General features: G+C 59.9%; 62 protein-coding genes and 1 tRNA gene (2 of these 63 running past the window's edge). 41 read left to right on the top strand and 22 right to left on the bottom strand.

Features of this window, described 5'->3' with window-relative positions; genetic code table 11:
- The 20 genes from QN224_RS13065 to QN224_RS12970 all read left to right on the top strand — a co-directional run.
- Positions 1-75, top strand: the 3' portion of a protein-coding gene (locus tag QN224_RS13065; RefSeq protein ID WP_283977024.1) for a helix-turn-helix transcriptional regulator. 258 nt of this gene lie to the left of the window's left edge; the window shows 75 of its 333 coding nt (coding positions 259-333); its start codon lies off the left edge, out of view; the stop codon is at positions 73-75.
- Between the two features lie 84 nt (positions 76-159).
- A complete protein-coding gene (locus tag QN224_RS13060; protein ID WP_283977023.1) occupies positions 160-447 on the top strand; it encodes a hypothetical protein in 288 nt (95 codons plus the stop codon).
- Positions 444-1,214 (top strand): hypothetical protein, encoded by a 771-nt coding sequence (locus tag QN224_RS13055; RefSeq protein WP_283977022.1) that lies wholly within the window; start codon positions 444-446, stop codon positions 1,212-1,214. The genes QN224_RS13060 and QN224_RS13055 overlap by 4 nt, the downstream gene beginning before the upstream one ends.
- Complete coding sequence (locus tag QN224_RS13050; RefSeq protein WP_283977021.1) at positions 1,211-1,543, top strand: hypothetical protein; 333 nt, start codon at positions 1,211-1,213, stop codon at positions 1,541-1,543. Before QN224_RS13055 ends, QN224_RS13050 begins: the two co-directional genes overlap by 4 nt.
- Positions 1,540-1,854 (top strand): hypothetical protein, encoded by a 315-nt coding sequence (locus QN224_RS13045; protein WP_283977020.1) that lies wholly within the window; start codon positions 1,540-1,542, stop codon positions 1,852-1,854. The genes QN224_RS13050 and QN224_RS13045 overlap by 4 nt, the downstream gene beginning before the upstream one ends.
- A complete protein-coding gene (locus QN224_RS13040) occupies positions 1,851-2,672 on the top strand; it encodes a hypothetical protein (protein ID WP_283977019.1) in 822 nt (273 codons plus the stop codon). The genes QN224_RS13045 and QN224_RS13040 overlap by 4 nt, the downstream gene beginning before the upstream one ends.
- Positions 2,669-3,121 (top strand): hypothetical protein, encoded by a 453-nt coding sequence (locus QN224_RS13035; protein WP_283977018.1) that lies wholly within the window; start codon positions 2,669-2,671, stop codon positions 3,119-3,121. The genes QN224_RS13040 and QN224_RS13035 overlap by 4 nt, the downstream gene beginning before the upstream one ends.
- Complete coding sequence (locus tag QN224_RS13030) at positions 3,114-3,368, top strand: hypothetical protein (protein WP_283977017.1); 255 nt, start codon at positions 3,114-3,116, stop codon at positions 3,366-3,368. Before QN224_RS13035 ends, QN224_RS13030 begins: the two co-directional genes overlap by 8 nt.
- Positions 3,365-3,559 (top strand): hypothetical protein, encoded by a 195-nt coding sequence (locus QN224_RS13025; RefSeq protein WP_283977016.1) that lies wholly within the window; start codon positions 3,365-3,367, stop codon positions 3,557-3,559. Before QN224_RS13030 ends, QN224_RS13025 begins: the two co-directional genes overlap by 4 nt.
- The gene (locus QN224_RS13020; RefSeq protein ID WP_283977015.1) at positions 3,552-3,833 is read left to right on the top strand and encodes a hypothetical protein; all 282 of its coding nucleotides are present in this window, start codon (positions 3,552-3,554) and stop codon (positions 3,831-3,833) included. Before QN224_RS13025 ends, QN224_RS13020 begins: the two co-directional genes overlap by 8 nt.
- Positions 3,830-4,630 carry a hypothetical protein gene (locus QN224_RS13015; protein WP_283977014.1) on the top strand — a complete coding sequence of 267 codons (801 nt, stop codon included), beginning with the start codon at positions 3,830-3,832 and terminating at the stop codon, positions 4,628-4,630. Before QN224_RS13020 ends, QN224_RS13015 begins: the two co-directional genes overlap by 4 nt.
- Positions 4,623-5,723, top strand: coding sequence for a phage Gp37/Gp68 family protein (locus QN224_RS13010; protein WP_283977013.1), 1,101 nt, complete (start codon positions 4,623-4,625; stop codon positions 5,721-5,723). The genes QN224_RS13015 and QN224_RS13010 overlap by 8 nt, the downstream gene beginning before the upstream one ends.
- Positions 5,724-6,013: 290 nt before the next feature.
- A complete protein-coding gene (locus QN224_RS13005) occupies positions 6,014-6,433 on the top strand; it encodes a DUF4326 domain-containing protein (protein WP_283977478.1) in 420 nt (139 codons plus the stop codon).
- A complete protein-coding gene (locus tag QN224_RS13000) occupies positions 6,430-6,756 on the top strand; it encodes a hypothetical protein (RefSeq protein ID WP_283977012.1) in 327 nt (108 codons plus the stop codon). The genes QN224_RS13005 and QN224_RS13000 overlap by 4 nt, the downstream gene beginning before the upstream one ends.
- On the top strand, positions 6,753-7,271 hold the full coding sequence (locus QN224_RS12995; RefSeq protein WP_283977011.1) for a hypothetical protein: 519 nt from the start codon (positions 6,753-6,755) through the stop codon (positions 7,269-7,271). Before QN224_RS13000 ends, QN224_RS12995 begins: the two co-directional genes overlap by 4 nt.
- Entirely contained in the window at positions 7,268-7,471 is a 204-nt protein-coding gene (locus QN224_RS12990; RefSeq protein ID WP_283977010.1) for a hypothetical protein, read from the top strand. The genes QN224_RS12995 and QN224_RS12990 overlap by 4 nt, the downstream gene beginning before the upstream one ends.
- A 98-nt stretch (positions 7,472-7,569) precedes the next feature.
- A complete protein-coding gene (locus QN224_RS12985; RefSeq protein WP_283977009.1) occupies positions 7,570-7,935 on the top strand; it encodes a hypothetical protein in 366 nt (121 codons plus the stop codon).
- On the top strand, positions 7,871-8,416 hold the full coding sequence (locus QN224_RS12980) for a hypothetical protein (RefSeq protein WP_283977008.1): 546 nt from the start codon (positions 7,871-7,873) through the stop codon (positions 8,414-8,416). Before QN224_RS12985 ends, QN224_RS12980 begins: the two co-directional genes overlap by 65 nt.
- A gap of 311 nt (positions 8,417-8,727) precedes the next feature.
- Positions 8,728-9,084: an SMR family transporter gene (locus tag QN224_RS12975; protein ID WP_283977007.1), complete on the top strand. Its 357-nt coding sequence runs from the start codon at positions 8,728-8,730 to the stop codon at positions 9,082-9,084.
- Positions 9,081-9,407: an SMR family transporter gene (locus QN224_RS12970; RefSeq protein WP_173512953.1), complete on the top strand. Its 327-nt coding sequence runs from the start codon at positions 9,081-9,083 to the stop codon at positions 9,405-9,407. Before QN224_RS12975 ends, QN224_RS12970 begins: the two co-directional genes overlap by 4 nt.
- On the opposite strand, the gene QN224_RS12965 is transcribed toward QN224_RS12970, so the two are convergent.
- Positions 9,395-10,240, bottom strand: a complete 846-nt coding sequence (locus tag QN224_RS12965) for an SDR family oxidoreductase (protein WP_283977477.1) — start codon at positions 10,238-10,240, stop codon at positions 9,395-9,397. The two genes, QN224_RS12970 and QN224_RS12965, sit on opposite strands and share 13 nt — an antisense overlap.
- A gap of 322 nt (positions 10,241-10,562) precedes the next feature.
- Between QN224_RS12965 and QN224_RS12960 the strand changes: the two genes are divergently transcribed.
- From QN224_RS12960 to QN224_RS12940, 5 genes are all read left to right on the top strand, one after another.
- The gene (locus tag QN224_RS12960) at positions 10,563-11,603 is read left to right on the top strand and encodes a cysteine synthase A (RefSeq protein WP_283977006.1); all 1,041 of its coding nucleotides are present in this window, start codon (positions 10,563-10,565) and stop codon (positions 11,601-11,603) included.
- Between the two features lie 8 nt (positions 11,604-11,611).
- A complete protein-coding gene (locus QN224_RS12955; protein ID WP_283977005.1) occupies positions 11,612-12,361 on the top strand; it encodes an alanyl-tRNA editing protein in 750 nt (249 codons plus the stop codon).
- Positions 12,362-12,379: 18 nt separating this feature from the next.
- The gene (gene sseA, locus QN224_RS12950) at positions 12,380-13,240 is read left to right on the top strand and encodes a 3-mercaptopyruvate sulfurtransferase (RefSeq protein WP_283977004.1); all 861 of its coding nucleotides are present in this window, start codon (positions 12,380-12,382) and stop codon (positions 13,238-13,240) included.
- A gap of 5 nt (positions 13,241-13,245) precedes the next feature.
- Positions 13,246-13,809 carry a GNAT family N-acetyltransferase gene (locus tag QN224_RS12945; RefSeq protein WP_283977003.1) on the top strand — a complete coding sequence of 188 codons (564 nt, stop codon included), beginning with the start codon at positions 13,246-13,248 and terminating at the stop codon, positions 13,807-13,809.
- A gap of 161 nt (positions 13,810-13,970) precedes the next feature.
- Positions 13,971-14,459, top strand: coding sequence for a DUF1203 domain-containing protein (locus tag QN224_RS12940; protein WP_283977002.1), 489 nt, complete (start codon positions 13,971-13,973; stop codon positions 14,457-14,459).
- Between the two features lie 27 nt (positions 14,460-14,486).
- On the opposite strand, the gene ald is transcribed toward QN224_RS12940, so the two are convergent.
- Entirely contained in the window at positions 14,487-15,605 is a 1,119-nt protein-coding gene (gene ald / locus QN224_RS12935) for an alanine dehydrogenase (protein ID WP_173512946.1), read from the bottom strand.
- A gap of 156 nt (positions 15,606-15,761) precedes the next feature.
- On the opposite strand from ald, the gene QN224_RS12930 reads away from it, so the two are divergent.
- Positions 15,762-16,223, top strand: a complete 462-nt coding sequence (locus QN224_RS12930; protein ID WP_283977001.1) for an Lrp/AsnC family transcriptional regulator — start codon at positions 15,762-15,764, stop codon at positions 16,221-16,223.
- A 26-nt stretch (positions 16,224-16,249) separates the two neighbouring features.
- On the opposite strand, the gene QN224_RS12925 is transcribed toward QN224_RS12930, so the two are convergent.
- Positions 16,250-17,497, bottom strand: coding sequence for a GGDEF domain-containing protein (locus QN224_RS12925; protein WP_283977000.1), 1,248 nt, complete (start codon positions 17,495-17,497; stop codon positions 16,250-16,252).
- 215 nt (positions 17,498-17,712) lie between these two features.
- Here QN224_RS12925 and QN224_RS12920 point away from each other — a divergent pair, with 215 nt between their 5' ends.
- A complete protein-coding gene (locus QN224_RS12920; protein ID WP_283977476.1) occupies positions 17,713-19,686 on the top strand; it encodes a bifunctional 2',3'-cyclic-nucleotide 2'-phosphodiesterase/3'-nucleotidase in 1,974 nt (657 codons plus the stop codon).
- A 176-nt stretch (positions 19,687-19,862) separates the two neighbouring features.
- Here the strand turns inward: QN224_RS12920 and QN224_RS12915 are convergent, their stop codons facing one another.
- Together QN224_RS12915 and ilvA are read right to left on the bottom strand one after the other, a co-directional pair.
- Entirely contained in the window at positions 19,863-20,183 is a 321-nt protein-coding gene (locus tag QN224_RS12915) for an HlyU family transcriptional regulator (RefSeq protein ID WP_283976999.1), read from the bottom strand.
- A gap of 79 nt (positions 20,184-20,262) precedes the next feature.
- Positions 20,263-21,513 (bottom strand): threonine ammonia-lyase, encoded by a 1,251-nt coding sequence (gene ilvA / locus QN224_RS12910; RefSeq protein WP_283976998.1) that lies wholly within the window; start codon positions 21,511-21,513, stop codon positions 20,263-20,265.
- A gap of 156 nt (positions 21,514-21,669) precedes the next feature.
- On the opposite strand from ilvA, the gene QN224_RS12905 reads away from it, so the two are divergent.
- The 4 genes from QN224_RS12905 (at position 21,670) to QN224_RS12890 (ending at position 24,839) form a co-directional block, all read left to right on the top strand.
- Positions 21,670-23,124 carry a TrkH family potassium uptake protein gene (locus tag QN224_RS12905; RefSeq protein ID WP_283976997.1) on the top strand — a complete coding sequence of 485 codons (1,455 nt, stop codon included), beginning with the start codon at positions 21,670-21,672 and terminating at the stop codon, positions 23,122-23,124.
- A 78-nt stretch (positions 23,125-23,202) separates the two neighbouring features.
- Positions 23,203-23,793, top strand: coding sequence for a hypothetical protein (locus tag QN224_RS12900; RefSeq protein ID WP_173512940.1), 591 nt, complete (start codon positions 23,203-23,205; stop codon positions 23,791-23,793).
- A 4-nt stretch (positions 23,794-23,797) separates the two neighbouring features.
- Positions 23,798-24,502 carry an HAD family hydrolase gene (locus tag QN224_RS12895; RefSeq protein ID WP_283976996.1) on the top strand — a complete coding sequence of 235 codons (705 nt, stop codon included), beginning with the start codon at positions 23,798-23,800 and terminating at the stop codon, positions 24,500-24,502.
- A 251-nt stretch (positions 24,503-24,753) separates the two neighbouring features.
- A tRNA-Leu gene (locus tag QN224_RS12890) sits at positions 24,754-24,839 on the top strand.
- A 128-nt stretch (positions 24,840-24,967) separates the two neighbouring features.
- Here the strand turns inward: QN224_RS12890 and QN224_RS12885 are convergent.
- From QN224_RS12885 to QN224_RS12840, 10 genes are all read right to left on the bottom strand, one after another.
- Complete coding sequence (locus QN224_RS12885) at positions 24,968-26,464, bottom strand: RNA-directed DNA polymerase (RefSeq protein ID WP_283976995.1); 1,497 nt, start codon at positions 26,462-26,464, stop codon at positions 24,968-24,970.
- 205 nt (positions 26,465-26,669) lie between these two features.
- Complete coding sequence (locus tag QN224_RS12880; RefSeq protein WP_283976994.1) at positions 26,670-27,737, bottom strand: site-specific integrase; 1,068 nt, start codon at positions 27,735-27,737, stop codon at positions 26,670-26,672.
- Positions 27,734-28,096 (bottom strand): winged helix DNA-binding protein, encoded by a 363-nt coding sequence (locus tag QN224_RS12875; RefSeq protein WP_283976993.1) that lies wholly within the window; start codon positions 28,094-28,096, stop codon positions 27,734-27,736. Before QN224_RS12875 ends, QN224_RS12880 begins: the two co-directional genes overlap by 4 nt.
- A gap of 728 nt (positions 28,097-28,824) precedes the next feature.
- Complete coding sequence (locus QN224_RS12870; RefSeq protein ID WP_283976992.1) at positions 28,825-29,241, bottom strand: hypothetical protein; 417 nt, start codon at positions 29,239-29,241, stop codon at positions 28,825-28,827.
- Between the two features lie 364 nt (positions 29,242-29,605).
- Positions 29,606-32,731 carry a type I restriction endonuclease gene (locus tag QN224_RS12865; RefSeq protein ID WP_283976991.1) on the bottom strand — a complete coding sequence of 1,042 codons (3,126 nt, stop codon included), beginning with the start codon at positions 32,729-32,731 and terminating at the stop codon, positions 29,606-29,608.
- Complete coding sequence (locus QN224_RS12860) at positions 32,728-33,264, bottom strand: hypothetical protein (protein WP_283976990.1); 537 nt, start codon at positions 33,262-33,264, stop codon at positions 32,728-32,730. Before QN224_RS12860 ends, QN224_RS12865 begins: the two co-directional genes overlap by 4 nt.
- The gene (locus QN224_RS12855) at positions 33,261-34,598 is read right to left on the bottom strand and encodes a restriction endonuclease subunit S (protein WP_283976989.1); all 1,338 of its coding nucleotides are present in this window, start codon (positions 34,596-34,598) and stop codon (positions 33,261-33,263) included. The genes QN224_RS12860 and QN224_RS12855 overlap by 4 nt, the downstream gene beginning before the upstream one ends.
- Positions 34,595-36,430 (bottom strand): class I SAM-dependent DNA methyltransferase, encoded by a 1,836-nt coding sequence (locus QN224_RS12850; RefSeq protein ID WP_283976988.1) that lies wholly within the window; start codon positions 36,428-36,430, stop codon positions 34,595-34,597. Before QN224_RS12850 ends, QN224_RS12855 begins: the two co-directional genes overlap by 4 nt.
- 333 nt (positions 36,431-36,763) lie before the next feature.
- The gene (locus tag QN224_RS12845) at positions 36,764-37,201 is read right to left on the bottom strand and encodes a MarR family winged helix-turn-helix transcriptional regulator (RefSeq protein WP_283976987.1); all 438 of its coding nucleotides are present in this window, start codon (positions 37,199-37,201) and stop codon (positions 36,764-36,766) included.
- A 2-nt stretch (positions 37,202-37,203) separates the two neighbouring features.
- A complete protein-coding gene (locus QN224_RS12840; RefSeq protein ID WP_283976986.1) occupies positions 37,204-37,572 on the bottom strand; it encodes a hypothetical protein in 369 nt (122 codons plus the stop codon).
- Between the two features lie 463 nt (positions 37,573-38,035).
- On the opposite strand from QN224_RS12840, the gene QN224_RS33875 reads away from it, so the two are divergent.
- A complete protein-coding gene (locus QN224_RS33875; RefSeq protein ID WP_336621114.1) occupies positions 38,036-38,272 on the top strand; it encodes a hypothetical protein in 237 nt (78 codons plus the stop codon).
- The gene (locus QN224_RS12835) at positions 38,272-38,481 is read left to right on the top strand and encodes a hypothetical protein (protein ID WP_283976985.1); all 210 of its coding nucleotides are present in this window, start codon (positions 38,272-38,274) and stop codon (positions 38,479-38,481) included. Before QN224_RS33875 ends, QN224_RS12835 begins: the two co-directional genes overlap by 1 nt.
- Before the next feature lie 325 nt (positions 38,482-38,806).
- Here the strand turns inward: QN224_RS12835 and QN224_RS12830 are convergent, their stop codons facing one another.
- From QN224_RS12830 to wrbA, 3 genes are all read right to left on the bottom strand, one after another.
- Positions 38,807-39,025: a hypothetical protein gene (locus QN224_RS12830; protein WP_173512938.1), complete on the bottom strand. Its 219-nt coding sequence runs from the start codon at positions 39,023-39,025 to the stop codon at positions 38,807-38,809.
- Between the two features lie 89 nt (positions 39,026-39,114).
- Positions 39,115-39,357 (bottom strand): DUF2188 domain-containing protein, encoded by a 243-nt coding sequence (locus tag QN224_RS12825; protein WP_173512937.1) that lies wholly within the window; start codon positions 39,355-39,357, stop codon positions 39,115-39,117.
- A 233-nt stretch (positions 39,358-39,590) separates the two neighbouring features.
- Positions 39,591-40,190 carry an NAD(P)H:quinone oxidoreductase type IV gene (gene wrbA / locus QN224_RS12820; RefSeq protein ID WP_173512936.1) on the bottom strand — a complete coding sequence of 200 codons (600 nt, stop codon included), beginning with the start codon at positions 40,188-40,190 and terminating at the stop codon, positions 39,591-39,593.
- A gap of 164 nt (positions 40,191-40,354) precedes the next feature.
- Between wrbA and QN224_RS12815 the strand changes: the two genes are divergently transcribed.
- A complete protein-coding gene (locus QN224_RS12815) occupies positions 40,355-41,101 on the top strand; it encodes a competence/damage-inducible protein A (RefSeq protein ID WP_269283725.1) in 747 nt (248 codons plus the stop codon).
- 194 nt (positions 41,102-41,295) lie between these two features.
- On the top strand, positions 41,296-41,793 hold the full coding sequence (gpt, locus tag QN224_RS12810; protein ID WP_173512934.1) for a xanthine phosphoribosyltransferase: 498 nt from the start codon (positions 41,296-41,298) through the stop codon (positions 41,791-41,793).
- 18 nt (positions 41,794-41,811) lie between these two features.
- Here the strand turns inward: gpt and QN224_RS12805 are convergent, their stop codons facing one another.
- A complete protein-coding gene (locus tag QN224_RS12805) occupies positions 41,812-43,287 on the bottom strand; it encodes an NAD(P)H-hydrate dehydratase (protein WP_283976984.1) in 1,476 nt (491 codons plus the stop codon).
- Between the two features lie 333 nt (positions 43,288-43,620).
- Here QN224_RS12805 and QN224_RS12800 point away from each other — a divergent pair, with 333 nt between their 5' ends.
- The 3 genes from QN224_RS12800 to hspQ all read left to right on the top strand — a co-directional run bounded on the left by QN224_RS12800 (position 43,621) and on the right by hspQ (position 45,955).
- A complete protein-coding gene (locus tag QN224_RS12800) occupies positions 43,621-43,959 on the top strand; it encodes a P-II family nitrogen regulator (protein ID WP_003528058.1) in 339 nt (112 codons plus the stop codon).
- Between the two features lie 79 nt (positions 43,960-44,038).
- Positions 44,039-45,448 carry a type I glutamate--ammonia ligase gene (gene glnA / locus QN224_RS12795; RefSeq protein WP_173512932.1) on the top strand — a complete coding sequence of 470 codons (1,410 nt, stop codon included), beginning with the start codon at positions 44,039-44,041 and terminating at the stop codon, positions 45,446-45,448.
- 177 nt (positions 45,449-45,625) lie between these two features.
- Positions 45,626-45,955, top strand: a complete 330-nt coding sequence (gene hspQ / locus QN224_RS12790; RefSeq protein WP_173512931.1) for a heat shock protein HspQ — start codon at positions 45,626-45,628, stop codon at positions 45,953-45,955.
- Between the two features lie 164 nt (positions 45,956-46,119).
- On the opposite strand, the gene QN224_RS12785 is transcribed toward hspQ, so the two are convergent.
- Complete coding sequence (locus QN224_RS12785) at positions 46,120-46,743, bottom strand: invasion associated locus B family protein (protein ID WP_173512930.1); 624 nt, start codon at positions 46,741-46,743, stop codon at positions 46,120-46,122.
- A 386-nt stretch (positions 46,744-47,129) separates the two neighbouring features.
- Between QN224_RS12785 and QN224_RS12780 the strand changes: the two genes are divergently transcribed.
- A complete protein-coding gene (locus QN224_RS12780; RefSeq protein ID WP_283977475.1) occupies positions 47,130-48,917 on the top strand; it encodes an extracellular solute-binding protein in 1,788 nt (595 codons plus the stop codon).
- A gap of 181 nt (positions 48,918-49,098) precedes the next feature.
- Positions 49,099-49,761 (top strand): DsbA family protein, encoded by a 663-nt coding sequence (locus QN224_RS12775; RefSeq protein WP_283976983.1) that lies wholly within the window; start codon positions 49,099-49,101, stop codon positions 49,759-49,761.
- A gap of 54 nt (positions 49,762-49,815) precedes the next feature.
- Here the strand turns inward: QN224_RS12775 and mfd are convergent, their stop codons facing one another.
- Together mfd and QN224_RS12765 are read right to left on the bottom strand one after the other, a co-directional pair.
- Positions 49,816-53,325 (bottom strand): transcription-repair coupling factor, encoded by a 3,510-nt coding sequence (gene mfd, locus QN224_RS12770; RefSeq protein WP_283976982.1) that lies wholly within the window; start codon positions 53,323-53,325, stop codon positions 49,816-49,818.
- Positions 53,326-53,333: 8 nt separating this feature from the next.
- Positions 53,334-53,633, bottom strand: coding sequence for a succinate dehydrogenase assembly factor 2 (locus tag QN224_RS12765; RefSeq protein ID WP_283976981.1), 300 nt, complete (start codon positions 53,631-53,633; stop codon positions 53,334-53,336).
- 121 nt (positions 53,634-53,754) lie between these two features.
- Between QN224_RS12765 and recG the strand changes: the two genes are divergently transcribed.
- Positions 53,755-54,990: the 5' portion of an ATP-dependent DNA helicase RecG gene (recG, locus tag QN224_RS12760; protein ID WP_283976980.1), read on the top strand. The gene runs 870 nt beyond the window's last position; the window shows 1,236 of its 2,106 coding nt (coding positions 1-1,236); it begins with the start codon at positions 53,755-53,757; the stop codon falls past the right edge of the window.

Raw genomic sequence — 54,990 nt, 5'->3', positions numbered from 1 at the left:
ATAGCCGGGCAGCTCGCCGAGGAGAATGTCGCGCTCAAGTCCACGCTCTCCGAAATCCGGCGCATCGCCGCCTGATCGCCTTCGGCGTCGGCCCCGGCATTGCCGCGCGGCCGAGTCCGAAAGCGATCCGCGCTTTCCATCAGCCACGAGGGGATTTTCATGACGAAGAAATTGCCAAAGAAGGCAAAGGCCGCCGTCAAGGCGATCGCCACCAGCGACGACGCGATCTTCGGATCCGTTCGCAAGGAGACCGAGGCGCCGTTGCCGCCGCTGTCGCTCCACAACAACCCGATCGTCCTCTTCCTCGGCGGCGCCGTCCTCGTCGGCGGTCTGCTGCTGATCTTCATCGTGACGGCCGCCGCCGAGCAGGCGCGCGCTTTCGAACGGCTCGCTACCACCGGCAGGCTCGATGCGGCCGCCGCCTTCGACATGGAGCGCTTCCAATGAAAACGCGGCTTTTCGGCTGGGACACCATCTTCGGCGTCGACGGCGAGCACGACACGCCCTATCTCACGCGCGCCTGGCTCGGGCGCCTGCGCCTCCACATCTTCCACCGAGGCGACGCCGATCCGGATCCGCACGATCACCCGTGGGATTTCTGGACCTTCCCGCTCGTCCCTTACGTCGAGGAGGTGACGCGCGAAAGCGTGCTCTTCCCCGGCCGTTACGTGATCCACCGCCAGGTCGTCAGCGCGTTGCGCTGGCATTTCCGCGAGGCGACGCACATGCACCGCGTCATCGGCCCGTTCGACGGCGCCTGGATCGACGAGAACGGCTTTCCCTATGTCACCGAAGGCGAGCCGCTCAGCGTCCATGACATGCCCGTCGCCGGCGAAGGCCGGATCGTCACGCTCGTCTGGCGCGGCAAGGGAGAGCGCAGATGGGGATTCCTGAAGCACCGCGGCGGCCGCTGGTGCTGGACCCACTGGAAGGAATACGTCTTCGCCGGCGGCAAGCACGCGCCGTGCGAACCGGAACAGGCGGCGGCCGACCATCGTCGAGCTGCGGCGGAGGCGCGCCTGATGTCATCGCCTATCACGATCTATCTCGACGATGCCACCGAGGCTCGCTTGCGCCGCGCGGCGCAAGAACTCGGCCGCGCCGTCGAGGAGCTGGCGAAAAGCGCCGTCTCCGAAACCGCCCTCGCCTATTTCCGCCACGCCCCGGAGACCGATCCGGGCCGTCGCTCAAACACGGAGGCAGCCGTCCAATGAAGAACCACGTCCGCAATCCGCGCCCGCCGGCGGGCCTTTCCACCTCGCCGGCGCTCCTGAAGGAGCCGGCCGTGCGCGAGGGCTTTCTCGCTGGCATGTCGATCCCGCGCCTGGCGCTCGCCTTCGGCGTCGTCGAGTTCGTCATGCGCGACTATGTCGCCGCCCGCCGTTGGGGCTGGAACGTTGCCGACCATCGCGGCATCCGCGAGGACGACCGCCGAACCGTCATCTTCACCAAAGCCGCGCGCGACACCGGCGGCTACGACATCCGCCCGATCTCCGTCCCGCGCGTCACCATGCACGTCAGGGCGATGGAGGTGCGGGCATGACGGGGCCGTCAGAAACATTCGACCTCCCGCCCGAGCTGCGCGCCCGAGCCAACGAAATCACCGGCAAATACCGGATGGCTCTCGCCACGCAGATGGCCGAAGAGCTTGTCGATGCCGGCGTTCCCATGGCTTTGGCCTTCCACATCACCGTCGGCGAGCTCGCCGTCGGCGCCGCACGCGTCGCCATGATGGCATGCGTGGGCTTGGAAAAGCGCGAACCGCGCCGCGATCTTTGGATCAAGCGTGCCGAGGAGAACTTTGACGAGGCACGGGAATGGTTCGCCAAGCTCGAGGCGGAGGGGCGGATATGACGGAATATCACACGCTTCGCGGCGCCGAACGCTCGGCAGTGGGGGTGAAGGAACTGCAGTGGCAGACAGCCGCAAGTGATTATTTGCGCGCCGGCACGCCGTTTGGTGCTTATGCGATCACTGCGTTTAGCGGCATCGACGAGCCGTTCAGGCTTCAGGGCCTACGAATGGACACCAGCTATCATGCAACCCTCGACGAAGCCAAAGCCGCCGCGCATAGGGATTATGAATCCCGCGTCAGATCGGCTCTCGTTCTGGAGACGGGAGAGGCGCAGCGGGACAGGATCGATGATTTGATTGAGCGCCTTCTCGACGCGCAGCAGGACATCAATTTCGCTGCTAACTGCCACATGGATCAATCGCTGTGCGATGCGTCGGCGCTAATCGATGAGGTGGAAGCATTCCTTCTTCTCATTCGTTCCTCCCCTCCATCCCTGCCAGCGCCCGACGATCTGGCCGACATGGCGACTGTCGGCAACTCGCTGATGAACGCAATCGACACATACACGAAGGCACCGAGCCTGATCGAGGACTGGTTGCCGGCCGATGATCCGGCCGAGATCGTCGGCGATCTCTACAATCGCTTCGAGGAATCCATCAACTGCCACAAGGCGGACCTCGATCGTCTCAAGGCGGCCGAGGAAAAGCTCCAGAAAGCAGGCGAGGCCATCGCCTATCTGCTCAATCGCTCCCAGCGCGACGACAAGCTCTACTACCAGATCGGCTTTGGCACCGAGGCTTTCCGCCTCCTTACCGGCGCACACGCCGCCCTGACAAGCGACGACGTGAAGGCGGTCGAAAAGAGGTACGGCGCATGACCAGCAATCCGCGTGTGAACCGCTATCTCAAAGACAAGGCGATGGATCACATCGACCACGCACTCGGCCGCCCCGTCGACCCGCTCGGCGAGACATATCGCAACCATTTCGCGACTGACGGCGAACAAGCCCGACAGTTCGCCGCATCTCCGAACTGGGAAAAGGTCGGGCAGCGCGATGACATGGCATTCTTTGCCGTGACCGACATCGGCAAGTGGGCCTTGAAAGATCACCTCGAGGCGATCGGCGATCCGTGGGCGCCATACGCCGTCACGTGGGAAGGTCACACCGTCGTCATCGCTGCGAAGTCGCTCGGCAATGCGAAATACAGCACGTACCTCGATGTCAAAGACAGCTATTCCGAATTGCGGTTCGTGGATTTCGTGCGCGAGGCCGAGGTGCGGAGGGTCGCAGCGCGAGCTTCGACGAAGGAGGCGCGCTATGCCTGACGCCCGCAACATCCTTGAGGACAGTTTCAAGAAGCTGATCGACCAGCTCGATGGAGACGGCGATTTCGACGAGGACGGCGTTGCCGACCTCCGCTGCATCTTCTTCGCCGGCGCCCAGTCGGTTCTGACATTGATCGATGCGGCAAAGACCGACGAAGAGGCGGCGGCCGCGATCGAGGCGATCGACCGCGAGATCGACGCTCACATCGCTGAATTCGGTCCCCAAGCCCCGGAGACGCTGCAGTGAAGGTCTCCGCCAAACCCTTTTGTGACATGTCGATCGACGAGCTGGAGGCGGAGCACACCCGGCTCGACGCCCAGATCCGCCGCGCGCCCGCCTGGAGCGCGCATCTCGCCGCAATGGATGTATTCCGCAGCGACTGCAAGCACTGGCTCCACCGTCGCCGCGCCGAAGCTCAGGAGGAAGCCCATGGTTGACGCCCGCGCCCAGCTCGAAGAGGCAAACGCCGCCATCACCACCGCCGCGCTGTTGCTTGGCACCAGCCGCGAGACCTTCGAACAGTTCATGCGCGAATCCGAACGCATGGACAGCGTCGGCGCCATCCTCGATCCGACGCTGTTCATGTCGTCGGAGCGCCGTGCGACCGAGGCGCTGCTGAAGCCGCTCTATCGCGCCGCGCTCGATTTCCTCAACACCCATGACCGCGCGATCGGCGAAGCCCGCGCGGCGCTCAACAAGGTGAACTCATGAGCCAAAAAAAGCGCCACTTCGGCTACTTCCCCGCGCGGCTTCTCTGGGCCATCGAGCCCATTGTGCAGCACCACCGCAACACCGAGATGGTGCGCATGCTCGACGGCAATGTATTCCTCGCTCCGTCCCCGTCCGGCGGCGCGCTGCTCGGCGCCGTTCACGGCCACGCCATGGCGGTATTCCATGCACCCGACGCCTATTGCAGCGGTCCGATGACGCTTGACGTTCCGGACGCGGCCTTTGCCGCCGCCGAGCCACCGGAGCCGGTGTGCTTCAATTATTGCGGCAGCCACTACCATGCCGAAGTTCCGGAATGGATGCAGCCCGGCACCTGCTTCGTGCATGACGCCGGCATCTTCATCCAGCCGAAGATGCGCCACCCGCAATGGGCAGGCGAAGACAACGAGTTTCAGCCTTGTCTTTTCCAGCGAACGTCCAGCGTCGGCACACACACGATCGGCGCCGACTTCCGCCTGAAAGAGGGATCCCCGATCGACTGGAGAAAGGCGCTGGCACTTGCCGTCAGCGACACCACGGCGCCGGAAGGAGACTTCCTGGCCTTCAGCCCTCAGCTCGTCAACCTGTTCTCGCGCATCGAGGATATGTGCTGGAACGAAAGCCCCGAAGACCGGCCGCGCACCTTCCACCGCGCAACCGGGAACGGCGGTAAACCCGGAGCCATCGTCCTGACGATCGAAGGCCGGCCTGATTTCGTCGGTCTCTACATGCCGATGAAAATGACTGAGCCACAACCGGTCTCCTGGAGCTTTCTGCGCAAGGAGAAGCTCAATGGCTGACGGCACCAAGATCGAATGGACGGACGCCACCTGGAACCCGATCACCGGCTGCGCCGTCGTCTCCCCCGGCTGCACGAATTGCTACGCAATGAAGCTCGCCGGCACGCGGCTCAAGAACCATACCAGCCGCAAGGGCCTGACGAAGGACACCAAAGCCGGCCCGGTCTGGACTGGTGAGGTGCGGTTTAACCGCGAATGGCTCGACCAGCCACTGCGCTGGACGAAGCCGCGCATGATCTTCGTCTGCGCCCATGGCGACCTTTTCGCCGAGGGCGTGCCTGACGAATGGATCGACCAGGTCTTTGCCGTCATGGCGCTTTCGCCCCAGCACACATTCCAGGTGCTGACGAAGCGGCCCGAGCGGATGCGGGATTATTTGAGCTCGACGGATACCTACCTGCGCATCCTCGGGGCAGCCGATCCCCTTCGGGCAGCACGCCCAGAACTCGGTGACGTCCCGATCTCCGACACGCGCCACATGAGCCACTGGCCGCATGTCTGGCTCGGCGTCTCGGTCGAGGATCAGAAGCGCGCCGACGAGCGCATCCCGATCCTGCTCGACACACCCGCCGCCGTCCGCTGGATCAGCGCCGAGCCGCTGCTCGGGCCGATCGATCTCAAAGGACTTCGTGAATTCAATCCCGAAGGAAAGCCTTGGGTCGACGCACTCAGCGGCGCTGTGACAAGCGGCGGCGTCCCCAGATCGCGCAGAGAATGCGGCATGAACGTTCGTACCTCTTGGGAGTTGCCGAAACTCGACTGGGTCGTCGCCGGCGGCGAGAGCGGCCCCGGCGCCCGGCCGATGCATCCCAATTGGGCACGCGAGCTACGCGACCAGTGTGCGGCCGTCGGCGTGCCGTTCCTGTTCAAGCAATGGGGAGAGTGGACCCCCGGAGAAAATGTTGAGCGTCAGCGTGGCGTCGTCGATACCGCCGAGTTCATCAATGACACCTGGCACTATGTCCGCGAGAACCTCGCCAACACCGACGGGCACATTGAGGACGAGCCGGACCTTTACCGCGTCGGCAAGAAGTTCGCCGGCCGCCTCCTCGACGGCATCGAGCACAACGGCTTCCCCGAGGTGCGGCGATGACCAGAGACGACGCACGCGGCGCCTTCAAGGCGTCAGGCCTGACCTATGCCGACCTTTCGAAAGATGATCTCCGCGCGCTGCGCGAGGCGATCAACGCCGAAATGAAGGCGTCGAAGCTGATTGACGGTTACAGGATGGACGGCCCGATCAAGATGGTCGACTGGCCGCGTGGCTGGGCCGCCCTCCGATGCCGCTCCTACTATTTCGAGAAGCGCGAAGCGGTCACGTTCAATCCTGAGGGTTTCATCGGCTTTGCCGGATGGGCCGACGACAAGAACGTCGTGCCAGTGCTGGCTGGATTCGCCAAGTGGCTCGAAACGCTCGTCGCGCCGCGCAGGACGAAGCCTGTCCGCCTCCAACTCTCCCGCCGCAAGGGCTTCGACCTGCAGGCGCTTTCCAAATCGGCGAATGGCCTCGAAGTCGTGCATGTCGGTCGGCCAGGCCCGTGGGGCAATCCTTTCGTCGTCGGCAAGCACGGTGATGCCGCCTATTGCGTCGACCTCTACAAGGCGTTGCTCGCTGGCATGCTGCGCGTCGGCGCCGATCCCGACATCGAGGCGCTGGAGCGCACCCGCCGCTTCGTCGCCGAGAATGTGGACGAGCTGCGCGGCAAGAATCTCGCCTGCTGGTGTAAGCCGGGCGCACGGTGCCATGCCGACGCGTTGATTGAAGTCGCCAATCGTCCCCAATGCGACGAGGTGCGGCGGTGACGAACCTCCATTCCGATCGCGTCATCAAGGCAACCCGCAAGCCGCATTTTTGCGAGCAGTGCGGCCGGCGGATCGAGGTCGGCTCGCCGGCTCACTACGCCTTCGGCGTTTACTACGGCGATAGCTATAGCACCCACACGCACGTCGAATGCCACGCGGCGGCGCATGCCTATGCGGAACTCTCCAACTCCTGGGGCGAAGACTACCCATGGTTCCAGCACATGGACCGCGACGTCGACTGGACGGATTGGCTGCTTGAGAACCATCCGGTCGTCGCCGAGCGCCTGAATATCGAGCGCGTAGACGATGAGGTCGGCCGGTGAACCTCGACCAGGCGCGGGCGATGCTGAAGGAGATCCGCGAGCAAAGCGGGCTTGCCAGCGATATCTGGCAGGGCGCCTATGACAGCAACGCCGGCAAGCCGGAGATCGTTGTCAAGGATGCGATGACCGGTCGCATCACGCCGATTGCGCACATCCTGCCCGACTGCGGCCATGCCGACCAGCAGCTGATGACGAAAGCGCCCGTCTTCATCCGGGCGCTGCTGACCCTGCTCGACCATTCCTTCCGCCTGATCCGCGAGGCGCAACAGGAGCCCGCGAAGCAGAGCCGCAAGAATTATGCCGCCGAGTGCGCGATCAAATGCGGCGAGCCGGCCTTCAAGAAATTCCTCGAGGAGCGCCAAGGTCTGGAACGGCCGCTGACCGACGACCGCGTCGAGACCAAGGTTCGCTCGATCCTCAAGGTCAGCTCGCGCGCCGAACTGAACGACGACCCCGCCGCAGCCGCCCGCTGGCAGGATCTGCGCAACGCATTCGATGCCTGGAGGAGAAGATGAAGCCCGCCGGCCCGAATGCACGCAGCAAGGAAATATCGCTGGAGCGCATCGAAAAGATGCTACTCATCTGCGCCGAACTCGTCGATCGGCGCGGCCCGATCGCGCAGCCGCTCCTCGACCGCCTGGAGCGTGAATACAAGGCCGCCAAGGAACGCGGCACGGCCGTCGACCGCATCCGCAAGCTGATCGGCGCCAACTGAACGGCCGGGCGGCTGCCTACCCCCGATGGTAGTCAGTCTGGGTGGTTGTTTACCACTTGAAACAGTAGCGCCGGGCACAGCCCTCCCAGAGATGGACAATGCTTGAAAAAAAGACATATGCTCAACTCATGGGGGAGCAATCGGCTGTACTGACATTGAAGATTGCCACCGAGGAGCCCGTTGAACTGCGGGACTTCGTCGGAGCCTTCACCTCACTTGCGAACGAGTTCGATAGATTTGTAGACACGGAACTGCCGGACGCTAAGACCGATCCGCGCATGTTCGTGCGAGAAGTTCGCCGAGGCAGCATAGAAGCAGATCTTATCACGGGCTTGGCGGTTGCCGCCGTAACCCACATCGATCAAATCATGTTGCTCGAAGATTTCGTGCGCCGGTGGGGTGCGCGTTTCACCGCACTTCTTATCTGGCAACGTCGCCCCGGGCGAACTCGAAACATCCAGTGAGCTGAAAGACTGGGCCGACGCGGCAAGGGCAATCGCCAGCGATCCGATCGCTGCACATCGCCTCGAAGCAGCGACATTCGTAGACGACAAACGCCAGGTACGGGCCGCGTTTCAGTTCTCGGCAAGCGACGCGCGAACAGCCCTTCAAAACATAGACGATCGCCGGAAGATGCTCGCAAAACCAGACGTCGAGCACTACGAACGCGTACTGATGGTGTTTACGCGCTCCGATATCAACGATGCCGACGTCGGAAAAACATCTGGCGAGCGCGTCCGTATCGAAGAGGTCTCAGGCAAAGCACTAGCCTTGATGTATGGGTCCGAGGTCGCCGAGGCGCGGATCAAGCACGAGATCCGCGAGGCCGATGAGAACGTCTATAAAAAGGGCTTTGTTGTCGACGTGCATGTAAAGCTGCGCAATGGGAACCCCGTCGCCTATTCCGTGACCAATGTGCACGATGTTCTGGACCTGCCGGACTAGCCGGCTATCCCTCCAGTGAAGGCCTGAGAACCCCGCGGCTTGCGCGAACCACATCGAGGCGCTAAACGACGCCCGAAACGCCCCAAAAACACGGAGCCAGATTGGACTACAATTTGGCTACATTTTGGTTACATCGGACAATTAAGAATCTTAGAAACTGTTTCTAAGATCTTGTAAAACAACGCCGCTCTAGGAACTCGGCAAACGGAGTCAAATCCGGCCCGGGGAGCCAGTTTCGAAGAGCCATTCGCGGCAAACGCCCGAATGGCTCTTTTTGTTCGTCGGTATAGTCAGACCTCTGAAGGTTCCTCATGCGTGTTGCATGGTTTTTCCTGGTCCTTGCGATCACAACCGAGGTCGCCGGCCTCACCGTGATGAAGGCTGTCTCCGCGTCCGGCTCCTATGCCGGGCATGCAATCATGTATGCATCGATCGCACTTTCTTATGTGTTCCTTGCCAAAGCCGTGAAGACGATTTCCGTCGGCGTTGCCTATGCCATCTGGGAAGGATCCGGTGTCGCCCTCATCACGCTCGTCTCCGTGTTCTTCTTTGGCCATGTGCTGAACGGCCGCGAGATGCTCGGCCTGTCGATGGCCGTTGTCGGGATGCTGCTTGTCAATGCCGGCGAGGCAAAGGACAAGGAAGTGACCGGAGAAGTAACCCAATGAGCGCTGATGGCTTCTATTTCGCTTTCGCGGTCATGGCCGGCGTCCTCGACGTTGCTGCGAACCTCGCCTCCACGAAGTCGAACGGCTTTGCGCGGCGCGGCTGGGGCGTTCTGTCGATCCTCCTGGTACTTGCCGCCTTCGCGCTGCTTGCGGAAGCTGTCAAGGGCATGGAACTTGCCATCGCCTATGCGGTGCTGGGCGCAACCGGCATCTTCGGCACCGCTATCTGCGGGCGCCTTTTCTTCGGTCAGAAGCTGAATCCCGTCGGCTGGCTCGGCCTCTCACTGGTTTTCGGCGCGGTTCTGGTGCTTCACACCGCCTGACGCGGCCGACCTTTTGAACCGGCTTGGTCCTTTTTGGCAGCTGTCGCGGCTGCGCGCCCGGGCACGAGCCAGTCGAGAAGCGCGAAGTAGGCGCCGTACGGCAGGAAACGCAGCAGTTTGACCGCGTAGGTGAAGCGCCTGGGAAACGTGATCTCGAAGCGTCCGGATTTCAGCCCGAGACATATGCGTTCCGCCGCCTCGTCCACGCTCACCAGAGCCGGTCGCGGAAACTTGCTTCTGGCCGAACTGGCCGTATCGATGAAGCCCGGGCAGATCAGTTGCAGGCGTATGCCGATGCGATCGAGGTCAAATTTCAGGCTTTCTGCCATGTTGATGAGAGCCGCCTTGGTCGCGCCGTAAGCGGCACTCATGGGTAGGCCGCCGTAGCCGGCCACGGACGACATGATGGCGATCTGGCCATGCCCGTTCGCCTTCATGTGCTCGATAACAGGCACAAGGCAATTGACCATGCCGTGAAGGTTGACGGCAAAGCTCTTGTCAAAGGCCTCCCGGCTGAGATCATCGCCGCGCACCGGAATCGCCACGCCCGCATTGAGAATGGCCAAGCTGACCCGCCCGTGTTCATATTCGATGGCCGCGAGCAACCGCTCCATGTCGCGCTGATCGGTGACATCGCCATCGAGAACGACGATCCGCCCGGGGCCGGATGCTTCATGCTGAAGCGCGACCAGCTTTTCGTGGCTGCGCGCCGTCACGACAACCGAATAACCTTCCTCGACCAGCCTGAGCGCCACGGCGCGTCCGATGCCCGAACTCGCGCCGGTTATCCACACCAATCCATGCTCGGGTCGGGCTGTAAATACGGTCGTCATTTCGTCCTCGCGTTGACCGGGAAGGGCCTCCCCTTCCGAGGCCCGTGGCTGTCTCCCCCTGCCCGGGCCTAGTACCTCTCCAACGGCAACGCTTGCCCCGAACTTTTCACTTTCCTCGGCGTTTTGACGGCCGAGACGAATTTTGCCCGGGACAGGTAAGCTGCGAAACGCTATTTCTTGCCTAGTGCACAGGCTGAGCCGAAAACACGCCAATATTTCGGCGATCTTGCCTGTAAACCAAATGTTTATCGGATCGCCGTCCATCAGAGGTAATGCCTGGCTCAGGCCTGGCGTCCGTTCCGTCCAGCGTGAGGTTCTCAAAATGACCGTTCTTCCGTCCGTGCTCGAAGCGATCGGCAACACGCCGTTGATCCGGCTCAAGGCCGTTTCCGAAGCCACCGGCTGCACCATCCTCGGCAAAGCGGAATTTCTCAATCCGGGCCAATCGGTGAAGGACCGCGCTGCCCTGTGGATTATCCGCCAGGCGGAAAAGTCCGGACAATTGAAGCCCGGTGGCGTCATCGTCGAAGGCACGGCCGGCAACACCGGGATCGGTCTTGCAGTCGTCGGCAGCGCGCTCGGATACCGCACGGTCATCGTCATTCCCGAAACGCAGAGCCAGGAAAAGAAGGACGCGTTGCGACTGATGGGTGCCGAACTGGTCGAAGTTCCGGCGGTGCCGTACAAAAATCCAAACAACTACGTGAAGATTTCGGGCCGGCTGGCCGCCGAACTTGCCAAGACGGAACCGAACGGCGCGATCTGGGCAAACCAGTTCGACAACGTCGCGAACCGCGATGCGCATGTGGAAACGACCGCGCCCGAGATCTGGCGTGACACAGACGGCAAGGTCGACGGTTTCATCTGCGCGGTGGGCTCGGGAGGCACGCTCGCCGGCGTGGCTCAAGGGTTGCGTGCCAAAAATCCCGCAATCAAGATCGGTATTGCCGATCCGGAAGGGGCCGCACTTTACAATTACTATGCGCATGGCGAGCTCAAGGCGAGCGGAAGCTCTATCACCGAGGGCATCGGCCAGGGCCGCATCACTGCCAACCTTGAAGGATTCACGCCGGACTTCGCCTACCAGATTCCCGATTCGGAAGCCGTGCCCTATGTCTTCGACCTGATCGAAAAGGAGGGGATTTGTGTCGGCGGTTCCACCGGCATCAACATTGCCGGCGCGGTCCGGCTCGCCAGGGAGCTCGGTTCCGGCCACACGATCGTGACGATTCTTTGCGACTATGGTAACCGCTATCAGTCCAAGCTCTTCAACCCGGACTTTCTGACTTCCAAGGGACTGCCGGTCCCAACTTGGCTGAAGACTGCTTCGAACATCACCGTGCCATACGAGCCAGTTGGATAAGATTCGCGATGACCAAGTTCGTTACCGCCCTCTTTCGTGAAGATTTCTACCTCTCGACCTGCGAAGCAAGCGTGACCGGAATTCTCGAGGACGGCGGGATCGAGCTTGACCAGACCTGCTTCTACGCCACCTCCGGCGGACAGCCGGGCGATACCGGTTTTCTCGAGCGTAACGACGGAAGCCGAATCGCGATTGCCGGCACCCGGCACGGCGCCACCAAGGACGTGATCGTCCATGTCCCGGCGGAGGGCCAGCCTTCGCCGGCGATCGCGGAAAAGCTCGTCCTGCATATCGACTGGCCCCGGCGGTACCGATTGATGCGCATGCATACCGCCTGCCACCTGCTGTCCGTCGTCTGCCCGTTCCCGATTACGGGCGCCGCCGTCGGCGAGGACGAAAGCCGCGTCGACTTCGACATGAGCGAAACGATCGACAAGGATCAGGTGACGGCTGCGCTCATGAAACTGGTCGAGGAGAACCATCCCGTTTACGTGCAATGGATCACGGACGAGGAGCTCGCCGCCAATCCGGGCATCGTCAAATCGAAGAATGTCCGTCCGCCGATGGGTCTCGGGCGAGTGAGCCTTGTCTGCATTGGCAAGGATTCAGCCGTCGACAGCCAGCCCTGCGGCGGCACGCACGTGTCCGAGACCCAGGAAGTAGGAGCGATTCACATCGCCAAGATCGAAAAGAAGGGTAAGGAGAATCGGCGTTTTCGGATACGCTTCGGAACGCCCGAAGATCGTGCGGCTGTTTGAATCTCTGGAGTGACGACAATGAACAACAACGAGAACAAGAGTGCTTTTGTCGTTTCCGCCGACTGGCTCCAACAGCGTCTCGGCGACCCATCGGTAAAGATCCTCGACGCAGCCTGGTACCTGCCGGCGCAGAACCGCGACCCGAAGGCAGAATACGAAGCGGCGCACATCCCCGGCGCCATATTCTTCGATCAGGACGCAATCGCCGATCATTCGAGCGGATTGCCACATACCCTCCCCTCGCCGCAAGTTTTCGCGCAAGCTGTCGGTGCCATGGGCATTGGTGAGAACGACACGATCGTCGTTTACGACGGGCCGGGCATCCTCACCGCACCGCGTGTCTGGTGGATGTTCCGGATCATGGGCGCAAAGCACGTCTTCGTTCTCGATGGTGGGATGGACGGCTGGAAGGCAGAGGGACGGCCGACGACCAGGGAGATCCCCAGTCCGACGCCACGCGTTTTCAACGCCACGTTCAACGCGGCCGCCGTCACCTCCTTCGAGAGTATGAAGGCAATCGTGGAGACGCGGCTCACCCAAATTGCGGACGCGCGCGGCGCAGGCCGCTTCACGGGCGAGGAGCCGGAGCCGCGCGCCGGCCTGCGCTCGGGACATATGCCAGGAGCGAAGAGCCTGCCGTCCGGCGTCTTTTCCGAGGGGGGCAAGCTCAAGGACCTTGATGCCTTGCGCCAGACCTTTGCGGATGCCGGCGTCGACATGACGAAACCGGTCGTCACCACTTGCGGCTCCGGCGTCACGGCGGCGATCATAACACTCGCCCTTCAATCGCTGGGGCATACGGACAATACGCTCTATGATGGCTCCTGGTCGGAATGGGGCGGACGGCCCGATACGCCCGTAGCGACCGGCAGAGAGTAAGTGCCATGCAAGGATCGAAACCTGCAGCCATCACGGCGCATGTGACCGAACTCGAAATGACGTCACCGCCGAAACAAAGCCTGCCGATGCCGGTCAACATACACACGGCCATGTTGCGCGTATCGGAAATCCCGCTCGCCTATTACCGCTTCCTCTACCTTCGCGTCGGCAAGCGCTGGCATTGGACGGAGCGCCTGCGGATGAGCGACGAGGAACTGGCGGGATTGCTCCACAACAAGTCAACAACGGTCACCGTACTCTACGTCGACGGTGCACCGGCCGGCTTCTTCGAGCTGCACGAACGCGAAGACGCGGTCATCGAACTCACGCACTTCGGCCTCATGGAACACGCGCTCGGCCTCGGTCTCGGCAAATGGTTCCTGCTGCAGACGTTGCTGGCAGCCTGGGCGATGAACCCGCGCAAGGTCAAGGTGACGACGAACAATCTCGATCATCCGCGCGCCCTCCAGCTCTATCAGCAGTTCGGTTTTTCTCCGGTCGCGACGCGGGAGGCAACTGTCGAACCGTTGACTGACGCCGAACTGCTTGCCTTGGCAAGAAAGCTCTGACGGCGAGAGCGACGTGCGTCTTTCCAGGTGAATTGCTGCATGTTTCTTCTTGAAGCGAGCCGCTTTAAGAGAACCTGCAACAGGCAAGTTTCGGGTGTCGAAACGGCGCGAAACGGCGCATTCCATCTCCTCCAGAATTTTTTCGGACAAGGAGAACCGGCATGGCCCTGCGCTACATCCCGATGCCTGACGACGATGCAGAACGACTGCGTGGCAATGGCCCGGATGCTTACGGCAACCCGCCCGAGCGACGCATTTCGGATGGGACTGGTGTTCCCTGCCGGCATTGTCTGCGTAACGTCGATCGCGGCCAGCCCTACCTTGTTCTCGCGTATCGACCCTTCCCGTCAGTGCAAGCTTACGCGGAAACCGGACCGATCTTTCTGCATGCCGACGAATGCCCGGCACATGAGGGAAACTCGCTGCCGCCGATCCTCGGATCCAGCAAGGACTATTTGCTGCGGGGATATGGGCGCGACGACCGCATCGTCTACGGTACTGGCGGCGTCATTGCGGTGGAAAGGCTGGCAGAGCGCGCCGAAGAGTTGTTGGCCCTGGCGGACGTTGCCTACGTGCATGTGCGTTCCGCCAAGTACAACTGCTATCAATGTCGTGTCGAACCGTTTGATAAAAGAACCCGGCGCCTTTGAGCGCCGGGGTAAAGAACAATGATCGCATCAGGCGACGTTGAGAACGGCCTCGGGCGCGTAGGCATCGTAGCCGAGCGCCTCTGCCACTGGCCTGTTCGTCACGCGGCCCTTGTGGACGTTGAGACCGGCACGCAGGTGGCGGTCTTCGGCGATTGCCTTGAGACCACGGTCGGCGAGCTGCAATCCGTAGTAAAGCGTGGCATTGTTCAATGCCTGTGCTGAGGTCACCGGCACCGCGCCCGGCATGTTCGCGACGCAATAATGCACGACGCCATCGACTTCATAAGTCGGATCGGAATGCGTCGTCGCATGCGACGTCTCGAAACAACCGCCCTGATCGATGGCGACGTCGACGATAACTGCGCCCTTCTTCATACCGGAAAGCATTTCGCGTGTGACGAGCTTGGGGGCGGCAGCACCGGGGATGAGCACGGCGCCGATGACCAGATCGGCGGAAAAGACTTCGTCCTCAAGCGCATCGATCGTTGAGAAGCGGGTGTGAACGCGGCCGTTGAAGATGTCGTCGAGCTGACGGAGGCGCGGAATGGAGCGATCGAGGATCGAAACATCTGCACCGAGACCGGCGGCCATCTTTGCGGCGTGCAGGCCGACAACCCCACCGCCGATGATCGCGACCTTGGCCGGGAGCACGCCAGGCACACCTCCAAGGAGAATACCACGGCCGCCGTTCGCCTTTTGAAGCGAGGTCGCGCCGGCCTGGATGGCAAGCCGTCCAGCCACCTCCGACATCGGTGCAAGCAGCGGCAATCCGCCGCGCTCATCGGTCACGGTCTCGTAGGCAACTGCGGTAACGCCCGAGTTCAGCAAGCCTTTGGTCTGCTCGGGATCCGGCGCCAGATGCAAATATGTGTAGAGAATTTGGCCCTCGCGCAGTTGGGCCCATTCGGAAGGCTGCGGTTCCTTGACCTTGACGATCATGTCCGACTTTTCGAACACTTCCTTGGCCGTCGAAACGATCCGGGCTCCTGCAGCGCGGTAGGTGTCGTCGTCTGCCCCGATCCCTGCCCCGGCCTTGGTTTCGACAATCACCTCGTGACCGTGGGCGACATATTCCCGTACCGATCCGGGCGTCAGACCTACACGGTATTCATGGTTTTTGATTTCCTTCGGGCAACCGACACGCATCTAGCGTTCCTCTCCTGTTTGTGGGCTTTGCGCCGCATTGATAATGGGCCCAGCAAAACAGATGGTTTGGCGAATGTCCTTGCAAAGAGATGTCTGACAGCGCATTGCTTTCGAATATTATTGCGCACTTAAGCAGAATCATGAAGGAAATCCCGAATGAGCCAGCTCGACACCATTGATCATGCGATTCTGCGGATCCTTCAGCAGAACGGCAGGATATCCAATGCGGATCTCGCGGCGAAAGTCGGCCTTTCGCCTTCTGCCTGCTCCCGGCGCGTCGACATCCTCGAAAAATCGGGCACGATCAGCGGCTTTCACGCCCGGATCGCGCACAAGGCACTCGACTACAAGATCATGGTCATCGTGCACATCTCGCTTTCGGGCCAGTTCGCCAAGACGCTTGCCGAATTCGAGGCGGCCGTAAAACTCTGCCCCAATGTGCTGGTCTGTTATCTGATGTCGGGAGAATACGACTATATCCTGCGCGTCGCGGCAAAAGACCTGGAGGATTACGAGCGGATCCACCGCGACTGGCTGTCGGCCCTGCCGCATGTAGTGAAGATCAATTCCAGCTTCTCGCTTCGCGAGGTTATCGACCGGCCGAATGTCGGCATTTGAAGTCTTCGGCGCCACTCGCTGCCCGACTATCGTCCGATCACTCGGTTGCGGCCACCACTCTTGGCGGCGTAGAGACGCAAGTCCGCCTGCGACAACAACTCGCGAATGCCGTTTCCGTCTCCGAATGCCGATGACAAGCCGATGCTGGCGGTCACCGGATCGCCATTCGGCGTCGTCACACGGCCGGAAACCGCGAGCCTTATGTCCTCGGCGCGCGAAAGCGCGTCCGGATAGGCGAGCCCGGGGCACAGGACGACGAATTCTTCGCCACCGTAGCGGAACAGGCGATCGGTCGGCCTGATTGCCGTCTTTACCGTTGCGACCAGATTCTGCAGCACATGATCGCCCTCGATGTGCCCGAAGCGATCATTGACACTCTTGAAGTGATCGACATCGATGATCATCAGGCTGACCGGCGTGTTCTTCGCGGCAGCGTCGCGCAGCATCTGCTGGCCCTCGGCCTCGAAGCGGCTTCGATCGAGTGCACCGGTCAACGTGTCCTGGCCGGAGCGCGACAGCAGATCCTCGTAGCGCTCTCGGAATGTCAGATCATTGAAGACATCGCCAAGCGGCCGATCGGAGATCGCAAGAAACGGGTGGCGCGATGCATTCAGGTAAAGACCGATGGCAATCGCATAGAACGGCGCGGCCAACATCTTCGCCATCCAGCCGCCCCAGAACACGTCCGCCGGCGCATCGTTCACCCAATGCAGCGCCGCATAAAATCCCAGTTGATCGAGCGTCAGGACTACGACGCCGCAGATCAGGAAGCGGACGGTGACAAATCGGCGAAGCCAGCGCCCGAGCCTCTCGTAAAGCAGGATGATCACCAAGGAGTCGAAATAGAGAAGCGTGGTGCCCCATACCATCAGCCATCCCATTTCGTCGATGAAAGCGATGTCGGCGACGCGATTGGGCACGACGGCAACAGTGTCATGCAGCCTGAGCAGCAAGCTTAACGCCACCGTCAGAAAATTGCCGGCGAGCAATCCGTATATAGGCTGGCGAACCGTCGCCGCATCCTCCTTCACATAAAGGAGGAGGATCATCATGAGCTTGCCGGAAAAGAACACGGCGGAGCCGGGGGAGATCACTCCGAACGGAAGTTGAACATAGAAGACGGCGGCGAGATAGGTCTCGATGAAATGCATGACGCCGAGCGCCGCCACGAAAACGCCAAGCCCCAGGCGCCCGCGCAAATGCAGCAGCCAGATCATTGCCGCTACATAGACCAGCGCCTCGCCGACAAAGAGAATAAGATTGGCATTTGGCATGCGCACGAGATTTCCGTTTTCGCTCGCCAGTCTCTTAGGAAGAAACTTTGAAGAAAACTTTACGCATGCCCGCCAACACCGTGGCCAATATGCAAGAATCCGCCGCTTTGCCTTGCGGGCGCCTTCCGCCATAGTCGCCTGCAAAACCTATGTTGCTACAGCTTGCCACTGCGCGCCCGAAGAACTCTTTCAACATGGAGACCGCGATGCCATCGATGACCGCTCTTCACCCGATCTCACGCCGTTCCTTGCTCGGCGGACTGGCCGCGACCTCCGCTCTCGCGATGCTTCATCCCTTTTCCGCCCAAGCCGCAGCCAACCAGGCACATCTGCGCATCATGGAAACGACCGACCTGCACGTGCACGTCTTTCCCTATGACTATTACGGCGACAAGCCGAACGACACGGTGGGCCTTGCACGCACGGCCTCCATCATCGATACGATCCGCGCCGAGGCGACGAACGCCATTCTCGTCGACAACGGCGACTTCCTTCAGGGGAATCCGATGGGCGATTACATCGCCTATAAGCGCGGCATGAAGGAAGGCGACGTGCATCCGATCATCGCCGCAATGAACGTGCTCGGCTACGATTGCGGCACGCTTGGCAACCACGAGTTCAACTACGGCCTGGACTTCATGTTCAACGTGCTGAACGGCGCCAATTTTCCGATCGTCTGTGCCAACCTGACCAAGGGCGCGCTTGCGGCCAACGCCCGTCAGGATGCGCTCTTCCTCAAGCCATATGTCATTCTCGACCGCAAGGTGAAGGATGGTGCCGGCCAGGAACATGCAATTCGTATCGGCCTGGTCGGGTTCGTCCCACCGCAGATCATGACCTGGGATGCGAAGAACCTTGAAGGCAAGGCGAACACACGCGACATCGTCAAGGCGGCGGAGGCCTGGGTTCCGCAGATGCGCGAGGAAGGCGCCGACATTGTCGTCGCGCTTTCTCACTCCGGAATCGGTCAACAGAACTATGCCGAAAACCTTGAGAACGCATCGGTGCCTCTGGCGGCGATCGACGGCGTCGACGCCATCGTGACCGGTCACAGCCACCTCGACTTTCCCGGGCCGAAATTCGCGGACTTCGCCGGTGTCGACAACGCGAAAGGGCTGATTTCCGGCAAGCCGGGTGTCATGGGCGGCTTCTGGGGCTCGCATCTCGGCCTGATCGACCTGCTCATCGAGCGCGACGGCGGCCGCTGGCGCGTGATCAGTTCGACCAGCGAGGCGCGCCCGATCTATCGCAGGGAAGAGAAAAAAGTAATCGCCGAAGTCGGCGACAAGGCAGAGATTCTGGCGGCAGCCCAAAAAGACCACGAGGCGACGCTCGCCTATGTCCGCACGCCGGTCGGCAAGACTTCGGCACCGCTCTATTCCTACTTCTCCCTTGTCGCCGACGACCCGTCTGTCCAGATCGTCAGTCAGGCGCAGACCTGGTACATCCGCGACATGCTCAAGGACACGGAGCACAAGGATCTGCCGGTGTTGTCGGCGGCGGCTCCCTTCAAGGCAGGCGGTCGCGGTGGTGCCGACTACTATACCGATGTGCCGGCGGGCGACATCGCCATCAAGAACGTTGCCGATCTCTACCTCTATCCAAATACGGTTCAAGCGGTTGTCATCAATGGCGACCAAGTGCGCAACTGGCTTGAAATGTCGGCCGGTATATTCAATCAGGTTGCAGCTGGGTCGGTTGACGCAGAACTGATCAACGCGGGCTTCCCGTCCTATAACTTCGACGTGATCGACGGCGTCACTTATCAGATCGACCTCTCGCAGCCGGCAAAGTTCGATAAGGACGGCAAGCTTGCAGACGCCGCGGCAAGCCGCATCCAGAACCTGCAATTCGACGGCAAGCCGATCGATCCTGCGCAGAAATTCGTGGTCGTGACCAACAACTATCGTGCCGGCGGTGGCGGCAACTTCCCGGATATCGCCTCCGACAAGGTGATCTTCGTCGCGCCCGATACCAACCGCGACGTCATCGTCCGCTATATCGTCGAGCAGGGAACGATCAACCCGTCGGCAGACACGAATTGGAGCTTTGCGCCACTCAAGGACACGAGCGTGGTTTTCGACAGCAGCCCCAAGGCAAGACAGTTCCTGTCGCAGGTGAAAGCCGTGACCATCGAAGAAGCCGGCGACGGCACCGAGGGTTTCGCCCGATTCCGCATCAGGCTTTGAGACACTGAACGTGGAGACGGGCCGGACACGCTCTTCATCGCGAGGAAGCCGGCCCGATCTCACGCGCCATGTCTTGTCGCCGGAAGCCGAAAGCTAATCCAAACTCAGAGAAAAATTCTCTAACCGGCGCTATACGCGGATATTCACCGATGGAGTGGGACTATGCGGCCCTGGCGTTACACCGGCCTGGATGGCGAGTCGTCGCTGAAAAGCGAGGCGCGTTGCTCGTCTATGATCTGCCTTCCCTTCCGTAGGGCCGCATCGATCGCATCCTGTTCGGAGGCGAAGAGATCGGCGCGAATGAAGGTGCGCACCTTCAAGCCGGCATCAGGAATTGTCCTTTCGATGCTGCCAGCCAAGCGAAACTGAGGCCCCTCCCGCATGGGAGTCGCGCGGATCAAGCAATCTCCGTAGGATTCCGTTTTGCCGGCGGCCTGTTCCGTCTGCTTATCGGAGCCACCGGCGAGGCCGAACAATTTCGAGAAAAACGATGCCATGCTCCACAGTTAGCCGTGGCCGCGGGCGCTGTCAAAGACTAAGTGCGCGGCGAGGCCGTCCACCTGTTCGACGCACCGATCAAATGACGAGATTGGCAAGAATCTCGTTCTCGGTAATGTCCTGGTAGCGCAGACCGGCCGCATCGAACCGCGCTTTTAGAGCCGGGAAATTCTCGGCGTGCCTGGTCTCTATTCCGATGAGAACCGAACCGAAGTTGCGCGCCGACTTCTTCAAATACTCGAACCGCGCGATATCATCCTCATCGCCGAGCAAATTGAGGAAATCGCGCAGTGCACCGGGGCGCTGGGCCATGCGCAGGATGAAATATTTCTTGAGCCCCGCATACCGCATCGCCCGCTCCTTGACGTCGGGAAGGCGCTCGAAGTCGAAGTTGCCTCCGGATACGACGGCAATCACCGTCTTGCCTTCCAGCCGCTCGCGCCCGAGGATCTCCAGCGCTGTGATGGAAAGCGCGCCGGCTGGCTCCAGAACCACACCCTCGACGTTCAACATGTCTATGATCGTCAGGCAAATCGCGTTCTCCGGCAGCAACATCACTTGCTCAGGCGCAAAAGCGCGCAGCGCGGCGAAGTTCAGATCGCCAACGCGCGCGACAGCCGCTCCATCGACGAAGTTGTCCACCTGGTCGAGCGTGACCACGCCACCGGTCTCCAGGCTCCGCTTGAGACTAGGCGCTCCCGCCGGCTCGCAAAATACGAAACGATCAACAGAAAGCGTGTCGGCGAAATAGCCCGTGACGCCGGCGGATAATCCGCCGCCGCCGACCGGCAGAGCAACGAGATCGGGAACGACGCCCCCCGGCAGTTGCTCGGCAATTTCAGCTGCAACAGTCGCCTGCCCTTCGATAATGTCCGCATGGTCGAAAGGAGGCACCATGACGCCGCCGATCGCGTCGACGTGGTCGCGCGCCGCCTGATAGCACTGATCGAAAATATCGCCCACGAGGCGGATCGTGATGAACTCGCCACCGAACATGCGGGTCTTGTCTATCTTCTGCTGTGGTGTGGTCACCGGCATGAAGACGACGCCTGGAACGCCGAAGTGACGGCAGACGAAAGCAAAGCCCTGCGCATGATTTCCAGCGGAGGCGCAGACGAAGGTCTTCCCGACCGCTCCTGCGGCAAGCGCCTTGCGTAAGAAATTGAAGGCGCCGCGGATCTTGTAGGAGCGTACGGGCGAGAGATCCTCGCGCTTCAGGAAGACAGTCGCGCCGTACCGGGCACTGAGGTGATCGTTGAGTTGCAGTGGCGTCGCCGGAAAGATTTCACGGAGCGCGAGCGCTGCATTTTCAACATCCTGCTTCGTCACGTAGGGTTATCCGTTGCGTTTGCCGATGCATGACGCTATGGCACATTGCATTGCGCGAGGCCATCGATTTGACACGAATCGATCGAGCAAGCCACTATGGCAGCCGCACCGGGCGACCATCGGCCGGTTCGACAATTGTTTCCGGGAAATCGAAGCTTGAATGCAACCCTGTTCCGGCACGCTGTCCACATTGCGGCGATCCTCGGCCTCTATCTTTCCGCCGCGATGTTGGTCCCCGCTCTCGTCGACCTATACTACGGACATCCGGACTGGGAGATCTTCGCGGTAACGGCCTTCCTGACTGGCGGCCTCTCTGCGGCGACCTTCATGGCGACCCGCGCCGGACCTCCGCCGTTCTCGAAAAAATTCGGCTTCCTTCTGGTCAACCTGCTCTGGTCCGTCTTCTCGGTCGTCGGCGCAATCCCGCTCTGGCTTTCCTCGCTCGATCTCGATTTCGCCCAGGCGCTCTTCGAATCCGTTTCCGCGGTTACGACCACCGGTTCGACCGTCATTGTCGGGCTCGACAACGCACCACCGGGCCTGCTGCTCTGGCGCTCGCTTCTTTGCTGGCTGGGCGGCATCGGCATCGTCGTTCTCGGCCTCTTTATCATTCCGTACTTGCGCGTCGGCGGCATGTCCTTCTTCAAGATGGAGTCCTCCGACACGGGCGACAAGCCATTCGCCCGCATCGCAAGCTTCAGCCGCGCCTTCCTCGCCATCTATGTGACGATCACGCTGCTCTGCGCGATCGGCTACAGCGTGACCGGCATGAACCGCTTCGACGCGATCAACCACGCGATGACGACCGTCGCCACCGGTGGCTTTTCAACCCACGATGCGTCATTTGCCTATTTCGGCAGCATTCCACTGCTGTGGACCAGCACCTTCTTCATGACGCTCTGCAGCCTGCCCTTCTCGATCCTGATCGTGCTTGTCGTCCGCGGGCGCCTCGATGCACTCCGCGATCCGCAGATCACCGTCTTTCTCGGCTATCTCACCGCGTTTTCGGTGGCCGTCGCCGTCTATCATCGGCTTGCAAACGGCGTCGAATTTCATCTGGCGCTGGCACACTCCTTCTTCAACATTACCTCGCTCCTTTCGACTACTGGCTACGCCAGTGAAGACTATAGTCTTTGGGGTCCCTTCGTCGTCATGACCGCGTTTATCGCCACCTTCATGGGTGGTTGTTCCGGTTCGACCGCCGGCGGCATCAAGGCCTATCGCTTCGTCGTGCTCTTCAACGCGATCCGCTCCGGATTGAACAGGCTCGTCTATCCCAATGCAATCTACGCGGTGCGCTACGGCAACAACACCGTCGATGCGGATACGCAGCGCGCCATCTTCCTGTTTTTCATAACTTATATCCTGCTCTGGGTTTTCGGCAGTCTGATGATGGGGGCGCTCGGCTATGATTTGGTCACGGCGGTGTCCGCTGTCATCACCTGCCTCTCCAATGTCGGTCCCGGCCTCGGCAGCATTATCGGTCCGGTTGGCAACTTCTCGACGCTCGATGACCCCGAGCTCTACCTTTTGTCGCTGATGATGCTGCTCGGACGTCTCGAAGTCCTGACTGTCCTCGTCATCCTGACCCCGATCTTCTGGAAGCACTGAGTGTCGTGACCTACCAGTGCCTTGACTTGGCGTGCCAAATACCGAAAGTCTTGGGCAATCGGGCATGGGGGGAATGCGATGTCGAAACACCTGCTCCTGCTTGCAACAGTGACAGCCGCAATCGTGGCCACGACCGAAGGGGCAGTTCGGGCCGGTCCGCTTTCGGATGCGGCAACGAAAGCGGAACAGCAGGCGACCTCTGGTGACGCGGCGGGTGCCCGGGAAACGCTGCGCCAGGCGGTGGGCGACTTTTCCCAAACGCTGCCATTCGCGATCGGCAAAGCGGTCTTCGTCACCGCCGAACCTGCTGGCTACGCCATGTACGAACCCAAGGCCGATCCGACCTTCAAGGCCGGAGAACCAATCGTCTCCTATGTCGAGCCGGTTGGACTCACCTGGAAGGAAGCGAGCGTCAAGGGCAAGATTCAGACGCGTTTCACGGTGGATTTCGATATCCTCAACCCAAAGGGCGAGGTTCTCGCCAGCCAGAAGGCATTCGGCGATTTCACGTTCACCGGTTACCTGCGCAATCAGGAGATCTACTCGACGCTGACCATCGACGTCACCGGCGCTCCGGCCGGCGACTATGTGCTGCGATTCCATTTCAATGATATCAACAGCGGCAAGAGTGCAACCGTCGACCAGCCCTTCAAGATCGCCGCACAATAGGCCCATGCCGAACAGAATTACGACAATCGGTTTCGATGCCGACGATACACTGTGGCAGAACGAACGGTTCTATCGCCTGACAGAAACGCGATTCGTCGAATTGCTGCGGGACCACACCGACCCGGAGGAGTTGCCTGCGAAACTGCTGGCAGCCGAAAAGCGCAATCTCGGCCTCTACGGCTTCGGCATCAAGGGTTTCACCCTATCGATGATCGAGACGGCTCTCGAGGTAACCGGCGGCAACCTGCCGCCATCCGTCATTGCCGAAATCCTGGCCGCCGGACGGGACATGCTTGGCCATCCTGTCGAACCGCTGCCAAATGTCCAGGAGACACTCGAAGCTCTCGCCGGACGCTTTCGCCTGATCATGATCACCAAGGGCGACCTCTTCGATCAGGAGCGAAAGCTTGCCGTCTCCGGCCTCGGCGACTTCTTTGCCGCCATCGAGATCGTCAGCGACAAGACCATGTCGACCTATGAGCGGATATTCTCCCAACACGGCGACGGACCGTCACGGAGCCTCATGGTCGGTAATTCGCTGAAGTCCGACATCGTCCCTGCCCTCGCAGCCGGCAGCTGGGGCGTCTACGTCCCGCACGCCCTCACCTGGTCGTTCGAACATCACGAGAAACCGGAAGACCATCCGCGTTTTCACGAGATCGCAGAGCTCGGTCAGCTTGAGACGGTACTGCGAAAAATTGCAGGCTGATGGCGGCTCGGCCGCGGGGGGAGCTTGGTGCGGACGACGGGAATCGAACCCGTACGGTGTTAACCGAGGGATTTTAAGTCCCTAAATCCGTTTCCCCGAAGCTACTAAGGCATTGAAAACATTAGTGCCCCGGAACCCGGCTGTTTGTCTCCGGAGCCAGAAGTGGCACCCATTGTCACACAGGTTTGTCACAAGGTTGGCACCGAGAAGCCATTGTGTTTCCGGGGGATTTCGGTAAAGAGGAACCGGATGCGGACGTGGCGAAACAGGTAGACGCAAGGCACTTAAAATGCCTCGGGCACCGCCCGTGCGGGTTCGATCCCCGCCGTCCGCACCAGAGAGATGCGGAGGATTTAAGCCCCGGCAGAGACCCGCTGAGGCTGAGTCATTTGTGGTCCGAACTCACCCCCTCGTTCAGCATTCGGAGCTTCAGGGCGATTGAGTTCTCGCCGACGTGCGCACCGGTTAGTACGAAGCTGCATTCTTGTTGAAAAGTTCTATCTCCTCTGGAGGCACTGCTTCTGACGCATTCTCCGGTGGGCTGATGACTATCTTCGATACGTCGAGTGCCTTCTTTAGGTCAGTGCTGGAAATCCAATCGTTAACCCATAAATTTGCTTCCTGGCCGTTGACGATTTTGCAGAGAGGTTCGTCACTGACGAACTCGATGCCGACCGCCTTCGGTTTTGTCACCCGCTGCAGCCAGACTTCCAGATAGCCGTTGTGTGGGACTCGAGCCATCTTCTTCTGGACACCTGACCAAAGGCGCTCCTTTTCGGGTTTCTCGGCAAAAGCAATGAGGTGACTGAGTATGCCCGCTATCGCTGGGAATGTAGTGGGCGACACGAGAGCAATGTCCGCAGCAATTGCGACTTGTATGTCCAAATCGTCTGGAGCTTCCTTAATTTTCACGATCTTAGAGTGAAGTTCCCCGGCGAGACGTCTGAGTGCACCACTATTTGGATGCCGTCGTCCGAAGTTGTGAAGTCTCAACAGTTGCTTTTGGATTGTCTTTGCATTCGCGATATCGAGAGACTGTAGTTCAATCCCGGCGAGTTTGTCTTCCTTAACGGCACCGCTCACAACGTTCGTGCTTAGCGAAGTCTTTCCTACATTCAGTTTCAATCCAACTGAACGTAGTTTGTCGCTAATTACCTTAAGAATAAATTCGCACCGTTCATCACTGTTGGCAAATATTCTGTAGTCATCTCGATACCGAAGGATCTTAAAGTCGCTTGATTGCTTCAGTTCGGAACTTATTTGTTGATCTACATAGCCCAACACCATTTCAGCGATGAAGTCCATTAGCAGAGAGCCTTGGGATATCCCATTTGTCTGCCCGTAGCGACCTGCTTGGATGTGGCGATCTATTCGGTTACCAAGCAGTTTATAGTCCTTTTTTCCTTTTTTCGCCTCATCTAAACCGTGCATGGCCCATGCGATGCTATGGGTGTAGATGGATCCGTAGCAATCGGTGACATCGCTATGTAGAATATGACTGAACTGTAACGAGTATGCGAGCGAGCGCTGCTCGACTTTCTGCCACCAATTCGTAATCTGTGCGGCCTTGTCCGTTTCTTCATCTACTGAAAGGACGGGCGAGCTGCAGCATTCGACCACGCCGCCGTCGAACTCCGAGAACTTCGTTACAATGTGTTTCCAGTTGTCGGCGCTGCAGACGAGATTGACCAAGGAGACATAAATCGCCGGGTGCATCAATTCCAATGGTCGCCAAGCGAACCGGCCATCTTTGTTCGCAACAAAACTGTAGTTTACCCCCGTGAATATGTCGGGATTATCGGACTTGAACTCAAAGTAGTCGTTATCCTTCATGAAGTCAGCGACGTCATTTAGGATACCTTGAAAGCTGATGTAGTTGGGGAAGTCGCCGTTGTAGTAACTGCTGCACTTAAGAAGGTGAGTTCGCGCGTCGCTGTGAGGAAGATCGATTAGCCGTTTCATACGCCCCTATCCATGTGGTGGTGCCCTCTGGTAACCACACCAAAGAACAGCCGCAGCATCAAGTGGAAACACGAACAACTCACAAGCACAGGTCGCGCTCTCCTCCTGGCTCCCACCGTGAAAAACCACTTGCGCTCTCGAAGTCTTGTGCGGGTCCCCGCCTGTCACGATTTCACTCGTCGCCGAGGGCGCGACCCCGGATGCCTCATTCGCTGGTGCGGTCGTTGGCTACCACCCGGAGCTTCGGGGTCGCCGGTTCCAGCGCCGCCGCGACATCGTCGAGAGCCGTGGGCGACAGCTTCATGTACCGCTGCGTGACCGACAGGTTGGAGTGATCCATCCAGTCCATGATCCGCTTGGCGTCGACCCCGCGCATCGCCAGACGTGACGCGCAGGTGTGCCGGAAGATGTGGAACGGCTGCGTGAACCCGTCGTACTTGCCCCCGAGCTTCTCGTAGACCACGTTCAGGTGGCGGCGACAGGTGTCGAGGTTCAGATCACCGAAGGGCCGCGCCGGGTCCTTGCCATCGATACGGCACTGGGCCAGGACGGCGCGAACCCGAGCGGTCGGCGGGATATACGAGGTGCGCCCCGACTTGCGGTCGCGGAGGATCACATGCTTCGACGTGATGTCGTCGTAGGTGAGCTTCTTCGCCTCGTTGATGCGGGCCCCGGTGTCGAGCAGGAAGGAGACCAGCTGTGACAGCCGCTGCCAACCGTGGTGGTCCAGCTGCCGGATCAGCGGGTCCTCTTCGCCGAAGTCGAGGAAGTCGATGCTGCCGACCGACGTCTCCTTGAACTTCTCGATGTGCGGGACCGCGTCGATCACCCGCTCGTGGACCGCCTTGCGGAACATGACCTTCACCGCCGACATCTTGCGATTGATCGTAGCGTTGTCGTTGCTCAGTTCCGTCCGGAGGTAGTCAACGAAGTGGTAGAAATCACGCGAGGTGACGTCCTTGATCGGCGTCGCGCGGCCCTTCCAGTCGATGAAGAACTCAGCGTTCCGCGCCAGCTTGTCGCCGCTGTTCCTGCCCGACCAGCGATCCTTCTTCGTGACCTTCCAGAAGTCTTCCAGCGTCCTCAGGGCTGATCCCCGGTTGCCGAGGGTGTCGACCGAGGGCTGTGGGATTGGTTTGCCGAGCTTGGCTGCGAGTTGCGCCTCACTCTCCCAGGTGATGGCAGCAGCCTCTGTCGTGAATGTCGGACGGTAGCGCTTGCCGTTGATCATGAGGTCGGCCTGATAGCCTTTCCCTCTGGCTCTGACTGTCATGCTGGTTCGCCTCCCAAGATGTCCACGAGGGTCGCGTACACGCGCCGTCCCTTCGGTGTGAGTTCGACACGCTTTATCCGCCTGTCCGTGGCATCTTCGTACGACCGAAGCAGGTTGTGCCCGGGCTGACCACCACGGTGGGTCCCGCTGAGCGCGGCGACGTTGCGGCTGACGGAGGAAGAAGCCAATCCAGTCGCTTGGATCAGTTCCTTCATCGTGATCCCCGGGCGGTCGACCACCCTGAGGAAGACCATGATAGTCTGGGCCTGTATCTCAGGGTCGAGCTTTCGAAACTCCTCGACCACGGAGATCAGCTGCCGCGCGTTCTTCTTGTCGGCTATGCTCACAATGTTGCTCACGTAATGGTGTCCCCTTGCATCACAAATCCATCGATTTCCACCCTCGACGCTATCGCCGCGAGAGGACATAACCCTCCTGAAATCTCTCCACACATGCAACTAAGTTCGCCGATAAAAAGCTACTTATCTACATAGCTGATTGATTTTGCTGGCTATTTTTTTTCGTCGAGCATCATATAAATCTCTCCTGATGCGGGATGAAGTCTTATTTTGGAGAGGTGCAATCGCAGGGAAAATCGAGTCGAATTAACAGGTTACGCGAGGTAGCCCGGTCAAAACTTGTGTAAGGCGTCGCCATTGTGGGGATCAGAACACGCGCAAGCCCTGGTACTTGCCATACATCGGTCGATGGACCACAACGCCGCGCAATGAACGAGCGGCGCGTCGTCGATACACCACCGCCTGAATGCAGGGGGCGAGCGATGAATGAAACCGATAGGCGAACATCAGCCGGAACGCGCCCGAAGGCGTTGGCCCTTGCAGGGTCGTACCGGACGTTTCCACCAAAGCAACGATCCGCTCCAGTGATCAGGTATCCCCACGCAAGACAAACGAAATCAACGTGTTAGGGTCTCCCGTGTGACAAAAGCTGTGACAATGGCCGTCCGAAAGGGTGAACAGAGCCGGAACGGAGCCGAACCGAGGGGGCACGGGGGGTCACGCGCCCTGCCGCTGATCTGATTGGGTGCCGGACATTTTTTCGGTAAACATCCGGCACCCTTTTGACATCAGAAGCCTGCGTAGCGGCCGACCCAGTGATAATCCACAGCTGACGACCTCAGGGCTCGGTGGACCAGATGCTCGTTGGGCGCGATGTGCAGGAGCCAGTGGGCGTACTCTTCCCGATGCTCCTCGGGTAGAAGTTCGAACATACGGATGATCTTGTCAGCCACCTCGGTGGATTTCAGGTAGGACGCATGGTTGTGAGCCCGAGATCGCTCTCGGTTCTTCTCGCGGTTGGCCCTCGCATATTCGTTGGCCTTGGCCAGAAGCGTCTCGCGGTTGGCCTGATACCGAGCCTTGGCGGAGGCCCTGCGCTTCTCCGCGTATTTCTCTTTGTTCTTCTCGGTGGACTTACGGACGGACGCTCGACGCGCCTCTGCTGCCGCCTCGGGTGTAGCGTGACGTGTGTAGGGTCTTGGCATTCTCTCGTTTGTCTTGGATTGGGAACTTGGACGTAGGGGGATGAATTACTCATCATTCCCCCCGACCTCAGCAAGGACCTGAGTGCATCCAGAGTCTTGCCTCGGGTCCTTGACGAAAGCCTCTCAGTTGGGGCCTCTGGTGTCACCGAGGGCTCAGCCTTTAGCAAATCCTCTCAGGTGGATACCTAAGTTATATCCTAAGTTTCACCCCCAGCGTACCTACTGTTGCCCCTATTTGATCATGTATCTCGGAGCCCGAGGTCGTTAGACCGCTCGATCAAAGAGCAGATGACCTGCTGCGATGGTTCATCAGAAGGATGTCGATGATATTCTTCCTTCCCCATATCCTTTGTCATGCAGGAACTTACACGTCTGGTTCAGCCAAGGACCCTCTACGCTCCCTGAGCCCCTCCCAAAGCTGTCCCGGTCCAAGCAGGATGTCCTTGATGCCTTCGCGGATCTTCGGCGAGTCGAGCGCCTGTTTGCTCATCACCGAATGGGCCTCGAAGGCGTCCATAATGGCGTCGAGAATGGCCTTCGAGAGATCCGGAGAACTCGCGAACTGTTCCTTCGTGTTGTGCTCGGCTTGCTGGACGAGCGTTTCCGACTCCAGCAGCTTCCCCTTCAACACGCTGTTCACATAGATGACCTGATCATCGTCCGTCAGGTCGCCCTGGAACAGGTCATTTACCCTCGATACGATTTCAGCGAGTAGCGCCTTCTCCTTGTCCTGTACCGAGCCCGAGCCCGGAGCCGTATAAGGCGTCAGCGGCTCAAAGAAACCCGAGAGAGTGAGTTGCCGGGGTCCCTTGGTCGACAGCTTGTGATGCGTCAGCTTGATTTGGGAGACGTCGACGGTGTCCCGTTCGCGACCGAAGTCGAGCAGCGGGATCAGGCGCTTATAGAAGATCGATCGCTTCTCGATGTCGGTGTTGCCGTAGTCGAAGATCTGCGACAGGAAGGCATAGACCCGGACAAACGCGCCCATGTCGCTGCGGAAGAGCAGAAGCGCCTCCATCTCGTCCTGGGCATCCTTCGCCGCCTTGGTATCCTCTTTCGTCAGGGCAACCATTCGGCGCTCCTGTGCCGCCTTGTAGGCTCGAAGCAAACGATCCGCGACAGGCATGATGGCGGCTACAAGATCGCTCTGCTTCGATTGCGGGTCGAGTTCGGCTTTCACGACTCGATCGACCTCGAAGCTGTCATAGTATCCGGCGGCGTCCAGCTTCGCCCTGAGGTCGAACACGAGGTTGGGATCGGTGACCCCCGCGAGTTCAGCCGTCTCGTAGTAGGTCTGGAATGCCTTCAGGATGTCGTCGCCGCTGTTGACGAAGTCGAGGACATAGGTCGTGTCCTTGCCCGCGTGTGCTCGATTGAGGCGCGAGAGCGTCTGGACCGCCTGTATCCCCGCCAAGCGACGATCGACGTACATGCCGCACAGGAGCGGCTGATCGAACCCGGTCTGGAATTTGTTGGCGACGAGCAGCACGTGGTATTCCGGCAGCTTGAAGGCCTCGCGGATGTCCCGCCCGTTCAAGCCCGGGTTCAGCTCCTTGCTCGACTCCGAGAAGGGCTCCGGTCCGCTTTCCTTGTCGTCGACCTCCCCGGAGAACGCCACGAGGGTGCCGAGGTCGTACTCCTGGTCCCTGATGTACTTCTGCATCGCGATCTGCCACCGCACCGCCTCGACACGGCTGCCGGTGACCACCATGGCCTTCGCCTTGCCGTCGAGCAGCGGCTGCACGTTCGCTCGGTAATGTTCGATGACGATCTGAACCTTCTGGCTGATATTGTAGGGATGCAGCCGCACCCAGCGCATCAGCGCCTTAACCGCCTCCTTGCGCTCCACCTCCTTGTCGTCCATCTCGCCGCCAGCATTGGCCAGCTTGAAGGCGAGATCGTAGGGTGTGTAGTTCTTCAGGACGTCGAGGATGAAGCCCTCTTCGATGGCCTGACGCATCGAATAGACGTGGAAGGGCTGTGGCTTGTTGGTCTCGCTCGCCGGTTCGCTCGGGTTCGGGCGGCGGCCAAAGAGCTCCAGCGTCTTGCCCTTGGGGGTCGCGGTGAAAGCCAGATAGGTGATGCCGCTTTCGTTCGCCCGGGCTGCCATCTGGGCCGCGAGGATGTCTTCGCTGCTGACCTCGCCTCCGTCCCCAAGTTCCGCGAGTTCCTCGGCTGAGAGAACCTGTTTCAGCTTCGATGCGGTCTCGCCCGTCTGGCTTGAATGCGCCTCGTCGGCGATTACCGCGAACTTCTTGCCCTGCGTCGCAGCAAGCTCCCGCACAGCCTCCAGCGCGAACGGGAAGGTCTGGATGGTGCAGACGACGATCTTCTTTCCCCCGGCGAGCGCCTCAGCCAGTTTGCTGCTCTTCGCCCCGCCTTCGTTGGTGATCGTCTCGACGACGCCCGTGGTGCGCTCGAAGCTAAAGATCGCTTCCTGAAGCTGAGTGTCGATCACATTGCGGTCGGACACGACGATGACGGTGTCGAAGATCTTCTTATGCTGCTCGTCGTGGAGATCGGCGAGGAAATGCGCCGACCATGCAATCGAGTTCGTCTTTCCCGATCCCGCCGAATGCTGGATCAAATATTTGCCTCCCGCACCCTCGGCGAGAACGGCTGCTTGTAGCTTTCGGGTTGCATCCAGCTGATGGAAGCGCGGGAAGACCAGACCTGTGATCTTCTTCTTGGCGTCCTTCGCGGCAACGACGTAGCGCCCAAGGATCTCCAGCCAGGAATGGCGCTCCCAGATCTCCTCCCAGAGATAGGCGGTCGGGTGTCCGTTTGGGTTGGGCGGGTTGCCCTTGCCGCCGTCATTGCCCTTGTTGAACGGCAGGAAGCGGGTGTCGGCACCTTCGAGCTTCGTCGCCATCATCACTTCGGCATTGCTGACCGCAAAGTGGACGAGGGCGCCGCTGGGGAAGTTCAGGAGCGGCTCAGGCGATTGTCCCCTGGGGCTCGGGTGCCGATCGAACCTGTACTGGTCCACCGCGTCCTGGACGCTTTGGGTGAAGTCCGTCTTCAGCTCGACAGTCGAAACCGGAAGTCCGTTGAGGAACAGGACGAGATCGATGCAGTTCTCGTTGTTGTTCGAGTATCGTACCTGCCGCACGACACGCAGCCGATTGGCGTTGTACCGGGCCAGGATCTCCTCGTTGAGACCAAAGGCCGGTTTGAACTCGGCGACCTTCAGCGGTGCCCTGAGGCCGATCAGTTCGACGCCGTGGCGCAGCACATCCAGAGTCCCGCGCTCGTCAAGCTGCTTGCGGATGCGGTCGAGCAGCACGGACTCGGCAGCGGGGCCATGGTTCTTCGCCAGCGCCTCCCACGCCTTGTGCTGTGAAGTCTGGACCCACGCCACGACATCGGCAGGAAACAGCGCCCGGGTGCGGTCATACTTGGCAGCGTCGCCACCCTCGTGGTGCCAGCCATGATCTACGAGGTGACCGCAGATTTCTTCCTCGAAGCTAATTTCCTTGTGGAGGCTCATCGAGAACACCTGTTCGACGGTCTGATGCCGATGGCCGCCAACCCCTCGGCCACCTCCGGTTTCATCGTAAAGCCGTGGCTGACGTGAGAATAGATTGCCAGAATGCCGCAATAGAAGTGGGCGTCCCGCGTCACGGCTGGTTCGGCATCCCAGAGAAGATGTTCCCGCCGTTCGCTCGTCTTGCCAAAATGCATGTGCCAGGACTGACCGCCCCAAGCGAGCTTTGCACTGAGCGCCTGAGATGTAAGATCGGGATTATCGAGCAATACCTGGAGGAGTGCCTGTTCGGTTTCCGTGGGCGGCATGGAAGTGAAGGCTTTAGCCACCCGTTCCGGAACGCCCATCGCGGCGACGGTCGCGCGACGGTCCATCTCCTCCTTTCCATGCACTCTTGCCAGTTCATCCAGGACGGCTTGCGCGTCGACCTTTTGTACAGGACTGCCCTTTTCCAGCCAGCGCTCGGCGTTTTTCCGCAACTCTGCCCTCTTCGGAGCGTCCATTGCGGCAATATTAGGCAACTTCGATGAAGTCATTCGGCAGCTTCCCGGGTTTCGACCAGACCCCGCACATCGATCTTACCGGTGACTGCTGCATCGATCAGGGCAGTCCGGCGTTCTTGGAGTAACTCGATTGCCGACAGAGCTTGTTGCATGAGGCCATCCATCCCGTCGATTTGGGCGTGAATGAACTCGACAATTTGGATCTGCTCTTGTTCCGGGGGTCGTGTTACAGGCAGTTCCATTAGATTTGTTGATGAAATTGACGCAAGGTTGGTGCTCTGTTTTGACCTGCCCACGAAGTAGAACTGTGCATAGTCCGACCCCGCTACAAGATTTAGCCACGCGGCCAATACTGAGTGGGGCCTTACGGCAAAGACATGGTTCTGGTGAATGCAAGGATCGATCTGACCATCCCACACGTGACCCCGTCCAAGTTTGTCGAAATCTCCCCCTTCATTCATTAAAACATCGCCCTGCCGCAACCTGTACCGATCAAGGAGTTCGCCAGGGATGTTGATCATCGCAATCTCGGCGAGGTCGAAATAGCCGTCCTGAACGTTGGCGACACGCAGGTAGGGAACTTCAATGGTCTCAACACCCGAGAAGTCTTTTCCTTTGGCAATTCCTGTCTGAACTGTCGCTACCGTCTTTAGCGCGGACACCTGCCAATGCTCCGGCACCTCGCCGAGCCACTCGATCCCCGTGTTCTTCATCGGGGCATCCGGGTTGAGGCCCTTGGTGACCGCGTGGGAAACGACAGCCTGACGCTTCTCCTTGAGCAGTTCGATTAACCGCTTCTGCTCCTCGACCAGGGCGTCGATCTTGCCGACTTCGCGGTCGAGGAAGGCCGATATAGCCGCTTGCTCGGGGAGCGGGGGAACCGGCAGCAAAATCCCCCCAAACTGATCATAGCTGATATTCTTTCCGTCTCGTATCCCGTCCGTGGCGGTTTGGAGCGCCGATACGAAGAGGCTGCACTTGAGGGCGTAGGCGAAGTAACTCGGTGAAATTGCATCCCGAGCCCGTAGAACCGTGTATGCCGGGCTGACGCAGCCGCTATATGCCGAGTGCTCAATGCCACCCTGAAAGCTGCGCAAACTAATAACGAAATCGTCTTGTTCGACGTGCTTAAAGTTTCCGATCCCACCAAGGGCAAGCATTAGCTTTTGGTCTTCAAGCTCCATGAACAATCGCTGGGGAACCACGCCGTAGCGCTGCGTGGCCGACAATTGTTCATCTCCTTCGAGGGCCGCCTCTCTCATTTGCTTGAACAAGCGCCGAGCCAAACGCGCATCCCAACTTGACGGGATATCGCCCATCCAATCTGATCCGCTGGGTTTATAACCTTTATGGCGGGGGAAGCTCATGCCGACAGCTCCCCGAGCATCTGGAGAATGCGACCCGTCACCTGCTTTAGATCCGCATCGATCTCGGCCAGCGGTCGCGGCGCTTCGAAGACATAGAAGTGACGGTTGAACGGGATCTCGTAGCCCACCTTGGTCTTCTCATGGTCTATCCAGGCATCCGGGGCATGGGGCAGAACCTCCCGTGCAAAATAGGCCCCGACCTCCTCACTAAGCGGCACGTTCTCGGTATCGCGAAGTGAGCTGTCGGCCTGTGGCTTGCCCTTTGCCTTGCCCTTGGTGCCGACGACGACATTGCACCTCTCGTCCCTCAGGGGACGCTCGACGGTGATCGTGCGAAAGCCGAAGGCTTCGTTAGCGAAGATGCGCGATAGCGGAGCGAGTTTCACCTTGCCGCCTTCGGGGGCGACTGGGGGCTTCTCACGATCAGCCACGATCTCACGCCCGACCTCTTTTCCTTGTGCATCCAACACCGTCGCAATCTGGGCCCCGCTGAAACTACCGAACAGCCTGGTGACGGAGGCGATGTCGGGGTCTCCCATCTCCTTGCGCTTGGCGCCGAGACTCTTGCGCATCTTCTGCCAGAAGGACGAGGCGTCGATCAGTTGCACCTTGCCCTTCCGGTGGTCCGGTTTACGGTTCGACAAGACCCAGACATAGGTAGCGATGCCGGTGTTGTAGAACATGTCAGTCGGCAGCGCGATGATCGCTTCGAGAAGGTCGTTCTCCAGCACATATCGACGGATTTCGCTTTCGCCGCTACCCGCGCCACCGGTGAACAGGGGAGACCCATTGAGGACGATGGCGAACCGGCTGCCGCCGTCGACCGCCGGGCGCATCTTCGAGATCAGGTGCAGCAGAAACAGCAGCGAACCATCCGACACCCGAGGAAGCCCGGGACCGAAGCGACCGTTGAAGCCCTTCTGCTCGTGTTCCGCCCGGATCTCCTTCTCGACCTTCTTCCACTCGACGCCGAAGGGCGGATTGGAGAGCATGTAGTCGAACTTTTCCCCAGCGTGGCCATCGTCAGACAGCGTGTTGCCGAAGACGATGTTGCTGACATCCTGCCCCTTGATCAGCATGTCGGCCTTGCAAATCGCGTAAGACTCGGGGTTCAGTTCTTGCCCGTGCATAACAAGCCGGGCCTGTTCGTTGTGCTCGCTGAGGTATTCATCGGCAATCGACAGCATCCCGCCCGTCCCGGCGGTGGGATCGTAGATCGTGCGCACCACTCCGGGCTTGGAAAGGATCTCGTCGTCTTCGACGAACAGCAGGTTGACCATCAACCGGATGACCTCACGAGGCGTGAAGTGCTCACCGGCAGTCTCGTTGGAGAGTTCAGAGAACTTCCGGATCAATTCCTCGAACACCAGGCCCATCTGATGGTTGCTGACCTTATCGGGGTGAAGGTCGATCCGGGCAAACTTCTCGGTCACCTGATAGAGCAGCTTGGCCTTGACCAGGCGATCAATCTGAGCGGCAAACTCGAAGCGCTCGAAGATGTCACGGACGTCCGGCGAGAAGCCCTGGATGTAGGCATAGAGGTTGGCCGCGATGTTGTCCTGATCGCCCATCAGAAGGCGCATGTCGAGCTTGGAGACGTTATAGAAGGTCTGTCCGGCCTTGCGCAGGACGAAGGGCTCGGGATTGATCCCGGCCGCGGTCTTGGCTGCATGTTCGGCAAGCACCGCTTCCTTGGTCGGCTCCAGGACGCAGTCGATGCGGCGCAGAACCGTGAACGGCAGGATCACTTTGCCGTAGTCAGCTTGCTTGTAGTCGCCCCGGAGAAGGTCCGCTACGGACCAAATGAATGCCGATAGTGCCTGCTGGTTCATTTCGAAATCCCTGTCACTGCAACAGGCAATAAAAACGGCCTGTGTTGCCTCGTCAATCTCTATGCCTGGTTGATGGAGCGAGGCTGGCCTGGTGGGGCTGATCGACAATTCTGGTGACCTGAGTCGTCACACATTGCGACGGAAACTTGCCGGACTACCACATCCTCGAAAAGACGATGAGCATGTCCGACTGTCTATTTGATAGGCCATGCAAGCCGATGACTTCTCTGCGCATCGGTATTAGACCGGTGGGGATGTACGGTCACCGCCGCGACCCGCGAACCCTGCTGTTCAGGCGCGAGAAGTGCGACACCTTACGAATGCAAGATCACGTCAAAGACCAGTCTTGTTTACGTTCTTGCCCGCCAGGCTGCGCTGATAAACCCCGTTGAGATACTCCTTTGCGCTCGGAAAGCGGAAATCTTCGACCACGGAGTTAGGGTCGATAGCTACGATGAGCTGGCGGGCGAGTTGTCTGCCCTTCGGGCTGAGAAACATGATCAGCCTCCGGCCCTCGTTCGGGTCGTTCGTGCTCTCGATGAGGTCATACCCCGGCTTGCCGAGGCGGTGCCACTCTCCGAGCGCCGCGACGTTGCGTGAGCAGGATGATTGCGACAGGCCGACCTCTTCAGCGAGTTGCGCCATTGTGATGCCTGGGCGAGCCATGATGGCGAAGAAAACATGCGCCGTCTGGATAGGCATCTGCTCACCGCCCTTACGCAGCGTGTTAATAACCTGAAGGAGCTTCGATACGTTGGTATTGAATGGCATTCTCATTGTCCTCCGTTGGGGCCGTACTGCAAAACTTGCTTCTTGTCATCACCCGCGATGATGCTTCGATCACATCCGAGGCGAACCAGCCGATCATGAAACCCGGGAGCCGGGACGAACTGGAGGACGTGGTCGGTCTCGATGCTGGGGTCGGAACGTAGGCGGTCTTGGGCTTGGCCGGTGTCGACGCGAACCACGACTTCTTCGGTTGCGCTGTAGCTCGGCTTCGGTGCCGTGTAGGTGCGGCTGCTGAATGAGGTCGAGGAGCGGAAGCCACCGCTGCGGACGCCGCTGAACTTGGCGTGGGCGACGGAGGCTAACGTGAGTGCCGCGATAGCGGACGAAACGAGAACGAGCGAGAGCCTCTCCATGGGCATTTTCCTTGTTTGTCACAAAAGGATTGTCACAGGAGGCCCTTTGTCACCGAAATCCCTCCATGAGTGGAGAGAAACCGAATTAGGCCCGAAACCCTTGCGGTTCAGGCTTAAATTTCAGTGCTTTGGGGGATTGTTGCAGGGGCGGAGAGAACGCTTCGGGGATTTTAAGTCCCTTGCGTCTACCAGTTTCGCCACGTCCGCCTGCGGCCTAGATCAAACACTTAGGGGATTCAGTCAAGGAAATGTTTTTCAGCGCAGTGGCCACGTCGGCGCAGCAGACACTCCTCTGTGCGAGTCGTTGACGCCGCTCGTTAACGCCCGGGCGAATACCACATCATCATCTCAAGCGAAAAATTATACGAACCCCTGATTCGCCAGGGGTTCAATCGGCGCCCGTTGCTGGCAAGCTGAATTGCCTCGAAAATTTGTCCTTGCATCGCTGACAGAGGGTAAAGGCGTGCGTCCACTGCAAGCGTCATCTGACGTGCCTTTGTTTCCAGAAGACCTGGATACGCTTCAGCGTGTGTTCGACCGCCTCTGCAACGAGCACCGATGGTCGCGCGACAGTGCCCCCGCGCAAAGATACGGCAGAATGCTCATCGAAGCCTATCAGGCTGGAACCACAAATGAGCTCCATCTTCTCATGGCCGGCCGCTCGTTCGTGAGATCCCGCGAGGCCAGGAGAACCGTGTGATGGCGGAAGCCCGGCACAACCGCGACGAATGGGACGAAAAGCGCCGTCGCATCGATGCGATGAAGGAAGCTTTTGCAAGCGCTATTGCGGCACGGCAGGCGGAATTGCATCATCAACAAACGCTTGGTCGGCACCCGATCTGGAAGACCCTGTTCTCGGCAAGAAATCGCAAATCCTCGGCCGGGATCGATACCGTTTTCAAGGACTGATATTTCAGCTCATCAATATGTTGCGTGATTATTCTCGCAAACGAGATAAGAGGTTTCGACCATGCTGAAGCCCAATCTCTCCCTCGCCTGTATGTTCAGAATCCCGCGGAAAGTGCCGCATTCTATTCACGACTGCTCGGCCGCCGGGCATCGGGATCGTTTCCCACCTGATCCCGACGGTCATCGGCTGAGGCTCTGTACGCCGGATGAATGAAACCCGGTGCGCCGCAGGCGCACGCAAAAATACCCCGTCATTCGCTCGACACGAACGGCGGGAAGCGGCAGGCTTACGCGACCTCACGAAACCTCGAGGCGAGATACCGGGTCAGTGATAGTAAAAACAATCGCAGTCGGCTTTATAGCCGTCTTCTCCGCGCCAGACTCTAACCGCTAGTTTCGACGACATTCCGGTATCGTCCAGCCGCAACCCAAGCAGCGATACCGCCGCTGCTTTCGGATTGGGCGCGTCGACTTCGATGACCGATCCGACCTGATGAACGCCCAAGCGGGCGGTCCAGGTGAAGATCTGAACGTTATAATGCATTGAAAATCCTCCGTCGCGTAGTCATCGCGTACGGGGACGGCGTCGTCAGGGGCGAATACACTCAGACCCAACTGCCCCTTCAAGCATCATCAGCCATCCTCGACGGTTGCTTCAGGTCGATCTCCCCCATCAGCGTGTTCGAAATGCCAATTTCCCTTTTCATCCTGGAAGCTGATTTCCTCGTCGTCGCCGCCGACTTGCTGTTCGGCCGCTGCGACCTTTGCGGCCGCCAGTGCCATCTCGCGACTGGGAAAGGACTCTGAATACGCGTCGGCTGCCTTATAGGCCCAGCCTCCGTCGTGTTGAACGATCGAATAAGTGATCCGCGCCATTCTTCACTCCCCTGGATTCCTGGGACAGTGTCTGCCCCCGGCGGACCGTTGCCGCACGGTCCTACTTCTTCCTCCTCATCAATGGCATTTGCATGCCGAACAGGTACAATGTTAGCACAAAAAAACGCCGCTAGGCCACTTCTGCGATGATTTTGGCTGCCTTTTGAAGCCTTGATAGAACTTCAAGGCGCGGTCCGACCGGACCGCGCCTTGAAGTTTTCGAACCAGACGTGTCAGGACGCAAGTTTCGCAGCGATCTTTGCGACATGCGCGCCCTGATAACGGGCGGCTTCGAGTTCGACTGCCGATGGCTGGCGCGAACCGTCGCCACCGGTGATCGTCGAGGCGCCATAGGGAGATCCGCCCTTGATTTCGTCCAGCCCCATCTGGCCCTCGAATGCATAAGGAAGGCCGACGACGATCATGCCGAGATGCATCAACGTCGGGATCAGACCGAGTATCGTTGACTCCTGACCGCCGTGCTGAGTTGCCGAGGAAGTGAAGGCCGAACCAACCTTGCCGACAAGCTTGCCCTGTGCCCAAAGACTGCCGGTCTGATCTATGAAGTTGCGCATCTGCGACGCGACGGTGCCGTAGCGCGTGCCTGAACCGAAGATGATCGCATCGTAATCCGCCAGTTCGCTGACGGTGGCGATCGGCGCAGCCTGATCCATCTTGTAGTGCGAAGCCTTCGCCACATCTTCCGGCACAAGCTCGGGAACACGCTTGACGACAACCTCTGCCCCGGTTGATTTGGCGCCCTCCGCGACGGCGTGGGCCATCGTTTCGATATGCCCATAGGCCGAATAGTAGAGGACCAGTACCTTAGCCATTATGTTACTCCTTCGATGTCCGGCAATTCAGCTTGATCGTGACCGCAGGCAGGATTTATCAAAACGCATGTCGTCGCCAGCACGTCATCGGTCGACAGACTGTCAAGTTTTCTTCAACAGTGACGAGATCGCACTGGACGATCATCAACAACGCGGGAGCCCCCATGACCACTGCCAAGATCGTCACCGCCGCCATGCTCGCCATTGGCGATGAGCTCCTCTCCGGCCGGACGAAGGACAAGAATATCGGCCATCTGGCGGAGATGCTGACCATGGTCGGCATCGACCTGCGGGAGGTTCGCATCGTCGCGGATGACGAGGAGGCAATTGTGGGCGCGGTCAACGCCTTGCGTGGGCGTTATGACCATGTCTTCACATCCGGCGGCATCGGGCCGACGCACGATGACATCACCGCCGACGCCATCTCCAGGGCGTTCGGAGTCGAGTGCGTCTACGACCCGGAAGCAATGTCGCTGCTTGGCGCCATGTATGAACGACGCGGCATGGAGTTTACCGATGCGCGTAGGCGCATGGCGCGCATGCCGGTCGGCGCCGTCCATATCTCCAATCCCGTTTCGACGGCGCCCGGCTTCAGGATCGACAATGTTTACGTCATGGCCGGCGTGCCGCAGGTCTTTCAGGCGATGCTCGACAGCTTGCTGCCTAGCCTCCAGACCGGCACGCCGGTGCTGTCACGTACGGTCCGCTCGCCTTATGGCGAAGGCGATATTGGCGGCCCTTTGACGGAGGTTCAAAGACGGCATCCGGAAACGAGCATCGGTTCCTACCCCAAATTCGACGGCAAGAGCTTCTCGACCGATATCGTCATCCGTGCTCGCGATGCTGCCGTGCTCGCTGCCGCCGAAGCCGATGTCATGGCGATGATCGAGACAATCACCGGCGCCCGCTAACGGCATCCGTCGTTCGGCGTTCGACAACGCCAACGAGCGGAGGAACGGATTTCCGGACAAGCCTGTCCGGCCCTTGCGCTCCGGGCTTCATTTTCAGTATTGCATATTCAATTCGTAACGAAGCGCGCTCTGCGATCCCTTGGTCTGCCGCCGCACTTCGCAACCTGTGTTCGACGAGAAGCCGGAGCCCGCACATGTCTCTTCCAGATAAAGCCTTTCCAGTAACCTGGGACCAGTTCCACCGCGACGCCCGCGCGCTCGCGTGGCGGCTGGCCGACAACGGACAGGAATGGCGTGCGATGGTCTGCATCACCCGCGGGGGCCTCGTTCCGGCGGCAATCGTCTCCCGCGAACTCAACATCCGCATGATCGAGACCGTCTGCATCGCCTCCTATCACGATTACGACACGCAGGGACAGATGAAGGTCCTCAAGGGTATATCCCCGGAAATCGCCAGGGACGGCGGTAAAGGGGTGCTGATCGTCGACGACCTGACGGACACCGGCAAGACCGCCGCCGAAGTGCGCGCAATGCTGCCTAAAGCCCATTTCGCCGCCGTCTACGCCAAGCCGAAGGGACGCCCGCTCGTCGACACTTTCGTGACCGAGGTGAGCCAGGATACCTGGATTTATTTCCCGTGGGACATGGGCTTCACCTATCAGGAGCCGATCGCGAAGGGCACGCGCGGCTGATGCTGCGTAGAGAGTAAGTCACGGAAGCGGCGGGATGTTCTCGATGAGAGTCTCCGCCGTCATGCCGCGACCTGCGCGCGTGCCGGCCTCTCCGTGGCGCCAGACCGCGGCGGCGGCAGCCTCGAAGGCCGGCATGCCCTGCGCCAGATGAGCGCCGACAATACCGGCAAGGACATCACCCGATCCTGCGGTGGCGAGTGATGGCGGAGCATTGGCATTGACGACGGCACGCCCTGATGGAGCGGCGACAACCGTGTCGGGGCCCTTGTAGACGATGACCGCGTGGCTCAGTCGCGCAGCCGCTTGCGCCTTTTCAATCTTGGACAGCGCAGCATCCGCGGCGATCTCGGGGAACAACCGTGCGAACTCGCCCTCGTGCGGCGTCATCACCAGTCGCCCCCCGCTGTTGGCTGCTCGTTCGAAGAGTTCCGCCCTTGCCTTCTCGAAAGACGTCATTCCGTCGGCATCGAGAACCAGCGCTCGATCGCAAAGCATCAGGGCAAAGTCCCTCGTCTTCTTTCCGACACCAAAGCCCGGCCCGAGCACGAATGCGTTCACCCGCTTGTCCTTGAGCCATGCCGCAAGGTCTTCCATGTCCCGAATTTCCCTGAGCATCACCGCCGTAAGGTGGGACGCATTGACGGCGAGCGCTTCCGCCGGCGATGCAAGCGTCACCAGACCGGCACCCGCTGCGAGGCCAGCGGCGGCTGACAGGCGCGCTGCGCCAGTCGAGAGCGAACCGCCCGAAAGCACACCCAGATGGCCCCTCCGGTACTTGTGCGTGGCCGGATCCAGAGCGCTGGCGTGCGATCCCCATGCGGCTGGTGTATTGATCCGCAGGTCGCCGGCCCTCTCGCTGACTAGCCGCGCCGGAATACCGATGTCGAATACCTCCAGGGCGCCGCAACGGACGCGCCCGGGCATCAGCAGATGGCCGGGTTTCCTGGCCATGAACGTGACCGTATGTGCGGCAGTGAAGCTCGTACCGCGGACCTCTCCCGTGCGCCCGTCCACGCCCGAGGGCAGATCAACCGCGATTACCGGTATTCGGCCCTCGCTCACCCGCTCGATAGTTTTATACGCCTCTTCCGGCAGATCGCGGGCAAGCCCTGCCCCGAACAAGGCATCGACGACGACGTCACCAACTTGCGGCTCGTAAGCGATGAGCGGCTGTATCGAGAGTGGACAGGCGCGCTGCGCTCGCGCCGCGTCCCCTTTCAATGCCTCCGGCTTGCCAAGCGCAAACACGGCCACATCGGCGCCGCCGTCCGCGAGCGCAGACGCGGCAACATAGCCATCGCCGCCATTGTTGCCAGGTCCGCAAAGCACGACGAACCGAAGGGCTCCCGGAAAGAGCCGCAAGGCCGCCGCCGACACCGCCATTCCCGCTGAACGCATCAGAGTGAAGCTATCGATGCCCGAATCGGCGGCCGCTTTGTCGATCGCCGTCATGTCGGCAGGTGTCACCAGAACGTTTTGGAGCGCGTCAAGCATGAAGCAGATCTAACCGCGCCGAGGCGCCCAAAGCAAGGAGACGCGAGAACAAACGATTTGAGCACTTTTTATGCATTTGCACATTATTGGTGCTCAAATAACGTGCTTGTGGTGCCTGACGCAGCACGATTACTGGCATCAAACCAAGAAACTTCATAAAAAATAGGCAGAATGACCGGGAAGGCACGGCGCAATCCCACCCGTCCCCGATCAAGCTGTGAAAATTCACTATCCGGGGTTTTATTCCGCGACAAAACTGGCACGCTACGTGCATATTGGAGGCCGAGCGGGCATGAACCTGCTTTAAAGGGAGAAGCGGAGAGACATTTTCTCATGAAAAAGATCGAAGCGATCATAAAACCCTTCAAGCTCGACGAAGTGAAGGAAGCCCTTCAGGAAGTCGGCCTGCAGGGGATAACCGTCACGGAAGCCAAGGGCTTCGGACGACAGAAGGGACACACCGAGCTCTACAGGGGCGCCGAATATGTGGTGGACTTCCTGCCGAAGGTAAAGGTCGAAGTGGTGCTGGCGGACGAAAACGCAGAGGCCGTCATCGAGGCCATTCGCAATGCCGCGCAGACCGGCCGCATCGGCGATGGAAAGATTTTCGTGTCCAACGTGGAAGAAGTCATTCGAATCCGCACCGGCGAAACCGGCCTCGACGCCATCTAATCACGCCATCAGATCCTGGGGGGCCGTTCGGCCCCGATTTTTTCAAACCTCGTCATCTCAAAACAGGGATTTACAACAAATGACGACTGCGAGTGAAGTTCTGAAGCAAATCAAGGACAACGACGTCAAGTTCGTCGACCTGCGCTTTACGGACCCGAAGGGCAAGCTACAGCATGTGACGATGGACGTCGTCTGCGTCGACGAAGACATGTTCGCCGACGGCGTCATGTTCGACGGCTCCTCGATTTCCGGTTGGAAGGCCATCAACGAGTCCGACATGGTGCTGATGCCCGATCCGGAAACGGCTCACATGGATCCATTCTTCGCTCAGTCGACCATGGTCATTCTCTGCGATATTCTCGATCCGGTTTCCGGCGAATCCTACAACCGCGACCCGCGCGGCACGGCGAAGAAGGCGGAAGCCTATCTCAAGGCCTCCGGCATCGGCGATACGGTCTTCGTTGGTCCGGAAGCAGAATTCTTCGTGTTCGACGACGTGAAGTACAAGGCCGACCCGTACAACACCGGCTTCAAGCTAGATTCGTCCGAACTGCCGTCCAACGACGACACCGAATACGAGACCGGCAACCTCGGCCATCGTCCGCGCATCAAGGGCGGCTACTTCCCGGTACCGCCGATCGACAGCTGCCAGGACATGCGCTCTGAAATGCTGACCGTGCTTGCCGAAATGGGCGTCACGGTTGAAAAGCATCACCACGAAGTGGCCGCCGCCCAGCACGAGCTTGGCGTCAAGTTCGATGCGCTCGTTCGCAACGCCGACAAGATGCAGATCTACAAATACGTCGTGCACCAGGTTGCCAATGCCTACGGCAAGACCGCAACCTTCATGCCGAAGCCCGTCTTCGGCGACAACGGTTCGGGCATGCATGTCCACCTTTCGATCTGGAAGGACGGCAAGCCGACCTTTGCCGGCGACGAATATGCCGGGCTGTCGGAGACCTGCCTCTACTTCATCGGCGGCATCATCAAGCACGCCAAGGCCCTCAACGCCTTCACCAACCCGTCGACGAACTCCTACAAGCGTCTCGTCCCGGGCTATGAAGCGCCGGTTCTGCTCGCCTATTCGGCCCGCAACCGCTCGGCTTCGTGCCGTATCCCGTTCGGCAGCAACCCGAAGGCCAAGCGCGTCGAAGTCCGCTTCCCGGATCCGAGCGCGAACCCCTACCTCGCCTTCGCCGCCATGCTGATGGCCGGCCTCGACGGTATCAAGAACAAGCTTCATCCCGGCAAGGCGATGGACAAGGACCTCTATGACCTGCCGCCGAAGGAACTGAAGAAGATCCCGACCGTTTGCGGCAGCTTGCGCGAAGCGCTCGAAAGCCTCGACAAGGATCGCAAGTTCCTGACAGCCGGCGGCGTCTTCGACGACGACCAGATCGACTCGTTCATCGAACTGAAGATGCAGGAAGTCATGCGCTTCGAAATGACGCCGCATCCCGTCGAATACGACATGTACTACTCGGTCTGACGAAAATGGACCGGTCAGCAGGCATGCCCGGTCCGCTTACGACAATGGAAAAGGCGGGCCTCCTTCGAAGCCCGCCTTTTTTTCATTTGCAATGCCCCTAAAGAACGGTTCACCGCAGACCTATTGATGTTCCGCACGCGGCAACCCAGATTATTGTCTGAAAGGATGTGTTGCGTCATGAAACAAAGAAACGCGAAATTTGAGATCGGACAGGTGGTTCGCCACCGGGTCTTCCCGTTCCGCGGCGTCATCTTTGACGTCGATCCGGAATATGCCAACACCGAGGAATGGTGGAATGCCATCCCGCCGGAAATTCGGCCAAGCAAGGACCAGCCCTTCTATCATCTCTTCGCCGAGAACGACGACACCGAATATGTCGCATATGTTTCCGAACAGAACCTCGTGTCCGATGACAGCGATAGACCGGTCCGCCACCCGCAGGTGGACGCGCTGTTCGACAAGGCGGATGCCGGGCATTACAAACCCAAAGCCACCTATCGACACTAGGGCATTGTCAGTTTGACGGTTGCCTGACCAAGACGCTCCGGCACTACGGTCCCGGGGCGTCTTGTTCTTAGGCCGCCTGAAGAAGTCGGATAATCGCGCTGCACGGCAACAAAAAACGCCCGGACCAGTGGCCCGAGCGTTCCGATTTCAGGAACCGAGAATGGTTATTGCTGCTTGGCAGCCTTCTGGGCCTCTTCCAGCTTCTTGCGGGCGTCTTCCGCCTTCTTCTGCATTTCTTCCTGCAGCAGACGCTGGCGTTCTTCCAGCTGCGACTGTTCGATCGGCTCACCGTCGAAGACGCCGGTGAAACCTTCCAGCGACATCTTGATCGGGTTCGGAGCGCGCTGGAAATTGACCGACGTAAAGACGACTTCGTTGCCCTTCTTCAGATTGGCGATCAGCGCGTCGGAAAGCGGCGCTTCGGCAACGCACTTGTCAGGCATGCAGATGGCGTAGTCGAGCTTGACGCCCTTGCCACCATCGATCTGCATCTGAACGCCAGGCGGAATCATGCGGGCAGAAGGTACGGAAACCTGCATAACCTTGCGGTTGATCTTGCCGGAGACGGTGATGAGGCCGACGGCAGTGATGAGCTGACCATTGTTGGCGGTAAGCAGGTTCTGAACGATGCAGACGTCGTTGTCTTCCTGCTTGGTGCAAACCTTGAACCAACCCTGCGGCGGCTTGCCTGCCTGCGCGAAAGCAACGCTGGGCGCACCGGCGGCTGCAACAGAGAGCGCCAGCGCTGCCATTGCCGCGCGATTGGTGAAGTTCGACTTGAAGATCATTGTGATTCCGTCTCCTGAAATCCGGTTCCGGAACAAACTGTTCCGATGGTGAGTATCGTCAGCCGCCGTTGTCCTGTTGGCCAATTGAGGCATTTGAATGGCCCCGTTTCCGGAAACACCTGTTACATTGGCTCGTGGTGTTTATCCAGTGTTTCGTTGCATTTTTTGCAACCTGTGAAGCTCGAAATACCCGGATTCCACGATCTTCCAGGATCGAACCCGTCAAGAATCGCGTTGGTCGATTCCTGGACACCAGAGCGGGAGCCCGGCGGAAAACCGCTCTGGCGAAGGTTGGAAATGTGGGCTCGCATTGGTAACGTGGCGGGAATCGGCCTGTAGAAATCCCTCGGGAGGTGAAGTTGCGCGCAGTTCTTTCCGGCCTTGTCATGCTTTTGGCCGCCAGCACATTCGGCAAGGAAGCCGTGGCCGCGCCTGTGCATGCCATTTCCATGCATGGTGAGCCCGGATTGCCCGCCGACTTCAAGAACTTCCCTTACGTCAACCCCAACGTGAAGAAGGGGGGCAAGATTTCCTATGGAGTCGTCGGCACTTTCGACAGCCTCAATCCCTTCATTCTGAAGAGTATGCGGACAACCGCCCGAGGCATGTGGGATCCGGGCTTCGGCAATCTCGTCTATGAATCGCTGATGCAGCGCTCCCAGGATGAACCGTTCACGATGTACGGTCTACTTGCGGAAACCGTCGAGTGGGACGACGATCGCACCTTCATCCAGTTCAATCTGAACCCCAAGGCACGCTGGGCGGACGGCCAGCCCGTGACGGCCGAAGATGTCATGTTCAGTTTCGAGTTGATGCGCGACAAGGGACGCGCGCCCTTCAGCAACCGCCTCTCCAAGGTCGCCAAGATGGAGAAAGTCGGCGAACGCAGTGTCCGCTTCACTTTCAATGAGGATGTCGACCGCGAATTCCCGCTTCTGCTCGCGCTTTCACCGGTATTGCCGAAACACGCGATCAACGTCGATAGCTTCGACAGGACGACACTCGAGCCGCCGCTTGGCTCCGGGCCCTATCGCGTCGCCGAAGTGAAGGCGGGCGAGCGCATCATCTACCGCCGGAATCCGGACTACTGGGGCAAGGATCTGCCTTCCAAGATCGGCCTCGACAATTACGACGAGATTTCGGTCGAGTATTTCCTCCAGGAGAACTCCCTCTTCGAGGCCTTCAAGAAGGGAGAGGTCGATGTCTATCCGGAAGGTAGCGCGACGAAATGGGCACGCGGTTACGATTTTCCGGCGGTGCGCTCGGGCGACGTGATCAAGGACAGCTTCACGCCGAAGACGCCCTCCGGCATGCTCGGCTTCGTCTTCAATACGCGCAGGCCGATGTTCAACAATATCAAGCTGCGCCAGGGCCTCGCGCTCGTTTTCGACTTCGAATGGGTGAACAAGAATCTTTTCGACGGTGCCTACACCCGAACCCAGAGCTACTGGCAGAATTCGTCGCTTTCCTTCCTCGGTGTCGCGGCAGATGACCGTGAGCTGGGGCTCATGGGCGAGGTCAGAGAGAAGATAAATCCGACCATTCTCGATGGAACCTACCGCCTTCCCGTCACCGATGCGTCCGGTCGCGATCGCAACGTGCTGCGCGAGGCGGTGACGCTGCTTCGCGAGGCCGGTTACGCAATCAAGGACGGCAAGATGGTCGACGCCAAAGGCACGCCGCTCGCCTTCCAGATCATGAGCCAGAACGCAGGGCAGGAGAAGATCGCGCTCGCCTACCAGCGGTTCCTCGCGCCGCTCGGAATTGTCGCGACCGTGCGCACCGTCGACGATTCCCAGTACCAGCAACGCAGCCAGTCGTTCGACTACGACGTGATCATAAAGTCCTTCCCCTCGTCGCTTTCCCCGGGCGTCGAACAACTCGGGCGCTGGGGTTCGCAATCGCGGGACAGGCAGGGTAGCGATAATTTTGCCGGCGTTGCCGACAAGGACGTCGACAAACTGATCAACAATATCCTGCAGGCACGGACAACCGAAGACTTCACCGCCGCAGTCCGCGCTCATGACCGGCTGCTGGTTTCCAACGCCTATGTTGTGCCGCTCTATCATCTCGACGCGCAATGGATCGCACGGTGGAAACACATCGGGCGCCCGGCCACGGTGCCGCTCTACGGCTACCAGCTACCGACCTGGTGGGACGAGCGCGCGCAATAACGACAGCGCCGTGCGTCTTTCAGAAGCACAAAGGTCTAGAACTTTGAATCGCTGCATGTTTTTGTCCGTGAATCGGCTTCGATTTAAGGAAACATGCAGTAGGTTCCCATTTGGTAACGCATTGAAAGCATCGCCATAGCGGCCTATCTCGCAGGTTCACGAAGAAAGAAAGGCTGGCACTATGGAAACCGTCAAAATCGATATCGTCTCGGATGTTGTATGTCCGTGGTGCTATCTCGGAAAGAGCCGCCTCGATCAAGCGATCGCCAACGTCGCCGGCGACATCCACGTGATGATTCAGTGGCGGCCGTACCAGCTCAATCCCGACCTGCCGCCGGAGGGTGTCGACCACAAGCGGCACCTTGCCGCAAAGCTCGGCGGTCAGGAGGCTGTCGACCAGGCCCACAAGATGCTTGAAGTACTTGGCCAGGAAGACGGTATCGACTTCAACTTCGATGCCGTGAAGATCAGCCCAAACACCATTGACGCCCACCGGTTGATCCGCTGGGCAGCAACCAATGGCGAGGAAACCCAGGCCGAGGTCGTGCGCCTGCTGTTCAAGGCAAATTTCGAGGAAGGCCGAAACGTCGGCGATCACGCCGTCCTTCTGGAGATTGCCGAGCAGGCTGGCCTCGACGGTCCGGTCATCGCCGCCCTTCTCACCTCCGACGCGGACAAGGACGCGGTCAAGCAGGAGATCGAAGTGGCTCGCGAGATGGGTGTCAGCGGCGTCCCATGCTTCATCATCGAGCAGCAATATGCTGTGATGGGCGCGCAATCGGTCGATGTGCTGACGAACGCATTGCGCGAGATCGCGCAGATGAAAGCAAGCACTGCTCACTGAACCGCCTGATGGAAACCGAAATGCCGCCCGGCAAAACCGGGCGGCATTTTTGTTTCAGGCCACCTTTGCAAGACCGGCGAGTTGCGTCATCACCGTGGCTGCGCCGGACAGCCTCTTGTCCGGTGTCGCAAGTTCACGCTGGAAGAAGATGCTCTGGTCCGGGCGAATCTTCGCGAGCGTTCCCTGTTTGGCGATGTAATCGACGAGGGCGGCGGGGTTCGGAAATTCCTTGTTGCGGAACTGAACAACCACGCCTTTCGGCCCCGCATCGAGTTTTTCGACATTTGCCGTGCGGCAGAGCGACTTGATGTAAACGATCTTCAGGAGGTGCTGAACCTCGGTCGGCAGCGGCCCGAAGCGATCAATCAGCTCCGCGCCGAAACCATCGATCTCCTTCAGGTCCGTCAGTTCGCCGAGACGACGGTAAAGTCCGAGCCTCAGGTTCAGATCCGGCACATACACTTCCGGGATCATGACGGGCGTCCCGACCGATATCTGCGGCGACCAGCCGGTATCGTGGATTTCCTCCTCGCCCTTGAGCTCGGCGACAGCCTCCTCCAGCATCTGCTGGTAGAGTTCAAAGCCGACTTCCTTGATGTGGCCGGACTGCTCCTCGCCAAGCAGGTTGCCGGCGCCGCGGATATCGAGATCGTGGCTGGCAAGCTGGAAGCCGGCACCCAGCGTGTCGAGCGACTGCAGCACCTTCAGCCGGCGTTCCGCAGGCCCCGTCAATGTCTTGTTGACCGGCAGGGTGAAGAGCGCAAAGGCGCGAACCTTGGACCGACCTACCCGGCCGCGGAGCTGGTAAAGCTGGGCGAGACCGAACATGTCGGCACGGTGAACGATCAAGGTATTGGCGGTCGGCACGTCGAGGCCCGATTCGACGATCGTCGTTGAGAGGAGCACATCGTATCGCCCTTCGTAAAAGGCGTTCATGATGTCTTCAAGTTCGGTAGCCGGCATCTGGCCATGGGCGACCGCGACCTTCAATTCGGGCACATCGGAATTCAGAAAGTCGTGGATCTCCGAAAGATCGCTCAAGCGCGGGCAGACATAGAAGCTTTGGCCGCCGCGATAATGCTCGCGCATCAGTGTCTCGCGGATCACCAGCGCGTCGAAGGGCGAGATGAACGTGCGCACCGCCATGCGGTCGACCGGTGGCGTCGTGATCAGCGACAATTCGCGAACGCCGGTCAAGGCAAGCTGCAGCGTTCTCGGAATAGGCGTAGCCGACAGGGTCAGCACATGCACGTCCGATTTGAGTTCCTTGAGCCGTTCCTTGTGCTTGACGCCGAAGTGCTGCTCTTCGTCGATGATCAGCAGCCCGAGATTGGCGAACTTGACCGAAGAGCCGAGCAGCGCGTGGGTGCCGACGACGATGTCAGTCTTGCCATCGGCCACTTCCTTCTTGGTCAACGCGAGTTCCTTCGACCCGACGAGCCGCGAGGCCTGCTGAATGCGGATCGGTAGGCCGCGGAATCGCTCGGCGAACGTCCTGAAATGCTGGCGGGCAAGCAATGTCGTCGGAACGACGACCGCCACCTGAACGCCGTTCATCGCGGCAATGAAGGCAGCGCGCAACGCCACCTCGGTCTTGCCGAAGCCGACGTCGCCGCAGACCAGCCGGTCCATCGGCCGTCCGCTTCCGAGATCGTCGCGGACAGCATCGATCGAGTTCATCTGGTCTTCGGTTTCATCGTAAGGGAAGCGCGCGGCGAACTCGTCATAGACCCCGTCGTGGGCAGCCAGAACAGGCGCGTGGCGAGTATGGCGCTCGGCAGCGATGCGAATAAGGCCTCCGGCCATATCGAGCAGCCGCTTCTTGAGCTTGGCCTTGCGTGCCTGCCATGCGACGCCACCGAGCTTGTCGAGCATCGCGTCGGTGCCCTCGGAACCGTAGCGCGACAACAATTCGATGTTCTCGACCGGCAGAAAGAGCTTGGCATCCTCCGCATAGACAAGCTCGAGACAGTCATGCGGCGCGCCGGCCGCCTCGATCGTGCGCAAGCCAACGAAACGGCCGATGCCGTGTTCCGCATGGACGACATAGCTGCCCTCGTCAAGGCCGGTCACCTCGGCGATGAAGTCGGCGCCACGTTTGCGACGCTTCGAACGGCGCACCATTCTATCGCCAAGAATGTCCTGCTCGCCGATGACCACGAGATCGCCGCTCTCGAAGCCGGCTTCGAGACTGAGGACCGCGGAAGCCGCCTCGCCCGGCTTCAGCGAGCGCACATCGGACAGAGCCTTGATCGGACGAATATTGGCAAGCCCGTGCTCCGCGAGAACCTGCAGAAGCCGATCGAGCGATCCTTCCGACCAGCCTGAAATGACGACCTTTGCACCTTTCGCCCGCCTTTCGGCGATGTGCTTGACGGCTTGATCGAAGACGTTCGCGCGCTCGCCGTCGCTTTCTACCTCGCCTGCCGCCTTTGCCCAGCGCAGTCCCTGCCGCGCGTCGATAGCGACCACCTGACGCGCTTCGCCCTCATGTTCATTGAATGGCGACAGGCGGACCGCGTTGCGTTCGTTGAGCATCGCTCCGAAGCCTTCGGCTCCGAGGTAAAGCAGTTCCGGCGGCACGGGTTTGTAGGGCGTACCCTGCGAGATCTGGCTTTTGCCCGGCGATGACGAGGCCAGGCGGGCGTCATAGTAGTCGAGGATGAGCTTCGATCGCTCCGCCGCTGCCTCACGCACCAGATGGTCCGTCACGATGCGGAAACCATCGAGATAATCGAAGACCGTCTCCAGGCCGTCATAGAAAAGCGGCAGCCAATGCTCCATGCCGGCGTAGCGGCGTCCTTCCGATACCGCCTGGTAAAGCGCATCGTCACGCGTCGCAGCCCCAAAGAGCGAAAGATACTGCTTGCGGAAATGGCTGATCGTCTCCGGCGTCAGCGACACTTCGCTCATCGGGTTGAGGTCGAGCGAGCGAACCTGGCCGGTCGTGCGCTGGCTCGCCGGATCGAAGGAACGGATCGTCTCCAGCGTGTCGCCGAAGAAATCCAACCGCAACGGTTCGCCGCTACCGGGCACATACACGTCCAGGATGCCGCCCCGCACGGCGAATTCGCCCACCTCGCGCACCGTCGGTACGCGCTCGAAGCCGTTCCGCTCCAGTCGCGCGGCAATGTCGTCCATACGGATCTGGTTACCTGGCCTCGCCGAAAAGGCGAGGCTTTCGATCACATCCTGCGGAGAGATCTTCTGGAGCGCCGCGTTGACGGTAACCAGCACGATCGCCGGATGCGGCTTCGCCCGATGCGCTATCAGCGCGCTCAGGGCAGCAAGCCTCCGCGCAGACGTATCGGCACTCGGGGATACGCGGTCGTAAGGCAGGCAGTCCCAGCCAGGCAAAGTGAGCACCGGAATATCGGGCGCCACAAAGCCGAGAATCTGCTCGAGGTCCGCAATCCGCTGACCGTCGGAAAGGATATAGGCGACGGGGCTTCCTGCTCGCGCCAACTCGGCAAGAATCAATGCCTCGGCGCCGGACGGCACCGGGCCGATCGTCACTTCCCTTGTCGCGGAAAGGATCTTCTTCGGGTCAAGGCCGGATATCATGCTTGTATCTATTCCTGACGAAGCTTATCGAAGTCGGGGCGATAAGCCGCTATCCGGTTGAACAATGCTGTCGCATAACGCTCCGGCAGGGGCTGTTCGCCGGTGATCCACCGGACGAGATCGTTGTCCTCCTCGCGCATGATCGTCTCGAGCTCATCGAGTTCCGCGTCTGACAGGGTCGCCAGTTCCGCTTCCGCGAATTGTCCAAGAATCAAATCCATTTCGCGGATGCCGCGATGCCATGAGCGAAAGAGAATCCTGCGCCGACGCGGGTCGAGATCGGCGCTGGTACGCGTGATGCCGGTCATGGAAAATCCTTCCTGCCGTCCGCAGCCAAGGGGCGGGTTTTTAGTCATTGGGCTCTATAAACGCTGGAAGGCAGGTTGTCAGCCTTGCCAAAGCCGGAATTATCATCGCAATTTCATCATCATGCGCCCTGCCCTCCTCGACCCGCTGTTTTCGCCTCTCGACACGCTGCCCGGCATCGGTCCGAAAACCGGCGAACTCTATGCGCGTCTGCTCGGCCGCGAAACGATCGATGATTGCCGGGTGATCGATCTTGTCTTCCACGCGCCCCACTCGCTGATCGACCGACGCCAGCAACCGGGTATTGCCTATGCGCCGCAGGGATCCATCGTCACCATCACCGGCCGCGTCGACCGGCATCAGCCATCGCCTCGCGGCAGGCCGAACGTACCCTACCGGGTCTTCCTGCACGACGATACCGGCGAACTGGCGCTTACCTTTTTCCGCGTCAAGGGAAATTGGCTGGAAAAGGCGTTGCCTGTCGATGAAGCCGTTGTTGTCAGCGGCAAGGTGGATTGGTTCAACGGCCGGGCGTCCATGGTGCATCCCGACTACATGGTAAGGGTCGCCGAAGCGGAAAATCTGCCGCTCGTCGAACCTGTCTATGGCCTGACCGCCGGCCTCTCGCCGCGAACGCTGCGGCGCTCGATCGAAGCGGCGGTGGCGCGCGTACCGGATCTGCCCGAGTGGCTCGATGAGCCGCTGCTCCGCCAGCAAGGATTTCAAAGCGCAACGGAAAGTTTCCAGCGCCTGCACGAGCCGCGGGATGAAACCGATATCGACGCACAGGCTCCGGCGCGGCGCCGACTCGCCTACGACGAATTTCTTGCCGGGCAATTGTCGCTTTCGCTCGTACGCCAGCGGCTGCGCAAGGTCGCCGGCACACCCGTTCATCCGACCGGCAAATTGACCGAGCCAGTCCTCCGAGCGCTGCCCTTCTCTCTCACGGCGAGCCAGACCGCGGCGATCCGCGACATACTTGCCGACATGTCCGGCAGCGACCGCATGCTGCGCCTGCTGCAGGGCGACGTCGGTTCCGGCAAGACGGCGGTGGCGCTGATGTCGATGCTCGCCGCGGTCGAATCCGGTGGCCAGACGGTGCTGATGGCGCCGACCGAAATCCTTGCCCGGCAACATCATGCGACGCTCTCGAAAATGGCCGCTCCGGCCGGTATGACGATCGATGTTCTGACCGGCCGCACGAAAGGCAAGGAACGCGACGCGATCCTGGAGCGTATCTCCTCCGGCGAAACGCAGATGGTGATCGGAACACATGCTCTTTTCCAGGAGGCCGTAAACTACCACCAACTCCTGCTCGCGATCGTCGACGAACAGCATCGTTTCGGCGTTCACCAACGG

This window comes from Sinorhizobium sp. 7-81 (assembly GCF_030124405.1).
Classification (GTDB): domain Bacteria; phylum Pseudomonadota; class Alphaproteobacteria; order Rhizobiales; family Rhizobiaceae; genus Sinorhizobium; species Sinorhizobium psoraleae.
This window is presented reverse-complemented; position numbering and strand designations above follow the sequence as displayed.

Coding starts and splice junctions, on each gene's coding strand:
- QN224_RS12930 (WP_283977001.1), top strand. CDS start 15,762: ATGAGCCAGCTCGACACCATTGATCATGCGATTCTGCGGATCCTTCAG.
- QN224_RS12880 (WP_283976994.1), bottom strand. CDS start 27,737: ATGACAGTCAGAGCCAGAGGGAAAGGCTATCAGGCCGACCTCATGATC.
- QN224_RS12895 (WP_283976996.1), top strand. CDS start 23,798: ATGCCGAACAGAATTACGACAATCGGTTTCGATGCCGACGATACACTG.
- QN224_RS12915 (WP_283976999.1), bottom strand. CDS start 20,183: ATGGCATCGTTTTTCTCGAAATTGTTCGGCCTCGCCGGTGGCTCCGAT.
- hspQ (WP_173512931.1), top strand. CDS start 45,626: ATGAAACAAAGAAACGCGAAATTTGAGATCGGACAGGTGGTTCGCCAC.
- QN224_RS13060 (WP_283977023.1), top strand. CDS start 160: ATGACGAAGAAATTGCCAAAGAAGGCAAAGGCCGCCGTCAAGGCGATC.
- mfd (WP_283976982.1), bottom strand. CDS start 53,325: ATGATATCCGGCCTTGACCCGAAGAAGATCCTTTCCGCGACAAGGGAA.
- glnA (WP_173512932.1), top strand. CDS start 44,039: ATGACGACTGCGAGTGAAGTTCTGAAGCAAATCAAGGACAACGACGTC.
- QN224_RS12940 (WP_283977002.1), top strand. CDS start 13,971: ATGGCCCTGCGCTACATCCCGATGCCTGACGACGATGCAGAACGACTG.
- QN224_RS12800 (WP_003528058.1), top strand. CDS start 43,621: ATGAAAAAGATCGAAGCGATCATAAAACCCTTCAAGCTCGACGAAGTG.
- QN224_RS12985 (WP_283977009.1), top strand. CDS start 7,570: ATGCTTGAAAAAAAGACATATGCTCAACTCATGGGGGAGCAATCGGCT.
- QN224_RS12780 (WP_283977475.1), top strand. CDS start 47,130: ATGCTTTTGGCCGCCAGCACATTCGGCAAGGAAGCCGTGGCCGCGCCT.
- QN224_RS12850 (WP_283976988.1), bottom strand. CDS start 36,430: ATGAACCAGCAGGCACTATCGGCATTCATTTGGTCCGTAGCGGACCTT.
- QN224_RS12805 (WP_283976984.1), bottom strand. CDS start 43,287: ATGCTTGACGCGCTCCAAAACGTTCTGGTGACACCTGCCGACATGACG.
- QN224_RS12840 (WP_283976986.1), bottom strand. CDS start 37,572: ATGGAGAGGCTCTCGCTCGTTCTCGTTTCGTCCGCTATCGCGGCACTC.
- QN224_RS12945 (WP_283977003.1), top strand. CDS start 13,246: ATGCAAGGATCGAAACCTGCAGCCATCACGGCGCATGTGACCGAACTC.
- QN224_RS12885 (WP_283976995.1), bottom strand. CDS start 26,464: ATGAAACGGCTAATCGATCTTCCTCACAGCGACGCGCGAACTCACCTT.
- QN224_RS12865 (WP_283976991.1), bottom strand. CDS start 32,731: ATGAGCCTCCACAAGGAAATTAGCTTCGAGGAAGAAATCTGCGGTCAC.
- wrbA (WP_173512936.1), bottom strand. CDS start 40,190: ATGGCTAAGGTACTGGTCCTCTACTATTCGGCCTATGGGCATATCGAA.
- QN224_RS12965 (WP_283977477.1), bottom strand. CDS start 10,240: ATGACGACCGTATTTACAGCCCGACCCGAGCATGGATTGGTGTGGATA.
- QN224_RS12955 (WP_283977005.1), top strand. CDS start 11,612: ATGACCAAGTTCGTTACCGCCCTCTTTCGTGAAGATTTCTACCTCTCG.
- QN224_RS13020 (WP_283977015.1), top strand. CDS start 3,552: ATGGTTGACGCCCGCGCCCAGCTCGAAGAGGCAAACGCCGCCATCACC.
- QN224_RS13055 (WP_283977022.1), top strand. CDS start 444: ATGAAAACGCGGCTTTTCGGCTGGGACACCATCTTCGGCGTCGACGGC.
- gpt (WP_173512934.1), top strand. CDS start 41,296: ATGTCTCTTCCAGATAAAGCCTTTCCAGTAACCTGGGACCAGTTCCAC.
- QN224_RS12815 (WP_269283725.1), top strand. CDS start 40,355: ATGACCACTGCCAAGATCGTCACCGCCGCCATGCTCGCCATTGGCGAT.
- QN224_RS13045 (WP_283977020.1), top strand. CDS start 1,540: ATGACGGGGCCGTCAGAAACATTCGACCTCCCGCCCGAGCTGCGCGCC.
- QN224_RS13050 (WP_283977021.1), top strand. CDS start 1,211: ATGAAGAACCACGTCCGCAATCCGCGCCCGCCGGCGGGCCTTTCCACC.
- ald (WP_173512946.1), bottom strand. CDS start 15,605: ATGCGTGTCGGTTGCCCGAAGGAAATCAAAAACCATGAATACCGTGTA.
- QN224_RS12860 (WP_283976990.1), bottom strand. CDS start 33,264: ATGACTTCATCGAAGTTGCCTAATATTGCCGCAATGGACGCTCCGAAG.
- QN224_RS12765 (WP_283976981.1), bottom strand. CDS start 53,633: ATGACCGGCATCACGCGTACCAGCGCCGATCTCGACCCGCGTCGGCGC.
- QN224_RS12870 (WP_283976992.1), bottom strand. CDS start 29,241: ATGCCAAGACCCTACACACGTCACGCTACACCCGAGGCGGCAGCAGAG.
- sseA (WP_283977004.1), top strand. CDS start 12,380: ATGAACAACAACGAGAACAAGAGTGCTTTTGTCGTTTCCGCCGACTGG.
- QN224_RS12975 (WP_283977007.1), top strand. CDS start 8,728: ATGCGTGTTGCATGGTTTTTCCTGGTCCTTGCGATCACAACCGAGGTC.
- QN224_RS12785 (WP_173512930.1), bottom strand. CDS start 46,743: ATGATCTTCAAGTCGAACTTCACCAATCGCGCGGCAATGGCAGCGCTG.
- QN224_RS13030 (WP_283977017.1), top strand. CDS start 3,114: ATGCCTGACGCCCGCAACATCCTTGAGGACAGTTTCAAGAAGCTGATC.
- QN224_RS12970 (WP_173512953.1), top strand. CDS start 9,081: ATGAGCGCTGATGGCTTCTATTTCGCTTTCGCGGTCATGGCCGGCGTC.
- QN224_RS12825 (WP_173512937.1), bottom strand. CDS start 39,357: ATGGCGCGGATCACTTATTCGATCGTTCAACACGACGGAGGCTGGGCC.
- QN224_RS12990 (WP_283977010.1), top strand. CDS start 7,268: ATGAAGCCCGCCGGCCCGAATGCACGCAGCAAGGAAATATCGCTGGAG.
- QN224_RS13015 (WP_283977014.1), top strand. CDS start 3,830: ATGAGCCAAAAAAAGCGCCACTTCGGCTACTTCCCCGCGCGGCTTCTC.
- QN224_RS13035 (WP_283977018.1), top strand. CDS start 2,669: ATGACCAGCAATCCGCGTGTGAACCGCTATCTCAAAGACAAGGCGATG.
- QN224_RS12925 (WP_283977000.1), bottom strand. CDS start 17,497: ATGCCAAATGCCAATCTTATTCTCTTTGTCGGCGAGGCGCTGGTCTAT.
- QN224_RS13010 (WP_283977013.1), top strand. CDS start 4,623: ATGGCTGACGGCACCAAGATCGAATGGACGGACGCCACCTGGAACCCG.
- QN224_RS12835 (WP_283976985.1), top strand. CDS start 38,272: ATGGCGGAAGCCCGGCACAACCGCGACGAATGGGACGAAAAGCGCCGT.
- QN224_RS12830 (WP_173512938.1), bottom strand. CDS start 39,025: ATGCATTATAACGTTCAGATCTTCACCTGGACCGCCCGCTTGGGCGTT.
- QN224_RS12845 (WP_283976987.1), bottom strand. CDS start 37,201: ATGCCATTCAATACCAACGTATCGAAGCTCCTTCAGGTTATTAACACG.
- QN224_RS13040 (WP_283977019.1), top strand. CDS start 1,851: ATGACGGAATATCACACGCTTCGCGGCGCCGAACGCTCGGCAGTGGGG.
- QN224_RS12900 (WP_173512940.1), top strand. CDS start 23,203: ATGTCGAAACACCTGCTCCTGCTTGCAACAGTGACAGCCGCAATCGTG.
- QN224_RS12855 (WP_283976989.1), bottom strand. CDS start 34,598: ATGAGCTTCCCCCGCCATAAAGGTTATAAACCCAGCGGATCAGATTGG.
- QN224_RS12775 (WP_283976983.1), top strand. CDS start 49,099: ATGGAAACCGTCAAAATCGATATCGTCTCGGATGTTGTATGTCCGTGG.
- QN224_RS12960 (WP_283977006.1), top strand. CDS start 10,563: ATGACCGTTCTTCCGTCCGTGCTCGAAGCGATCGGCAACACGCCGTTG.
- QN224_RS12920 (WP_283977476.1), top strand. CDS start 17,713: ATGACCGCTCTTCACCCGATCTCACGCCGTTCCTTGCTCGGCGGACTG.